Origin of the sequence: Gilliamella sp. wkB18 (genome assembly GCF_001690875.1) — a bacterium.
Classification (GTDB): domain Bacteria; phylum Pseudomonadota; class Gammaproteobacteria; order Enterobacterales; family Orbaceae; genus Gilliamella; species Gilliamella apicola_A.
This window is the reverse complement of record NZ_LZHM01000027.1, coordinates 1-56,645: the sequence shown is the minus strand read 5'-3', so window position 1 is coordinate 56,645 and position 56,645 is coordinate 1. Positions and strand designations below refer to the sequence as shown.

General features: G+C 34.9%; 66 protein-coding genes and 1 riboswitch. Of the genes, 24 read left to right on the top strand and 42 right to left on the bottom strand.

The genetic code is table 11. The features are described 5' to 3' along the window. Positions 1-305: 305 nt before the first annotated feature. Positions 306-668 (bottom strand): outer membrane protein assembly factor BamE, encoded by a 363-nt coding sequence (bamE, locus tag A9G48_RS01940; protein ID WP_034946092.1) that lies wholly within the window; start codon positions 666-668, stop codon positions 306-308. Between the two features lie 206 nt (positions 669-874). Here bamE and A9G48_RS01935 point away from each other — a divergent pair, with 206 nt between their 5' ends. From A9G48_RS01935 to tamB, 6 genes are all read left to right on the top strand, one after another. Further along, entirely contained in the window at positions 875-1,486 is a 612-nt protein-coding gene (locus tag A9G48_RS01935) for an FKBP-type peptidyl-prolyl cis-trans isomerase (protein WP_034945187.1), read from the top strand. Between the two features lie 170 nt (positions 1,487-1,656). After that, positions 1,657-2,478, top strand: a complete 822-nt coding sequence (dapB, locus tag A9G48_RS01930) for a 4-hydroxy-tetrahydrodipicolinate reductase (protein ID WP_034945184.1) — start codon at positions 1,657-1,659, stop codon at positions 2,476-2,478. 10 nt (positions 2,479-2,488) lie between these two features. Beyond that, positions 2,489-2,986, top strand: coding sequence for a tRNA adenosine(34) deaminase TadA (gene tadA, locus A9G48_RS01925; protein WP_034945179.1), 498 nt, complete (start codon positions 2,489-2,491; stop codon positions 2,984-2,986). 136 nt (positions 2,987-3,122) lie between these two features. Next, entirely contained in the window at positions 3,123-3,662 is a 540-nt protein-coding gene (gene hpt, locus A9G48_RS01920; RefSeq protein ID WP_034945176.1) for a hypoxanthine phosphoribosyltransferase, read from the top strand. An 18-nt stretch (positions 3,663-3,680) separates the two neighbouring features. Then, positions 3,681-5,399 carry an autotransporter assembly complex protein TamA gene (gene tamA / locus A9G48_RS01915; RefSeq protein WP_034945173.1) on the top strand — a complete coding sequence of 573 codons (1,719 nt, stop codon included), beginning with the start codon at positions 3,681-3,683 and terminating at the stop codon, positions 5,397-5,399. A 1-nt stretch (position 5,400) separates the two neighbouring features. Then, complete coding sequence (gene tamB, locus A9G48_RS01910; RefSeq protein ID WP_034945170.1) at positions 5,401-9,189, top strand: autotransporter assembly complex protein TamB; 3,789 nt, start codon at positions 5,401-5,403, stop codon at positions 9,187-9,189. Positions 9,190-9,243: 54 nt separating this feature from the next. On the opposite strand, the gene mnmD is transcribed toward tamB, so the two are convergent. Then, positions 9,244-9,957: a tRNA (5-methylaminomethyl-2-thiouridine)(34)-methyltransferase MnmD gene (mnmD, locus tag A9G48_RS01905; RefSeq protein ID WP_034946089.1), complete on the bottom strand. Its 714-nt coding sequence runs from the start codon at positions 9,955-9,957 to the stop codon at positions 9,244-9,246. Between the two features lie 89 nt (positions 9,958-10,046). On the opposite strand from mnmD, the gene A9G48_RS01900 reads away from it, so the two are divergent. The 6 genes from A9G48_RS01900 to A9G48_RS01875 all read left to right on the top strand — a co-directional run bounded on the left by A9G48_RS01900 (position 10,047) and on the right by A9G48_RS01875 (position 14,850). Continuing rightward, positions 10,047-10,778, top strand: a complete 732-nt coding sequence (locus A9G48_RS01900; protein ID WP_034945167.1) for a 1-acylglycerol-3-phosphate O-acyltransferase — start codon at positions 10,047-10,049, stop codon at positions 10,776-10,778. Position 10,779: 1 nt separating this feature from the next. Further along, positions 10,780-11,550, top strand: a complete 771-nt coding sequence (locus tag A9G48_RS01895; protein WP_034945163.1) for a methyltransferase domain-containing protein — start codon at positions 10,780-10,782, stop codon at positions 11,548-11,550. Positions 11,551-11,658: 108 nt separating this feature from the next. Further along, positions 11,659-12,585 (top strand): ADP-glyceromanno-heptose 6-epimerase, encoded by a 927-nt coding sequence (gene rfaD / locus A9G48_RS01890; RefSeq protein ID WP_034945161.1) that lies wholly within the window; start codon positions 11,659-11,661, stop codon positions 12,583-12,585. Between the two features lie 15 nt (positions 12,586-12,600). Beyond that, positions 12,601-13,650 (top strand): ADP-heptose--LPS heptosyltransferase RfaF, encoded by a 1,050-nt coding sequence (gene rfaF / locus A9G48_RS01885; protein WP_034945159.1) that lies wholly within the window; start codon positions 12,601-12,603, stop codon positions 13,648-13,650. Beyond that, on the top strand, positions 13,650-14,612 hold the full coding sequence (gene rfaC, locus A9G48_RS01880) for a lipopolysaccharide heptosyltransferase RfaC (RefSeq protein ID WP_034945157.1): 963 nt from the start codon (positions 13,650-13,652) through the stop codon (positions 14,610-14,612). Before rfaF ends, rfaC begins: the two co-directional genes overlap by 1 nt. 37 nt (positions 14,613-14,649) lie before the next feature. Beyond that, a complete protein-coding gene (locus tag A9G48_RS01875) occupies positions 14,650-14,850 on the top strand; it encodes a YaeP family protein (protein WP_034945155.1) in 201 nt (66 codons plus the stop codon). Here the strand turns inward: A9G48_RS01875 and A9G48_RS01870 are convergent. From A9G48_RS01870 to trmA, 3 genes are all read right to left on the bottom strand, one after another. After that, on the bottom strand, positions 14,843-16,240 hold the full coding sequence (locus A9G48_RS01870) for a heavy metal sensor histidine kinase (protein WP_034945153.1): 1,398 nt from the start codon (positions 16,238-16,240) through the stop codon (positions 14,843-14,845). The two genes, A9G48_RS01875 and A9G48_RS01870, sit on opposite strands and share 8 nt — an antisense overlap. Further along, a complete protein-coding gene (locus A9G48_RS01865) occupies positions 16,227-16,913 on the bottom strand; it encodes a heavy metal response regulator transcription factor (protein WP_034945150.1) in 687 nt (228 codons plus the stop codon). Before A9G48_RS01865 ends, A9G48_RS01870 begins: the two co-directional genes overlap by 14 nt. 350 nt (positions 16,914-17,263) lie before the next feature. Beyond that, positions 17,264-18,361 carry a tRNA (uridine(54)-C5)-methyltransferase TrmA gene (gene trmA, locus A9G48_RS01860; RefSeq protein WP_051825145.1) on the bottom strand — a complete coding sequence of 366 codons (1,098 nt, stop codon included), beginning with the start codon at positions 18,359-18,361 and terminating at the stop codon, positions 17,264-17,266. Between the two features lie 473 nt (positions 18,362-18,834). Between trmA and srmB the strand changes: the two genes are divergently transcribed. Together srmB and A9G48_RS01850 are read left to right on the top strand one after the other, a co-directional pair. Next, positions 18,835-20,133, top strand: a complete 1,299-nt coding sequence (gene srmB / locus A9G48_RS01855) for an ATP-dependent RNA helicase SrmB (protein WP_065575728.1) — start codon at positions 18,835-18,837, stop codon at positions 20,131-20,133. A gap of 140 nt (positions 20,134-20,273) precedes the next feature. Then, entirely contained in the window at positions 20,274-20,876 is a 603-nt protein-coding gene (locus A9G48_RS01850) for a peroxiredoxin C (RefSeq protein ID WP_034945147.1), read from the top strand. Positions 20,877-21,079: 203 nt separating this feature from the next. Here A9G48_RS01850 and A9G48_RS01845 read toward each other — a convergent pair whose 3' ends face one another. From A9G48_RS01845 to eco, 8 genes are all read right to left on the bottom strand, one after another. Continuing rightward, positions 21,080-21,394, bottom strand: coding sequence for a DMT family transporter (locus A9G48_RS01845; protein ID WP_034945144.1), 315 nt, complete (start codon positions 21,392-21,394; stop codon positions 21,080-21,082). A gap of 21 nt (positions 21,395-21,415) precedes the next feature. Then, positions 21,416-21,757 (bottom strand): DMT family transporter, encoded by a 342-nt coding sequence (locus A9G48_RS01840; protein WP_034945141.1) that lies wholly within the window; start codon positions 21,755-21,757, stop codon positions 21,416-21,418. Positions 21,758-22,243: 486 nt separating this feature from the next. After that, positions 22,244-22,888 carry a 3,4-dihydroxy-2-butanone-4-phosphate synthase gene (gene ribB, locus A9G48_RS01835; protein WP_034945139.1) on the bottom strand — a complete coding sequence of 215 codons (645 nt, stop codon included), beginning with the start codon at positions 22,886-22,888 and terminating at the stop codon, positions 22,244-22,246. Positions 22,889-23,059: 171 nt separating this feature from the next. Further along, positions 23,060-23,236: riboswitch (FMN riboswitch) on the bottom strand. Between the two features lie 107 nt (positions 23,237-23,343). Next, a complete protein-coding gene (locus tag A9G48_RS01830) occupies positions 23,344-24,345 on the bottom strand; it encodes an ABC transporter permease subunit (protein ID WP_202807432.1) in 1,002 nt (333 codons plus the stop codon). Continuing rightward, a complete protein-coding gene (locus A9G48_RS01825) occupies positions 24,346-25,257 on the bottom strand; it encodes an ABC transporter permease subunit (RefSeq protein ID WP_065575727.1) in 912 nt (303 codons plus the stop codon). Between the two features lie 279 nt (positions 25,258-25,536). Continuing rightward, the gene (gene potG, locus A9G48_RS01820) at positions 25,537-26,673 is read right to left on the bottom strand and encodes a putrescine ABC transporter ATP-binding subunit PotG (RefSeq protein WP_218055674.1); all 1,137 of its coding nucleotides are present in this window, start codon (positions 26,671-26,673) and stop codon (positions 25,537-25,539) included. A gap of 100 nt (positions 26,674-26,773) precedes the next feature. Further along, positions 26,774-27,883, bottom strand: a complete 1,110-nt coding sequence (locus A9G48_RS01815) for an extracellular solute-binding protein (RefSeq protein WP_034945136.1) — start codon at positions 27,881-27,883, stop codon at positions 26,774-26,776. 327 nt (positions 27,884-28,210) lie between these two features. Further along, positions 28,211-28,699: a serine protease inhibitor ecotin gene (gene eco, locus A9G48_RS01810; RefSeq protein WP_065575726.1), complete on the bottom strand. Its 489-nt coding sequence runs from the start codon at positions 28,697-28,699 to the stop codon at positions 28,211-28,213. 105 nt (positions 28,700-28,804) lie between these two features. Here eco and ydiK point away from each other — a divergent pair, with 105 nt between their 5' ends. The 6 genes from ydiK (at position 28,805) to A9G48_RS01780 (ending at position 34,328) form a co-directional block, all read left to right on the top strand. Beyond that, a complete protein-coding gene (gene ydiK / locus A9G48_RS01805; protein WP_034945133.1) occupies positions 28,805-29,857 on the top strand; it encodes an AI-2E family transporter YdiK in 1,053 nt (350 codons plus the stop codon). A gap of 158 nt (positions 29,858-30,015) precedes the next feature. Further along, a complete protein-coding gene (gene pssA / locus A9G48_RS01800) occupies positions 30,016-31,371 on the top strand; it encodes a CDP-diacylglycerol--serine O-phosphatidyltransferase (RefSeq protein ID WP_034945130.1) in 1,356 nt (451 codons plus the stop codon). Between the two features lie 649 nt (positions 31,372-32,020). Continuing rightward, entirely contained in the window at positions 32,021-32,587 is a 567-nt protein-coding gene (locus A9G48_RS01795; protein WP_065575724.1) for a hypothetical protein, read from the top strand. 79 nt (positions 32,588-32,666) lie between these two features. Then, a complete protein-coding gene (locus A9G48_RS01790) occupies positions 32,667-32,876 on the top strand; it encodes a hypothetical protein (protein ID WP_065569061.1) in 210 nt (69 codons plus the stop codon). A 71-nt stretch (positions 32,877-32,947) separates the two neighbouring features. Then, on the top strand, positions 32,948-33,145 hold the full coding sequence (locus A9G48_RS01785) for a hypothetical protein (protein ID WP_065575723.1): 198 nt from the start codon (positions 32,948-32,950) through the stop codon (positions 33,143-33,145). Between the two features lie 91 nt (positions 33,146-33,236). Further along, positions 33,237-34,328 carry a hypothetical protein gene (locus A9G48_RS01780; RefSeq protein ID WP_065575722.1) on the top strand — a complete coding sequence of 364 codons (1,092 nt, stop codon included), beginning with the start codon at positions 33,237-33,239 and terminating at the stop codon, positions 34,326-34,328. 197 nt (positions 34,329-34,525) lie between these two features. Here A9G48_RS01780 and A9G48_RS01775 read toward each other — a convergent pair whose 3' ends face one another. Genes A9G48_RS01775 through A9G48_RS01750 form a run of 6 tightly spaced genes read right to left on the bottom strand, consistent with a single transcriptional unit; the run spans position 34,526 to position 38,585 of the window. Then, positions 34,526-34,927 carry a tail fiber assembly protein gene (locus A9G48_RS01775; RefSeq protein ID WP_065575721.1) on the bottom strand — a complete coding sequence of 134 codons (402 nt, stop codon included), beginning with the start codon at positions 34,925-34,927 and terminating at the stop codon, positions 34,526-34,528. 14 nt (positions 34,928-34,941) lie between these two features. Continuing rightward, entirely contained in the window at positions 34,942-35,700 is a 759-nt protein-coding gene (locus tag A9G48_RS01770; RefSeq protein WP_065569057.1) for a gp53-like domain-containing protein, read from the bottom strand. Between the two features lie 4 nt (positions 35,701-35,704). Next, positions 35,705-36,352 (bottom strand): DUF2612 domain-containing protein, encoded by a 648-nt coding sequence (locus tag A9G48_RS01765; RefSeq protein WP_065569056.1) that lies wholly within the window; start codon positions 36,350-36,352, stop codon positions 35,705-35,707. Next, complete coding sequence (locus tag A9G48_RS01760; RefSeq protein ID WP_065575720.1) at positions 36,345-37,466, bottom strand: baseplate J/gp47 family protein; 1,122 nt, start codon at positions 37,464-37,466, stop codon at positions 36,345-36,347. The genes A9G48_RS01765 and A9G48_RS01760 overlap by 8 nt, the downstream gene beginning before the upstream one ends. After that, on the bottom strand, positions 37,447-37,812 hold the full coding sequence (locus A9G48_RS01755; RefSeq protein WP_065575719.1) for a hypothetical protein: 366 nt from the start codon (positions 37,810-37,812) through the stop codon (positions 37,447-37,449). Before A9G48_RS01755 ends, A9G48_RS01760 begins: the two co-directional genes overlap by 20 nt. Next, positions 37,806-38,585, bottom strand: coding sequence for a Gp138 family membrane-puncturing spike protein (locus A9G48_RS01750; protein ID WP_065569053.1), 780 nt, complete (start codon positions 38,583-38,585; stop codon positions 37,806-37,808). Before A9G48_RS01750 ends, A9G48_RS01755 begins: the two co-directional genes overlap by 7 nt. 78 nt (positions 38,586-38,663) lie before the next feature. Here A9G48_RS01750 and A9G48_RS01745 point away from each other — a divergent pair, with 78 nt between their 5' ends. Both A9G48_RS01745 and A9G48_RS01740 read left to right on the top strand, forming a co-directional pair. Beyond that, complete coding sequence (locus tag A9G48_RS01745) at positions 38,664-38,846, top strand: type II toxin-antitoxin system HicA family toxin (RefSeq protein WP_065563028.1); 183 nt, start codon at positions 38,664-38,666, stop codon at positions 38,844-38,846. A gap of 22 nt (positions 38,847-38,868) precedes the next feature. Then, a complete protein-coding gene (locus A9G48_RS01740; protein ID WP_065575718.1) occupies positions 38,869-39,315 on the top strand; it encodes a type II toxin-antitoxin system HicB family antitoxin in 447 nt (148 codons plus the stop codon). A 269-nt stretch (positions 39,316-39,584) separates the two neighbouring features. On the opposite strand, the gene A9G48_RS01735 is transcribed toward A9G48_RS01740, so the two are convergent. From A9G48_RS01735 to A9G48_RS01645, 20 genes are all read right to left on the bottom strand, one after another. Continuing rightward, a complete protein-coding gene (locus A9G48_RS01735) occupies positions 39,585-39,899 on the bottom strand; it encodes an SHOCT domain-containing protein (RefSeq protein WP_065575717.1) in 315 nt (104 codons plus the stop codon). 39 nt (positions 39,900-39,938) lie between these two features. Continuing rightward, a complete protein-coding gene (locus A9G48_RS01730; protein WP_065569050.1) occupies positions 39,939-40,763 on the bottom strand; it encodes a phage protein in 825 nt (274 codons plus the stop codon). After that, complete coding sequence (locus A9G48_RS01725; RefSeq protein ID WP_065569049.1) at positions 40,732-41,073, bottom strand: phage baseplate plug family protein; 342 nt, start codon at positions 41,071-41,073, stop codon at positions 40,732-40,734. The genes A9G48_RS01730 and A9G48_RS01725 overlap by 32 nt, the downstream gene beginning before the upstream one ends. Before the next feature lies 1 nt (position 41,074). Beyond that, positions 41,075-41,788, bottom strand: coding sequence for a phage baseplate protein (locus A9G48_RS01720; RefSeq protein ID WP_065575716.1), 714 nt, complete (start codon positions 41,786-41,788; stop codon positions 41,075-41,077). Next, complete coding sequence (locus tag A9G48_RS01715) at positions 41,788-43,575, bottom strand: hypothetical protein (protein ID WP_065575715.1); 1,788 nt, start codon at positions 43,573-43,575, stop codon at positions 41,788-41,790. The genes A9G48_RS01720 and A9G48_RS01715 overlap by 1 nt, the downstream gene beginning before the upstream one ends. Positions 43,576-43,721: 146 nt before the next feature. Beyond that, positions 43,722-44,138, bottom strand: coding sequence for a phage tail assembly chaperone (locus A9G48_RS01710; RefSeq protein WP_065575714.1), 417 nt, complete (start codon positions 44,136-44,138; stop codon positions 43,722-43,724). Further along, the gene (locus A9G48_RS01705) at positions 44,138-44,569 is read right to left on the bottom strand and encodes a phage protein (protein ID WP_065569045.1); all 432 of its coding nucleotides are present in this window, start codon (positions 44,567-44,569) and stop codon (positions 44,138-44,140) included. Before A9G48_RS01705 ends, A9G48_RS01710 begins: the two co-directional genes overlap by 1 nt. 8 nt (positions 44,570-44,577) lie before the next feature. Next, positions 44,578-46,089: a DUF3383 domain-containing protein gene (locus A9G48_RS01700; protein ID WP_065575713.1), complete on the bottom strand. Its 1,512-nt coding sequence runs from the start codon at positions 46,087-46,089 to the stop codon at positions 44,578-44,580. Between the two features lie 2 nt (positions 46,090-46,091). Next, positions 46,092-46,523: a phage neck terminator protein gene (locus A9G48_RS01695; protein WP_141670339.1), complete on the bottom strand. Its 432-nt coding sequence runs from the start codon at positions 46,521-46,523 to the stop codon at positions 46,092-46,094. Then, positions 46,510-46,836 (bottom strand): hypothetical protein, encoded by a 327-nt coding sequence (locus A9G48_RS11315; RefSeq protein ID WP_141672936.1) that lies wholly within the window; start codon positions 46,834-46,836, stop codon positions 46,510-46,512. The genes A9G48_RS01695 and A9G48_RS11315 overlap by 14 nt, the downstream gene beginning before the upstream one ends. After that, entirely contained in the window at positions 46,826-47,293 is a 468-nt protein-coding gene (locus tag A9G48_RS01690; protein ID WP_065575712.1) for a hypothetical protein, read from the bottom strand. Before A9G48_RS01690 ends, A9G48_RS11315 begins: the two co-directional genes overlap by 11 nt. Further along, on the bottom strand, positions 47,290-47,667 hold the full coding sequence (locus A9G48_RS01685; RefSeq protein WP_065575711.1) for a DUF4054 domain-containing protein: 378 nt from the start codon (positions 47,665-47,667) through the stop codon (positions 47,290-47,292). The genes A9G48_RS01690 and A9G48_RS01685 overlap by 4 nt, the downstream gene beginning before the upstream one ends. Positions 47,668-47,682: 15 nt before the next feature. Then, positions 47,683-48,639 carry a major capsid family protein gene (locus A9G48_RS01680; protein ID WP_065575710.1) on the bottom strand — a complete coding sequence of 319 codons (957 nt, stop codon included), beginning with the start codon at positions 48,637-48,639 and terminating at the stop codon, positions 47,683-47,685. Then, on the bottom strand, positions 48,639-49,139 hold the full coding sequence (locus tag A9G48_RS01675) for a structural cement protein Gp24 (RefSeq protein WP_065569038.1): 501 nt from the start codon (positions 49,137-49,139) through the stop codon (positions 48,639-48,641). The genes A9G48_RS01680 and A9G48_RS01675 overlap by 1 nt, the downstream gene beginning before the upstream one ends. A 1-nt stretch (position 49,140) precedes the next feature. Further along, the gene (locus A9G48_RS01670) at positions 49,141-50,280 is read right to left on the bottom strand and encodes a DUF2213 domain-containing protein (RefSeq protein WP_065575709.1); all 1,140 of its coding nucleotides are present in this window, start codon (positions 50,278-50,280) and stop codon (positions 49,141-49,143) included. A gap of 61 nt (positions 50,281-50,341) precedes the next feature. Continuing rightward, positions 50,342-51,181: a phage head morphogenesis protein gene (locus A9G48_RS01665; RefSeq protein WP_065575708.1), complete on the bottom strand. Its 840-nt coding sequence runs from the start codon at positions 51,179-51,181 to the stop codon at positions 50,342-50,344. Next, the gene (locus tag A9G48_RS01660) at positions 51,138-52,406 is read right to left on the bottom strand and encodes a phage portal protein (protein ID WP_065575707.1); all 1,269 of its coding nucleotides are present in this window, start codon (positions 52,404-52,406) and stop codon (positions 51,138-51,140) included. Before A9G48_RS01660 ends, A9G48_RS01665 begins: the two co-directional genes overlap by 44 nt. Then, a complete protein-coding gene (locus A9G48_RS01655; RefSeq protein WP_065575706.1) occupies positions 52,403-53,629 on the bottom strand; it encodes a PBSX family phage terminase large subunit in 1,227 nt (408 codons plus the stop codon). The genes A9G48_RS01660 and A9G48_RS01655 overlap by 4 nt, the downstream gene beginning before the upstream one ends. Before the next feature lie 5 nt (positions 53,630-53,634). Further along, the gene (locus A9G48_RS01650; RefSeq protein WP_065575705.1) at positions 53,635-54,030 is read right to left on the bottom strand and encodes a DNA-packaging protein; all 396 of its coding nucleotides are present in this window, start codon (positions 54,028-54,030) and stop codon (positions 53,635-53,637) included. A gap of 15 nt (positions 54,031-54,045) precedes the next feature. Next, the gene (locus tag A9G48_RS01645; protein ID WP_065575704.1) at positions 54,046-54,864 is read right to left on the bottom strand and encodes a DNA adenine methylase; all 819 of its coding nucleotides are present in this window, start codon (positions 54,862-54,864) and stop codon (positions 54,046-54,048) included. Between the two features lie 144 nt (positions 54,865-55,008). Between A9G48_RS01645 and A9G48_RS01640 the strand changes: the two genes are divergently transcribed. Together A9G48_RS01640 and A9G48_RS01635 are read left to right on the top strand one after the other, a co-directional pair. Beyond that, positions 55,009-55,245, top strand: a complete 237-nt coding sequence (locus tag A9G48_RS01640; protein ID WP_065575703.1) for a hypothetical protein — start codon at positions 55,009-55,011, stop codon at positions 55,243-55,245. Beyond that, the gene (locus A9G48_RS01635; protein WP_065575702.1) at positions 55,232-55,531 is read left to right on the top strand and encodes an Aca2/YdiL-like domain-containing protein; all 300 of its coding nucleotides are present in this window, start codon (positions 55,232-55,234) and stop codon (positions 55,529-55,531) included. Before A9G48_RS01640 ends, A9G48_RS01635 begins: the two co-directional genes overlap by 14 nt. 220 nt (positions 55,532-55,751) lie before the next feature. On the opposite strand, the gene lysC is transcribed toward A9G48_RS01635, so the two are convergent. From lysC to A9G48_RS01625, 3 genes are all read right to left on the bottom strand, one after another. Beyond that, complete coding sequence (gene lysC, locus A9G48_RS12090; RefSeq protein ID WP_442903330.1) at positions 55,752-55,982, bottom strand: Rz1-like lysis system protein LysC; 231 nt, start codon at positions 55,980-55,982, stop codon at positions 55,752-55,754. Further along, on the bottom strand, positions 55,879-56,247 hold the full coding sequence (locus tag A9G48_RS01630) for a DUF2570 domain-containing protein (protein WP_065575701.1): 369 nt from the start codon (positions 56,245-56,247) through the stop codon (positions 55,879-55,881). Before A9G48_RS01630 ends, lysC begins: the two co-directional genes overlap by 104 nt. A 67-nt stretch (positions 56,248-56,314) precedes the next feature. After that, a partial coding sequence (locus tag A9G48_RS01625) for a lysozyme (protein ID WP_141672934.1) occupies positions 56,315-56,645 on the bottom strand: 331 nt, incomplete at its 5' end.

Sequence of the window (56,645 nt, the reverse complement as noted above, 5' to 3'; positions counted from 1 at the left end):
CTACCGCTTTTTTATTATACAATAAGTAGAAATATTAGAAGTTAATATGGATATTAATAATATATTTTTCTATCGTTAAAATCTTATATTTTGGATTATTACCTATAATGAATCTGTTTGGATATTCACAAATTAATTTGAAAATATTCCTTTATAATTTATTTATTTTTGACTATAAAATATGAAAAACCTCGTAATATAGTGAGGTTTTTCAGTTTATTCAGTTAAATTTTTTGTTAGCTAAAAATCAGAACATAAAACCTTTTCAGTGATAATGTAATTCATTTTTATAAATCAGAGATTTCCTATTTATTCATTTCTTCTAATGATTTTGAGCCATCAAGTGTGTGATTTTTTATGTCAGTTACAATACCCCTTTCGTTAAAATAAACTGCATAAGTTATTTGGCTAATTTCACCATACTGTGGCTGTTGACGAAATACATAATACCAAACTTTATCACCAAAATCAGAAGTTAACATTGGTGTACCCATAATAAATAACACCTGTTCTCTATTTTGACCAACTTTTAACAGATCTATAGACTCTTGAGTTACATAATTACCTTGATTGATATCTGGCCTGTAAACAAAAGTATCAACCATTGAACAACCATTTAATAAAATACTAGCTACAATTGAAAGCACAGCAAATTTACGAAATTGCATTAATTTAATCCATTCAAAAATCATGTAAAGTTGTATTATCGCTGATATTTTTTTTAAGTGCCACACAAAATAATCAATTCTTAAAAATTATTTAATAAAACAACATTCATGAGCTTTAATTTACAATTACTGCTTGACATTTATTTATATATCTACGACCTTAATTATATTATGATTAACATTACCATTAACAAAAAAGGCACAAAATGAAACTAGAAACAATAGAACAAAAAGCAAGTTATGCTATCGGCTTACAAATTGGACAGCAATTAAAAGAATCTGGATTAAACAATTTAGAACTTAATGCGTTAAAATTAGCGATAGAAGACGTATTATCGGGTAATCAACCGGCTCTGCCATTACAAGAATTACATGAAGCATTACGCCATGTGCATGAACAAGCTACCAAAGAAAAGGCCAAGCAAGCAGAAAAAATTGCTCAAGCAGGTAAAGATTTTCTAGCAGAAAATATCAAAAAAGATGGCATTAAATCGACTGAATCAGGTTTACAATACGAAATCATCAAACAAGGCAATGGCACATTACCGAAAGCAACCGATAGCGTACAAGTTCATTATACGGGGCAACTAATTGATGGTACCGTATTTGATAGTTCTGTTGAACGTGGACAACCTGCTGAATTTCCAGTCAATGGAGTGATTAAAGGCTGGGTGGAAGCGTTACAACTTATGCCTGAAGGTTCAAAATGGCGTTTATATATTCCTCAAGAATTAGCCTATGGTGCTCAAGGTGCTGGTGCATCAATTCCACCATATAGTGCATTAATTTTTGATGTTGAATTATTAAAAGTACTATAGAGTGATTAAAAGATCATAATGGACGCAATTAGCGTCCATTTTTTTGACTTAGTTATTTTCGGTTTAGAAAGAAAGTATTAAATATTACCTGTAACAAGCATGTATAAGTTATTTATTTTCCGCTATAATATTTGTTTATCTATAGTCATAAAAAAGTTAAGGAAAGTTATATGTCAACAAATATGGTTCGTATCGCAATCGCTGGCGCTGGTGGCAAAATGGGACGGCAGCTTATCCAAGCTGTTTCGCAAATCGAAGGAGTTACCTTAGGAGCAGCATTTGAACGAACTGGCTCATCACTAATTGGTAGTGACGCCGGTGAGATTGCTGGGATCGGTATTTGTGGCATTAAAGTTACCAATAATCTAGAACAAACTAAAGATCAATTTGACGTATTAATCGATTTTACGCGACCTGAAGGCACGCTCGCCTACTTAGCTTTTTGTATTGAAAATAAAAAAATGATGATTATTGGCACAACCGGCTTTGATGATGCAGGTAAACAAGCCATTGCCGATGCAGCAAAAAAAATTGGTATTGTGTTTGCTGCCAACTTTAGTGTGGGGGTTAACCTAGTGTTAAAATTATTAGAAAAAGCCACTAAAGTCATGGGCGATTATACCGATATCGAAATTATTGAAGCACATCACCGCAATAAGGTAGATGCCCCTTCAGGCACCGCACTTGCGATGGGTGAAGCCATTGCAGATGCACTTAATTGTAATTTAAAAGACCGTGCTGTTTACTGCCGAGAAGGTCATACAGGTGAACGTCCTAATGGCGCTATCGGATTTGCAACGATTCGAGCAGGTGACATTGTTGGCGAACATACCGCTATTTTTGCCGATATTGGCGAACGAGTTGAAATTAGTCATAAAGCATCAAGCCGTATGACATTTGCTAATGGTGCCGTGCGAGCTGCGTTATGGCTTCGTTCACAATCTATCGGTTTATACGATATGCGTGATGTGTTAGATTTAAAGAGCTTATGATTTTAAAGACATGTTAGATGAATTTTGGATGCGCCATGCATTAATGTTAGCAAAACGTGCTGAATTAGAAAATGAGATTCCTGTTGGAGCGGTAATCATCGATGAAAATAATCAAATTATTGGTGAAGGGTTCAATCAATCGATATCAACACATAACCCAACCGCTCACGCTGAGATAATGGCAATTGAGCAGGCTGGTAAATATCTTAACAATTACCGTTTAGTTAATACTACGTTATATGTCACACTTGAACCTTGTATTATGTGTGCTGGAGCGATTATTCATGGTCGCATCAAACGTATAGTGTACGGCGCAAGTGATTTTAAAACAGGTGCAGCAGGCTCATTCATTGATATTTTAGCTTATCAAGGTATTAATCATTATGCTGATGTCACAGGCGGTATACTTGCTGATGAATGTAGTGTGCTTTTAAGTAACTTTTTTAAAAAAAGGCGTTTACAAAAAAAGTTAGCTTTTAGCATCAATAATGAAAATATATTAAACTGAATGCCTGTTCTAAAACAGGATTATTCTAATCAAATTATTAAAACATAAGATAAAAAACTTCTTCACTTATTCTTTTTATCAGCAAAAATTGTTAAAATCTAGTTTAATTTTTTAAAAGTTAGTTTGAGCATTATTAATGAAAAAACACATATTAAAAATGATGATATCGACGGATGATATCCAAAAACGAGTTATACAACTTGGTCAAGAAATTAGCCAAAATTATAAAAACAGTCAAAATGAACTAATTTTAGTTGGGCTTTTACGTGGTTCCTTTATTTTTATGGCAGATTTAAGTCGCGCGATTTCCGTTGGGCATGAAGTTGATTTTATAACAGCATCAAGTTATGGTAATACAGTAATAAGTAATCGTGATGTTAAAATCCTTAAAGATTTGGATGAAGATATCTGTGGTAAAGACGTATTAATCGTTGAAGATATTATAGATACAGGTAATACACTTAGCAAAATCATGGCTATTTTAAAATTACGACATCCGCGTAGTATTGAAATTTGTACTTTGCTTGATAAGCCATCTCGACGTGAAGTCGATGTGCATGTTAAATATATTGGATTTTCAATCCCTGATGAATTTGTTGTTGGCTATGGCATTGATTATGCACAACATTATCGTCACTTACCTTATATTGGACATGTCACATTACTTGAATCCTAAATAATACACGAGGTATATGTGTTACGATATTCCTGTTCACTGTGTTTACTGTTAATAATAGCTTCAGCATCAAGTTTTGCTGATATGAAGCTATCTATTCAAGGTTTATCAGGGAAACTTGCAGATAATGTTGATGCACGTACTTCATTGATATCACCGAATAGAATTGATAACACACCGAATTTTAAACGTTATTTTGAAAGTGAAGCTAAAAAAGCTCTCCAAGCTTTAGGTTATTATTCACCTACTTTTCAATACGATGTTTCAGACACGAAAACATTGGTAGTCAATATTTCTGCTGGCGAGCCAACCAAAATAGAGCAACTTAATATCAACATTATCGGTGAAGGAAAAAAAGACAAAGATTACAATAATTTACTTAAAATCGGCTTACCCAAAATTGGGGATGTTTTGAATCATGGAACATATGAAAATTTCAAAAAAAGTTTGCAAAATTTAGCCCTAAAAAAAGGGTATTTTGACGCAAATATGACTGTACACCAATTAGCTATTTCAAATTTTTATCATCAAGCTTTTTGGAATATTGATTTTGATACAGGTCAACGGTATAAATTTAGTAAAGTTAATTTTCATAACTCAAAAATCCGTGATGATTACCTAGCAAATATTGTGCCTTTTCAAGAAGGTGATAAATATACCGCAGAAAAGCTATCAATATTAAATCGACGTCTTGCATCAACTAACTGGTTTAATTCTATTGTTGTTGTTCCCGACTTTCCTCATGTTACTGCAGATAAATCACTTCCAATCGATGTTATCACCACACCAAGAAAAAAAAATAGTATGGATTTAGGGCTTGGGTTTTCAACCGATAATGGTATTCATAGCAAAATAGGTTGGAGTAAACCATGGATTAATAGCCGAGGGCAAAGCTTTCAAAGTAATTTATCACTTTCCTCTCCTGAAAAATTTGTTACTTTGAGCTATAAAGTTCCGATGAAGAAATCACCACTTGAACACTATTATAATATCCAAGCTGGCTTTAAAAAGATTGATAATAATGATACAAAATCACGCTCTGTTACATTTGGTATTGTCCGAAATTGGGACAATTTTGAAGGATGGCAAAGCGCACTCGGTTTTAATGTTTTACGAGACGATTTTACACAAGCTGATTCCAGTTTCAATACTTTTCTTTATTATCCTTCCATCAGTTTTGCTAGGCTTCGTAGCGATGGTAATTTACTATCAATGTGGGGTGACTCTCAACGTTATTCAATTGAGGTAGCAAGTAAATCTTTAGGTTCGAGCATTAACCTTGTTCGTTTTGAAGCACAACAAGCTTGGATCCGCTCGATTAAAAATAGCCATAGATTTATTGCCCGTGGTAATTTCGGCATAATACAAGCAAGCAATTTTAACCGCGTTCCACCATCATTTAGGTTTTTTGCTGGTGGCGATCGCAGCATTCGTGGTTACAGTTACCAATCTATCTCGCCTGAAGATAAGAAAGGAAAATTAAAAGGTGCATCTAAGTTGATTACTGGCTCGCTGGAATACCAATATAATTTAACAGGACCTTGGTGGATGGCTTTTTTTGCCGATACCGGCGAGGCAATTGATAAAGTCGATAAAAGTAAATTTTATACAGGTACGGGGCTTGGTGTTCGTTGGGCTTCACCAGTTGGACCAATAAAATTTGATTTAGCCACACCGCTAAATCGAAAAGATACTGGTTCTATTCATATCTATATCGGTTTAGGGACTGAATTATAACATGACGAAAAAAACAATTAGAGATAAAAAAATAAACAAGATCAGAAAATGGAAAAGACGAAGTTTTGTTATTCTATCTATTTTTATTTTTCTAATTGTATTTATTTTTGTTATGATTTTTACTAGTTTAGGGGTCAAGCTCACAACAGTTGTTTTAGATAAATTTTTACCAGAATTAAAAATTGCACAAGTTGAAGGCTCATTTCATAATTTGCATATTAAAGGACTATCGCTTGAATTGCCTGGTGTTGATATTCAAGTTAATGAAGCATTTTTAGAATTATCTAGTGCATGTTTAATGCAAACAAAAATATGCATCAAATATTTTGGTGCTAATGGTGTAACTGTTAATATTATTACCAGTAAAACCAATACTGATCCTAATAAACCGGAATCTAAAAACCAAATTGTTTTAAATACACCATTACCAATTGAACTTTATAATACACACGTAACCAATGTTAAAGCTAATATCAATGATATGACATTTAGTATGTCAGACTTTGTCGGAAAAGCAACTTGGATAAACCATAAGATTTATGTTTACCCTACTGTTGCTCAAGACTTAACTGCTATTTTTGCTGATGAACCACAAAGTTCAGTAAATCAAGAAATAAAGAATACTGTACCATTTAATGAAAAAATTAATCAATGGTTTAATAAACCTATTATTAAAGCACTTCCGCAAGTTCATATTCCTATAGATATCAATGTTAGCCGTTTAAGCGGTGATAACTGGTTATTACATATTGGTGGACAAGATTATTGGTTTAATCAAGCCTCAATTCAAACCGATATAATCAATAACTATATTCTGGTTAAACGTGTCGAAACCGATTTCAAAACACCTTATGCTAATGGCCATGCTTTGGTTTCAGGCGATATTACATTAGGTGATTGTTGGCCTATTACGGCATCTGTAATAGTAAATACAGAAAATAATCAACTTAGCGGTAAAATTACAGGTAAATTACTTGGCGAAATAGCTACCAATATTGCAGTTGAAGGATTAAATAAGGCTAAAATAGAAGGAAATATTAATTTTATTAAAAATTATATGCCTGTTATGGCAAGTATTAGCGGAAAGCATATTCAATGGCCTATTGAAGGCAATGCACAATATCAATTAAATAATTTTGATTTATCATTAAATGGCAATGTTCAAAAATATAAATTAGCAATGATTGGGACAACAAAAGCTAACAATATTCCGAATGCAACGTTTGATATCGTTGGAAATGGTACATATCAAGGTATCTCATTTGTTCATGGCATGATTCAGTTACCTCAAGGACAAGTCAATGCATCTGGAAATATAGATTGGGGAAAAGCATTAAAATGGGATTCTAAAATAAAATTGACCAATGTAGATATTAGTAAAGAAGTGCCTAATTTCCCTATTCGTTTAAATGGTCAATTTAAAACAACAGGAATATTAGAGGGCAATCATTGGCAATTAAGTCTTTCTGAATTACAGTTAAAAGGTGACATTAAACAAGCCGATTTTTTGGCTAACGGAAGCTTGCAAATTGATTCTAAACATTCAATTACTACAAATAATCTTGCTATTGCTTGGGGAAATAATCAAATCAATGTTAATGGTTCAACTGATAAAGGCAATTTAAACGGAAAAATAAGTCTAGAATCGCTGTCACTATTTATTAATGGCATGAAAGGTAGAATTATTGGAAATGTAAAAATAAATGGTACAATCAATGATCAAACAATGGATACTAATCTAACAGTTAGTGATTTAAATCTTCACGAATTCACTGTTGAGTCAGCAAACCTTTCAGGTAAATTACAATACCAAAAGCAAATTAGTGGGCAATTAAAACTAATTGGGCAAGGTATTAAGTTTGAAAATGAATCCGTTAAAAAAGCCAATATCGAACTTTCTGGAAATGAGGATCATCATAACCTATCGGTGGATATTGAAGGGAGCCCAGCTTCAATTATTACATCATTAACAGGGCAAATTACTAAAGATAGGACTAAATGGTCTGGAAATATCTCTCACATTTTATTAAGTTTAGGTAATAAGAACCATTGGCAATTAGCTAAAACATTGCCATTATCTTTTGATTTTATTTCACACATGCCTACCATTGGAGCTCATTGTTGGCTGAATAATAGCTCAAGTATTTGTTTAGATAAACCTCTATCATTAGCACCTAATACAGATACAAGCGTGACATTAAAAAACATTGATCTCGCTAAGTTACCTATTCCTAATAACAGCGAAACTAAGTTAGTTGGTAGTATTGATGGAAAAGCTGATATTAAATTTACTACTTTGAATAAAATACCTTCTATAAAAGCCAATATCACTGGTACCAAGGTATATATTCAACAAATAATCGTATCGGAAACATTAACTATACCTTTTGATTTATTTAAGTTAAATGTTGAATTAAATGAACAAATAGCTAAATTAAATTGGGATTTTTCATTAAATCAATTGGGTAAAATTACTGGTGCCTTATCCATTACAGATCCAACTCATCAGAAAAAATTAAGAGGACAATTAGTTGTTGATCATCTTGCATTAGCAATTATTAACCCATTATTAGATAAAAACGATTATGCAAACGGTTTTATTGATGGAATTATTAAATTTTCAGGCTCGCTAATGGATCCTTATTTGAATGGCGTCATTAACTTAAGGCACAGCGAAATAAAAGCAAGACAACTTCCTGTTGATGTTAAATCAGCAATATTGGATATAAATTTTAACGGTAAATCTTCAACATTAAAAGGAGTGTTAACTACGCAATCTGGTGATGTTAATATTAATGGTCAAGCTAATTGGAATACTTTTGATAAGTGGCAAGCAGAACTTACTATAAATGGTGCTGCAATGGAAGTAACCGTTCCTCCAATGGTTGTTATGTCGATTATTCCTGATCTTAGAATTAATGCAACTCAAGATGAACTTACTCTATTAGGTAGAGTAAGCATTCCTAAAGGTAAAATTACAGTTGAATCTTTACCTACATCAAGTGTTGATATTTCATCTGATGAAGTTATGTTAGATGAAAATTATAAGGTAATTGAAAAACAAAAAATTGGAATGAAGATCAATAGTCATATTGAAATCGATATCGGCGATAAAGTTACTGTCGATGCTTTTGGTTTAAATGCAGCTTTAAAAGGAAATTTAATTGCTACACAAACTAACAAAGGTTTAGATCTTCATGGACAAGTACTCATTCCGACAGGAAGATTTCATGCTTATGGACAAGATTTAGTTATTCGTAAAGGTATCATTACTTTTTCTGGACCTACCGATCAAGCAAGATTAGATATTGAAGCAATCCGCAATCCAGAATCTATTGATAACAATAATATCACCGCGGGGATTAAAGTCATAGGAACATCAGAAGATCCTAAAATTGAGATATTCTCAGATCCCGCCATGTCTCAGCAAGAGGCACTATCCTATTTAATAAGAGGGGAAGGTCTTGATAACACGGATCAAAGTGAAAACGATATGATGACTTCTCTGCTTGTTGGTATAGGAACTGCAAAAACAGGAAAATATATTGGGGACATTGGTAATGTTTTTGGTATTAAAAACCTCACACTCGATACACAAGGTGCAGGTAATAATTCTAAAGTCGTGGTTAGTGGTTATATTTTACCTAATCTACAACTTAAATATGGTGTGGGTATTTTTGATTCTCTTGCTACCTTTACTTTACGTTATAGACTAATTCCAAGTCTATATTTAGAGGCAACATCTGGGATTGCACAAACATTGGATCTGATTTATCAATTTGAATTTTAAATCAAATAAAATTTCAATTTCTCATTTTAACTTAGTTATTAAATGCAGCCAAAGTTACTCGCTTTTAAAGCCAATCAGCATTTCGCGTTTAATGCCAAACCCCTTGCGTTTATAGACTTTGAAACCAGCTTCAAGTAAATTTCTTCGCACAAATCCTGCCGCAGTAAACGTAGCAAAAGTGCCATTTAGAGCGGTTAATTTATAACAATTTTGGAATAATGATTTTGACCACATATCTGGATTTTTAGCGGGAGAAAAGCCATCAAAAAACCATGCATTAACCATTACTTTTTGTTTCATTAAAAATTCACCAAAGTAGCTTATATCGTTATAACATATAGTTAAAGTAACATTATTAAAGTGGATAGTCGAATCAATTAAGCTTATTTGTAGTTGTTCCGCTAATAATGCTAAAGGACTGTGCTTATTAATTATATTGTTATGAATTTTAACCAACTGTTCAGCTGATAACGGGAATTTTTCTACACTAAAAAATTTAAGTTTTTTGAGCTTATGATTGGGAAATTTTTTTGTAAAATTCAAAAATGTCTGCCATAGCAGCAAAAAATTCAAGCCAGAACCAAAGCCGGTTTCTGCAACAATAAACGTTTCTTTATTATGATTATAAAAACGTTGCTGTAAATCATTGCCGTCAATAAATACATAAGTAGTTTCATCAATCGCTCCTTTTGTATTAAAATAAACATCCTGAAAATGGGTGGAAATTGGGTTTTGATTTTCATCCCAAATAATTGTCGATTTTTGCATAAACCTCCTTAAAACAGCAATATTCAATCAAACTGTATATTAATGCCGATTATGTATATAATACGCTAAGTTAATTTATGAGGTAAACTATGGTTTTTCTTTTTCGTCTAATTAGTGTTGTGTTAATAGGAATTGTGACTTGTGTATTAGGAATAATATTTTGCATATTTAACCCACATAACCCTAAAAATGTGGCAAGATTTGCTCATTTATTTAGTTTTTTTTTCAAACCTATATTAGGCATCAAAGTTTATACTCGCATTAATGCTAATATCAACAAATTAGGCAGCTACGTTTATGTTGCTAATCATCAAAATAATTATGATATGGTGGTTGCAGCAGATGTTGTGCAACCTAAAACGGTGACAGTTGGTAAAAAAAGCTTGGCTTGGATTCCATTTTTTGGGCAGCTCTACTACCTTACGGGCAATATTCTAATTGATCGAAACAATAAATCAAAAGCGCATGATACTATTAGGCAAGTAGTTAATGAAATTAAAAAGCATGATATTTCTATATGGATGTTTCCAGAAGGTACTCGTAGCCATGGTCGAGGGTTATTACCATTTAAAACAGGTGCCTTTAAAGCAGCAATAGCAGCTGGTGTGCCCATTGTGCCAATTTGTGTATCAGATACCAATAATATTAACTTAAACCGTTTAAATAATGGACATATGATTGTTGAAATGCTCGATCCAATCGAAACTAAAAATTTACGCAAAGAAGATGCCAGATTATTAATGGAGCAGTGCTATCAACAAATGGCGAGTAAAATAACGCAAATAAATAATGAAGTAGAACAACTCAACAATCAAAAATAATATGAACAAGCAAGATCGTAATTTTGATGATATCAGTAATAAATTTGCCCAAAATATTTACGGCACAACAAAAGGTAGAATTAGAGAAGCAATAGTTTGGCATGAGCTCGAACAAATATTAGCAACCTATGCTAAAAATAAAACATTAACTATCCTTGATGCCGGTGGTGGTCAAGGTCAAATTGCTTGTAGGCTTGCCAAACTTGGCCATCAAGTAATTTTATGTGATATTTCTGAACAAATGCTTGAACTTGCTCAACAAAAATTCCTATCAGAACAGGTCCATTTAGATTGTATTTGTTGTTCCATTCAACAGCTTAGCAGTGTAATTGACAAACAATTTGATTTAGTTATTTGTCATGCTGTATTAGAATGGGTTACTGAGCCTGTTGAACTAATCCAAACATTAAAAAAATTTATTAAGCCTGATGGTTATTTATCATTAATGTTTTATAACTATCACGCACTATTATTCAAAACGGTTACACTTGGTAACTTTGGTTATACTAAATCAGGATTAGCTAAACGTAAAAAAAAGACCCTTTCTCCTGATTTTCCTCGAGACCCAAATGAAGTATATACATGGTTAATTCAATTAGATTTTAATATTTTACAAAAAACGGGAATTCGCATTTTCCACGATTATCTTATAAATAAATCTAAAGCCGAAACACATTTTGATCAGCTACTTGAACTTGAAAAAAAGTATTGCCAAACAGAGCCATATATTAATTTAGCAAGATATATTTTGGTTACAGCTAAAATAAGATGAATCATAAATTAAACCACTTTAGCTTAAGCTTTTTAAAATGATTACTCGAAAATTTTGTCATAACTCGTTATCATAAGCAGATAAATTTTACAGTTAAGGAAAATGAGTATGATCGTTGTAACTGGTGGCGCAGGATTTATTGGTAGTAATATTGTTAAAGGATTAAATGACCAAGGACATAAAAATATTTTGGTTGTTGATGATTTAACTGATGGTACTAAATTTGCCAATTTAGTTGATTTAGATATTGCTGATTATATGGATAAAGATGAATTTATATCATTGATTGTTGCTGGTGAAAACCTTGATATCGATGCTATTTTTCATCAAGGCGCTTGCTCATCAACCACAGAATGGGATGGCAAGTTTATGATGGAAAATAACTATGACTATTCAAAAGACTTATTGCATTACTGTCTCGATTTCAACATTCCATTTTTATATGCTTCATCAGCCGCTACTTATGGTGGGCGCAGTGATAACTTTATTGAAGATCGCACTTATGAAAAGCCATTAAACGTATATGGATATTCTAAATTCTTATTTGACCAATATGTAAGACAATTACTACCCAAAGCTAATTCACCAATTTGTGGATTCCGTTATTTTAATGTCTATGGACCACGCGAATCACACAAAGGCAGTATGGCTAGTGTTGCGTTTCATTTAAATGAACAAATAAATAAAGGTGAAACACCCAAATTATTTACTGGTAGCGATAATTTTAAACGTGACTTTATTTATGTTGGTGATGTCGTTGAAGTCAATTTATGGTTCTGGAAAAATAAAATATCAGGAATTTATAACTGTGGAACAGGTCGAGCAGAATCGTTCCAAGCTGTTGCTGATGCGGTTCTTACTTATCATAAAAAAGATGAAATTGATTATATTCCCTTCCCTGAACATCTAAAAGGACGCTATCAAAGCTATACTCAAGCTGATCTGACTAAATTTAGACAAACTAAATGCCCAATTGAATTTAAAAATGTTGCAGAAGGGACTACTGAATATATGAAATGGCTTAATGAACAATAAGATGGAATTGATTAAATGAAAACACTCATTATTGGTCCTTCATGGGTTGGCGATATGATGATGTCGCAAAGCCTTTATCGTACATTAAAACAGCTTGATTCTAATAACGAAATTGATGTTTTAGCTCCGGCTTGGTGTCGAGCACTATTAAATAAAATGCCAGAAGTGAATCAAGCAATTGCAATGCCATTAGGCCATGGTGAGTTTGCTTTTAAAAAACGTCGTGAAATAGGTAAATCACTACGTAATAACCATTATGATCAGGCTATTGTATTACCTAATTCATTCAAATCAGCATTGATTCCATTTTTTGCCAAAATTCCTAAACGTACAGGTTGGAAAGGTGAGATGCGTTATGGTTTATTAAACGATCTTCGTAAACTTGATAAGCAAGCATTTCCGTTAATGGTTGAACGCTATATTGCGCTTGCTTATCCTAATCAAATTCATTCGGCTTCCGATTTGCCACAACCACTACTATGGCCAAAACTGAATGTCGAACAAGATGAAATAACCCAAACTCTATCAACCTTTGCTATAACACAAGATGAACCATTAATTGGCTTTTGTCCTGGTGCTGAATTTGGCCCTGCAAAACGTTGGCCCGATTATCATTACGCAGCACTTGCTGATATGCTAGCTAAGCAACATGCTAAAATTCTTATTTTTGGTTCAGCAAATGATAAAAAAATAGGCGAACAGATTATTGCCAAAATGTCCCATTCTGATATGTGTATTAACTTAGCTGGTGAAACTCAATTAGAACAAGTCGTTAGTTTAATATCCGCTTGTAAAGCGATTGTAACTAACGATTCAGGATTAATGCATGTGGCAGCCGCGTTAAATAAACCATTGGTAGCACTTTATGGGCCAAGTAGTCCTGACTTTACACCTCCACTATCAGACAAGTCTGAAATTATTCGTTTAATTACTGGGTACCATCATCGTGTTCGCAAAGGTGATACCGAACAAGGCTATCATCAAAGTTTAATCAATATTAAACCAGATAACGTATTTGAAACATTGATGAATCTTATTGTACGTTGCCAAAAGAGTAATGAATAATGCGTGTATTAGTTGTTAAAACATCTTCAATGGGTGATGTACTGCATACATTGCCAGCTTTAACCGATGCAGCCAATAACTTACCTAGCATTACCTTTGATTGGGTAGTTGAAGAAAATTTTGCTCAAATACCTAGCTGGCATTTTGCCGTCGATAGAGTAATTCCTGTTGCAATAAGACGCTGGAGAAAAAATTGGTTTGCTAAAAATGTTCGCCAAGAACATTATGAATTTATTCAAAATCTTAGTCAGAAAAAATATGATTGCATAATTGATGCACAAGGATTAATTAAAAGTTCTTTTTTAATTACACGAAAAGCACGTGGCATTAAACATGGTTTGGATCGTAAAAGCATTAAAGAGCCAATTGCTAGTTGGTTTTATGATGTAAAGCATAATGTTTCTAAACAAATGCATGCGATTGAACGTATTAGGCTGTTATTTGCAAAAAGCCTACAATATGTTGTACCTGATTCAATAGGAAATTATGCAATTGCTCATCATTTTCTGTCTTCACCACCTAGCGATAATCAACAATATTTAATTTTTTTACACTCTACAACACGAGATGATAAGCATTGGACAGAAGAAGCTTGGAGAAAATTAATTAAATTAATTGAGCCAACAGGTTTAAAAATAAAATTACCTTGGGGTTCAATGCATGAACAACAACGTTCAATTCGCCTTGCTCAGGGATTTAACCATGTTGAAGTATTACCTAAGCTTTCACTTTATGAAATTGCATCTGTTATTGTAGGAGCAAAAGCTGTTGTATCGGTTGATACTGGGTTAAGTCATTTAACTGCGGCCTTAGACCGCCCTAATATTACTTTATTTGGTAAAACTGATCCTAAATTAATTGGCAGTTATGGGAAAAATCAGTTTAAGATTGTTTCACCACAAAAAAGTATGCAAACAATTCAGGCCGAACAAGTTTATCATCAGTTGGCTAATTTTTTATAAGTTAAAATCATTTTTAAAATAAAAAGGAATCGACTTAATGAATAAATATAGTGCTCTTATTTGCGAGAAATATGCTCAAATTAGTAATAATGAATTGGGTTATATTGATGATGCCTTAGGCGTGGTTCTACAAATTTTAGATGAAGTCGTTCGCAATGAACAAATTCCACAAGAGATAAAAAATAAAGCTGCTTATGCGGCAGCTAATCTATTAATTAGTGACTATGAGGTTAAATAACTGTAGGCAAAATGATAATGAAACGTGTAGACTTATCATCAGACTCAACTGTAATTGAGCCTTTATGCGTTTCAATAATTGATTTAACAATCGCAAGCCCTATCCCTGCACCTGAACTGTCATTACGATTTCTGGATTTATCAACACGATAAAAACGATCAAATAGGTGAGGTAAATGTTTGCTATCAATTTTTTCACCCGGATTAGATATGATCAATTTAACGCGATTTTCGGTTGCTTGACCTAAAGTTATAGTTATAATTTGATTAATTGGTGTATAACGAATCGCATTTGATAAGATATTACTAATTGCTCTTCCTAACATCAATTTATCACCCTGAATATGTGAACATGTGCCTTCAATATTAAATAGGATATTTTTTTCATCGGTTAGTGGCTCAAAATAGTCACAGACCATCATGATCATATTAGGTAAATTAATATCGATTAAATTAGGCATTAATTGACGATTATCAGCTTGTGCCAAAAAAAGCATATCAGATATCATTTGTGACATTCTTTCATATTCTTCTAGATTAGAATATAAAATTTCTCTATATTCGTTTGTCGTTCTAGCATTACTAAGCACTATTTGCGTTTGGGTAGTTAGATTAGTGATTGGTGTTCGCATTTCATGAGCAATATCAGCCGTAAAATTACGCTGACGATGAAACACATCCTCTACGCGATTAAGCATATCGTTAAATGCCCCAACTAAACTTACGTATTTTACAGGAACAGATGAAGTAGAAATGCGATAATTAAGACTTTTTAAGTTTATACGTTCAATTTTTTTAATCAAACGATTAATAGGTTTTTGCGTAAAATAGATACTGATAAATGAACCAATTAATGCCATGAAGCAAGATATAATAATAAGTAAGCCTAGACCGTTTCTTAATCGTCCAATAAACTCAATTTGTAGATCACGGCGAACAGCAACTATCAGGGTAAATTGTTTACCTTTTTCAATCATTACTCTCGATGCAGCTATACGATAAGAGGATTTATCAATATTCTGTATCTCACTACTTTTATTCGTAATTAAATGTTCTAACTGATCTTTTGTTAATGCTATCGATAGGTTAGGACCACGAGTTCGGTATACAACCTTGTCAAGGTCATCAAGAATATAGGCAAATAATTGATGATGACCAGTCAGAATTAATAGAAGATTTTGTATAAATTCATCATGGTTTTCATCGGGAGAATAATAAGATAACTCACGTTCAATTGAGGTAATCACAGAATTTAACTCTGTGACATTCTGCCTAATCGAAAATTTTTCAAATGATCTTTCAATTAAATAGCTAAAACAGTAAAGTAGCCCACATGTTAGTAGGCAAACAATAAGGGGTAAACGAAATGAAATTATTTTACTCTGCTTCATCCAATACATCTATTTTATAGCCCATACCACGAACAGTATGGATAAGTTTTGGTTCAAATCCAGCATCAATTTTGTTGCGTAATCTTCTAATCGCCACATCAATAACATTGGTATCACTATCAAAGTTCATATCCCAAACTTGCGAAGCGATTAAAGAGCGTGGTAAAACTTCACCTGGATAACGTAAAAAATATTCTAACAATAAAAATTCTTTATTAGTCAAATCAATTCTTTTGTCAGAACGTATTACAGTTCGTTTAGGTAAGTCCATTACCAAATCTGCAATACTTAATTGATAATTATTTACTTGTGGAACATTTCGCCTTAATAATGATTTTACCCTAGCTAATAGCTCGGCAAATGAAAAAGGTTTAACTAAATAATCATCCGCACCAAGATTAAGCCCCTTCACTTTGTCCTCAACGCTCCCCATAGCAGTTAGGAGCATGATTGGGGTATCTTTACCTGCTTCACGTAACGATTTTACAATTTTCCAACCAACAATATCAGGTAGCATTACATCTAAAATAATTAAATCATAATCTTCAGTCATGGCCCGATGATAACCATCTAAACCATTTTTAGTCAGATCGACAATAAAACCAGATTCAACTAACCCTTGACGAAGATACTCTCCTGTTTTTTGCTCGTCTTCAACAACTAATAATTTCATTTTGAATATTCCCTTTGCTGACCTATCAGATTATCGAACTGATATAACACTGTTATATGATATACGAAGAGAACAAATTCATTCATGATAATTTAATGACTATTTTGTAATGTTTTGGTCATTAATTAGTTTAGATTTATTTGTTATAGTATCCACACAATGATTCATGAGGCTAGACATTATTGTTTCATTGTTTTATTTCCTTTCATCCATTCCTTGCAATTTAATGCAGCCCTAGTTTATCTAGGGTTTTTTTTTACTTAAAATCGCAAATATACATGAAACAATATTAATTATTTCCTAACTATCCCTATTTAATAAAAGCATTTCAATTTAAATATGATGTTAAATTACTTTTTATATAATACTATCCCTATTTCCATATGTTCTGTATAAGGGAACTGATCAAACAATGCAAAATGCTTAATAACATGTGTTTGGGTTAGATAATGTAAATTTTCATATAAAGAATGAGGATTACAAGAAACATAAATGATTGTTTGATAATCTTTTAATATATTAATAGTATTTAAATCTAATCCTCCACGAGGTGGATCAACTAGTACTGTATTACATTGGTAATCATCCAAATTAATACCATTTAACCGTTTAAATTTTCTTTCTTTTTTAATTGCACTAGTAAATTCTTCCGCAGATAAACGCACAATAATAAGATTATCAATATTATTAGAAACAATATTATATTGAGCAGAATAAACCGATGCTTTAGCAATTTCGGTAGCCAATACTTTACGAAAGTTTTGGGCTAACGCAATAGAAAAGTTACCATTACCACAATAAAATTCAAGCAGATCTCCTGTTGAATTTTTCGTCACTGATATCGCCCATTCTAACATTTTAATATTTACAATAGCATTAGGCTGAGTAAAACTATTTTCAACTTGCCGATACATCAAATTTTTACCCATTACAGGTAAAACTTCATCAATATAATCTACATCAATTGCAATTTTTTGTTTGTTAGCTCGCCCAACAATATTTGCATCGATTCCTTTTGAAGCCAATTGACTTTTCAATTTATTCGCTTCAACAATCCAGTCATCATTTAATTTCTTGTGATACAAAAGTGTAATTAATAGCTGACCACTTAAAGTGGAAAAATAATCTATCTGAAAAAGTAAATGACGAAGTAATTGATTATGTTTTAAAAGTGGTAAAATTGCTTGCATAGCACGATTAATCAGTTTAGTCCCAATTGGAAAATTGTCAATTCTTACACGCTTTTTCGTGTTTTTATCATACATTATATGATATATATCTTCACCATTATGCCAAATTCTAAACTCAGCGCGCATGCGATAATGATTAATCGGAGATGAAAATATTGTTAAATCAGGCAGATTAAACTCCGATAATAATGCTATTAAATAATTTTTTTTATCTTCTAATTGTTGGTTATACTTATTGCTCAAGAAATATTCAGTCATTTTAATTATATGATTGTTAATATAAAAGGGAAAATAGTCAAATATAAAAATCTAACCAATATCTAATAAAAATTTGTATTAGAATATTTTGTGGATAATCCAAACAACTCAAAGATGGAATAGACAATATATCATTCACTAGCGCTTGGCTTCAATTGATTCTATCACAAACATAGAATGATGATAAGTCCAGACACTATATTAAAGTGTTATTCATACATATATTAATGATTAATGAAAAATATAATTTAGATAATAAATTAATAAAAAATATATTGATTGTTTAAAAGTAATTTAAAAAGTTTTTAATTTCACAAAAATATTTAAGTAGGCAATAGGCATTACAGTAGTTCTAATAATAACAATACGACGATATTTAATGAATCAAAGTGATAGTAGTTGCAGGGATAATGATTGTAGTTATAGCCTTTGTGGTTATAATGTGTCAAATAATTTTTGACAATAAGATTACTATGACAAAACAAACTTTTTCTGACTTAGAATTAGATGATATTTTAATTCAAAATCTTCAACTACAAAACATTAAGATACCAACCGTTATTCAAGCACAAACCATTCCTGCTGCTTTAGATGATAAAGATATTTTAGGTTCAGCACCAACAGGTACAGGCAAAACGTTAGCTTTTTTAATTCCGGCTGTTCAACATTTATTAGATTTTCCACGCCGTAAACCTGGTCCTCCCCGTATTTTGATTTTAACTCCAACTCGTGAGCTTGCTATGCAAATTGCTGAACAAGCTAAATTATTGACTAAATCGACACATTTAAGCATAGCAACTATTACTGGCGGCGTAGCTTATATGAATCATGCAGAGGTGTTTAGTAAAAACCAAGATATCGTTATTGCAACAACCGGTAGGTTATTACAATATATAAAAGAAGAAAACTTCGACTGTCGAGCTGTTGAAATACTCATTTTAGATGAAGCTGATCGCATGTTAGATATGGGCTTTTCGCAAGATGTAGAAACAATATCTGCTGAAACTCGCTGGCGTAAACAGACAATGTTATTTTCAGCCACTCTTGAAGGTGAAGGTTTAGAAAATTTTGCTCGACGCATTTTGAACGATCCTATTGAAATTAAAGCTGAGCCATCACGTAAAGAACGAAAAAAAATTTTACAATTTTATTATCGTGCTGATGATCTAACACATAAAGTTGCGCTGTTAAGCCATTTGCTAAAACAAGAAGAGGTAAAGAGAACCATTGTTTTTGTACGTAAGCGGGAACGTGTACATGAGCTAGTAACTTTACTTCATCAAGCGGGGATACATAGCTGTTACCTAGAGGGTGAAATGGTTCAGGCTAAACGTAATGAAGCAATAAAAAGAATTAAAAACAATGTAGTTAATGTTTTAATTGCCACAGATGTAGCAGCTCGAGGAATAGATATTGATGATATTAGTCATGTCATTAATTTTGATGCTCCTAGAACTGCTGATGTCTATTTACATCGCATAGGTCGAACAGCACGCGCAGGAAAAAAGGGTACAGCAATAATGCTTGTTGAAGCACATGATAATCCATTATTACAAAAAATTGAACGTTACATTCAAGAGCCAATTAAATTGCGCACTATTGAGGGATTGAAACCAAAAACTAAAGCCCCAAAACCAGTCACTAAGAAAAAACTATCACAAAAGGCGAAACTAAAAAATAAAGCAAACAAGCAATCTGATGCGAATAAGAAAAAAGTAAAAGAGCGCTTGCGAGATAAAAAAAATAAAGGGAAACGAAGAATTAATAATTAATTTCGAAGAATAATTGTTTTCTTAATAGTTTAAACTTATACAATTGATTGTTCATAATGAATTGGACTATTGTTTTTAATTGTTATAATAATCTTGCAATTTTGTTAGTATTATTTTATAGATTTTTTAGGAGAAATACCATGACATTAGTCACTCGTAAAGCCCCAGATTTTACTTCAGCAGCTGTTTTAGGTTCTGGTGAAATTGTTAATAATTTTAATTTAGCAACACATATTAAAGGAAAATATGCTGTTGTTTTCTTTTGGCCTATGGACTTTACATTTGTTTGCCCATCAGAAATTATCGCTTTTGATCATCGTTTAGAAGAATTTAAAAAGCGTGGGGTTGAGGTTATTGGTATTTCAATGGATTCTGAATATGTGCATAACGCATGGCGTAACACACCACAAGATAAAGGTGGAATTGGTGAAGTAAAATTCCCAATTGTAGCAGATGTTAAACATTCAATTATGCAAGCATATGGAATTGAACACCCAGAAGCTGGTGTTGCATTACGCGCATCCTTCTTTATTGATAAGTCAGGTATTGTTCGTCACGAAACTATCAATGATTTACCAATTGGTCGTAACATTGATGAAATGATTCGTATCGTCGATGCATACCAATTTCATGAAGAACACGGTGAAGTTTGCCCAGCACAATGGACTAAAGGTAAACAAGGAATGCAAGGCAACCCTAACGGCGTGGCGAACTTCCTTAAGCAACATGCGAATGATTTATAAATAAACAAATAATTAAATTAAAGTTTAAAAATCATTTTACCACATAGCCTATTAATAACCGGATATTTTCCGGTTTTTTTATAAATTAACTGCAATATTTTACTAATTAAGTTAACAAAACTTTAAATTTAATTTTAGGGGTTTTTATTTCAATTATATAGTTAAACCTACAGTAAAATTAGTTTCTTAAATGCAATAATAAATTACATTGTCATATGCAAGCCAACAACACCAACAATAATAATGCCAAGCCCAAATAAACGTGAAGGATTTTTAGGTTCATTAAATAATAGCATATTGGCCAGTACGGCTCCCGACGTTCCAAGACCAACCCATACCGGATAGGCAATGCTCAACTCAAGATAATGAAGTGATAAGTAAAATAATATAAAAGAAACAAAAAAACCTCCCCAATATAAAACTAGTTTATAAAAATTTTTTTTCTGTGCATATAGTTTCAGCCCAACAGCACCAGTTACTTCAAAAATAGATGCTGTCAATATTAATAACCACCCCATTTTTACCTCTATTATCGTTCATCAGCTATCTGTGCGTTTAAGTTGCACTAAACCAATAATGATTAAAGCAATAAAGAAAATCTGCATCAATTTTATTTCTTTTCCAAAAAGTAACATATCGATGACCACTGAACCAACAGCCCCAACACCAGAAAATATGGCATAAACGGTACCAGTTGGAATTGTTTTACAAGCATTCGTAAGAAGTGTGAAATCAATAATGATTAGGATCACAATAATAATCCAATGCCAAAGTTCCGTTGCAGTGCTAAACCCCAAAATCCAACACAACTCAAAAAAGCAAGTTAGGATCACAAATGCCCATTCTTTATTTATGCTAAAAATCTTATTTATATTAAACATTGCTACCCCACTATATTTATTTTTTTACATTTATTATTTGATTATGCTCTTTTAGCGATATTAACCTATATAAAAGGAAGATGGTTCGCAAAAAAATTATTTGCCACCGTAAGATCTAAATGTTTATGTGTAGAAAAGACAGCTCTTTTTATATTAAGACACCAATACTATCTAAAATATCTTTACACTGTATTATTTTTATTTATCCACTACTTGAACAATTCTATAATGGAGAAGTATAAATGACAAGATTAAAATCTTTATTATTCAATATATCACGTATTAACTTAACCGCTTTGCCATATATTGATTAGGCTAGTTCCTGCCATTTGACTTTCATATTTGTTAGTATGTGATTTCATTGTATTTGCTAATAGAATAATAGCTAATTGAAATTTTAGCTAAATTTATAAACTCAATTATGTTAAATAAGTTAATTAATTTAGCCATATTTCACCCATTATCTGCAAAATATGACTAAAATTACTATTTTAGTTGTAATTTCCGATATTCAACAATATCTTCAATAGTCACTACTGGCATATGATATCTTTTAGCAAATTGAACGACTTCTGGTGCCCTTGCCATTGTTCCATCATCATTAGTTAACTCACACAATACGGCAGCAGGTTTTAAGTCGGCTAATGTGACCAAATCAATCGATGCCTCAGTATGACCACGCCGAACCAATACCCCCCCTTCTTTAGCGACTAATGGAAACACATGTCCAGGGTGATTTAAATCACTTGGCTTAGCACTATCAGCTATAGCCGCTTTAATTGTTGTTACACGGTCTGTGGCCGATACCCCGGTCGTTACTCCTTCAGCAGCTTCAATGGAAATGGTAAATGCTGTATTATTTTTACTCGTATTATTGGCAACCATCATAGGCAAATCTAATTGTTTGCAATGTTTTGGTAGCAAACATAAGCAAACAATGCCACTACCATAACGAATAGTGATAGCCATTTGTTCGGGGGTAATTGACTCAGCAGCCCAAATAATGTCACCTTCGTTTTCGCGATCTTCGTCGTCTAACACGAGCACACCTTGACCTGCTTTAATAGAGGCAATCGCTTTTTTGACACGCTCAATCGGCGTTCCAAATTCATTTAAATTAAACTGATTCATGGTAAATACCTATATTTTTTTAACTTGCCCATTTCATTATTTACTTAATTAACCGTTTAGCAGTGATACTATTTAGCTATTAAATTAATTAAGTACAAATAAATAAAATACCAGAATCAGGGCAGTGCTTGACCAGCATGGCTTTGCCTTTCAGCAAATATTGGAAAGATAAGCAACTCTCTTTTATCCAGACTTTAACTGTCGGCTTTGGAATTTCACCAAATCTGCTTGACCTTAACCTATCAAAACTAACCGAACAATAAATAAATCATCATTGTTAACAAGACAAATTAAGCGCTCGTGGGCTATACCACCGGTGGGGATTTACACCCCGCCCTGAGAATTTTGCCAAAAAATTGGCAAATCACACTATAATACAAAATGATAAAAAAAACACGGGGATTTTTAAACGAAATATTGCCGCAAAGTGCGGCAAAAATAGAAAGTGCAACTTGTTAATGCATACCAGTTTCATTTATTTTACGTCGTTCCGTTTTACGCATCCATAACCATGAAATAAACCCAATAATTCCAACGATCAATAAAATAATTGTTGCAAGCGCATTAACTTGCGGATCGACCCCTAATTTTACTTTAGAGAAGATTAATTTCGGTAATGTCATTGCTCCAGGCCCCGTTACAAAATTAGCAATCACTACATCATCAAGTGATAAAGTAAAAGCTAATAACCAACCAGAAACTAATGCTGGCGCAATCATAGGCAATGTAATAATAAAAAACACTTTTAATGGATTAGCACCTAAATCTAAAGCAGCTTCCTCAATTGATTTGTCAAGTTCGCGGAGCCTTGCACTAATAACTACGGTCACATAAGCCATACAGAATGTAGTATGTGCCATCCAAATAGTAATTGCACCACGATCTTTTGGCCACCCAAGAATCTGCCCCATACCGACAAATAAAAGCAATAATGCCAAGCCCGTAATAATATCAGGCATAACCAGTGGGGCTGTTGTCATAAATGAAAACAGATTTGCGCCTTTAAATTGTTTGAAGCGAACAATAGCATAAGAGGCAAGAGTACCTAATACTGTTGCAAAAGTCGCAGCACACGCGGCAATTGCTAAACTCAAACCTACAGCTTTAAATAATTCTTCATTATGCATTAGCACAAAGTACCATTTAGTTGAAAATTCAGCCCATACTGTAACTAAGCGAGAACTATTAAATGAATAAACAATTAGAATAATCATTGGGATATATAAAAACGAAAATGCCACCAATAAAATAAGCCCTTTAAGGCATCGGAAAATGAGTGCTAATGTCACAACCACTGTCACAATCAGGCTAAACATTAAACTGTTGACATATAAGCTTGCATTGGTAAGTAAATCTAACCCAGCCGAACTAATCAGTACAGATAGTAATAACGAGCCTAATAAAAATGAGATAAATACAATCACAGAAGATCGCAAAATAACAGGTAAATCATTCATCTATTTACCCTCCATTTGCCGGCTTTGAAATTTATTGAAATAGTAAATTGGCACTATCAAAATCAACAACATAACTGTCGCAACTGCAGCTGCTGCTGGCCAATCAGTATCTCGAGAGAATATAGTCCAAATTTGCGTACCAATCATAATACTTCGAGAAGGCCCTAACAATTCAGGTATCACATATTCACCAACAGCTGGAATAAACACTAGCATACCGCCAGCAATAATGCCATTTTTGGTGAGTGGTACAATAATCTTAAAAAAGGTTTTAATTGGCTTACAACCTAAGTCTAATGCGGCTTCAATTAATGTCGAATCGACTTTACTTAATGAAGTATAAATCGGTAATACCACAAACGGTAAATAAGAATACACAATACCAATATAAACAGCCAAATAGGTTTTTATAATCACAAGTGGCTGATCAATAACCCCTAACCACATTAAAAAGCGATTTAACAAACCTTCTTGATTTAAAATACCGATCCACGCATAAACTTTAATTAAAAATGATGTCCAAGATGGTAAAATAATTAATAATAACAGAATATTACGTGTCGATTGTTTACATTTTGAAATTGCCCATGCTAATGGATAACCAATTAAAATACATAATATGGTTGAAATAGCCGCAATTTTTAATGATTCTAAATAAGAATCAAAATAAATATTGTCATTAACTAAGTTAATATAATAACCAAAGTTCAAAGCAATATTTAGTAACCCATCATCATAACTAAATAAATCAGTATAAGGAGGAATGGCAAAGATTTTTTCAGAAAAACTAATTCTAAAGACAATTAAAAATGGTAATAAAAATAACAATAACATCCATAAATAAGGAATGGCAATAACAATTAAACGCCCATAAAGTGTCATCAAGTCAGTATCTGAACGTTGTTGCTGCATTTTTTTATAGGCAAAATAAATTGCCACAAGCCCAGCAGGAACAAACAATATACTACCAGCAATAATCAGCCGATAAGCAAACTTAGAAGGTTTATAATTTGCTAAATATAACCCCAAGCATGACAATAAAAAGCTCAATGTCATTGCGGTAAATAGCGCATCTAAAAATAAATTGTCAAAGGCACCTGTTGTTACAAAACGCCAATAAACATTGAGCAACACAAATGCATTTAACAACAATCCTAATACAATGGATCGCATTATGATATCCTTTTTTGTTTATTCAGTAAGCACAACACAACTATCAACTTCCCAACTTAAGTTAACTATGTCACCCCAAGTTGGCATGCCTTTACGATAACGATGTTCATTTTGTAGCTGAGCGATGATAATTTGCCCGCTTGGTAATTTAACATGATAAATAGATAGATCCCCAAGATAAGCAATTTCGACCACTTCACCAGTTGCCAGATTGTAGCCGTCTTCTGGAATTTCGTCGCATAATTTAATTTTTTCAGGGCGTAGTGCAACTTGTATTGGCACACCTTCAACCGCTGGCGAATCATAATCGACTTTTAATGGACGCTTAATCATAGGGCAGCTAATGATCAAACCATCTTCTTGCGTTTCTTGCAAAATACCATCAAAAACATTTACCGAACCAATAAACTCAGCACTATAACGGCAATTTGGGTGTTCATAAATCTCTTCAGGCTCACCGATTTGTACAAATTGGCCTTTATTCATAATGGCAATACGCCCTGCCATGGTCATGGCCTCTTCTTGATCATGAGTTACCATCACACACGTTGCGCCCACTTGCTCTAAAATGCTAACCACTTCAAGTTGCATTCGATCTCGAAGCTGTTTATCAAGTGCCCCCATAGGTTCATCAAGTAATAACAATTTTGGACGTTTAGCCAAACTACGAGCTAGTGCCACACGTTGTCTTTGCCCACCAGATAATTGATGCGGTTTACGTTTACCAAATTGCTCCATATGCACAAGGGCTAACATTTCATCAACACGTTGTTTTATTTCATCCTCATCTAATTCATCTTGTTCTAAACCAAAGGCAATATTCTGCTCAACCGTCATGTGAGGAAATAAAGCGTACGATTGAAACATCATATTAATTGGACGATCATAAGGCGGAACTTGTGATAAATCCTTACCATCAAGAATAATTTGCCCTGATGTAGGCTGTTCAAAGCCAGCAAGCATTCGTAACAATGTAGATTTACCACTACCTGACGCACCTAATAAAGCAAAAATTTCACCAGCGTAGATAGTCAAGTTGACATCATCAACAGCATAATAATCATCATTAAAAACTTTAGTTAAATTTTTGATCTCCAACAGTGGAGTTACCATCTTTTTTTTAGGCTGCACCTGATTTGTTGTTTTATTGTTCACTCTATTTCCCTCATAACAACAAGCCAAAAAAACGAGACGGAAAGGCTAAATAACCTATCCGTCTAGAATTATTATCTAAATTCGATATACAAAATATCGACTATTTACCAGTTTTAAGTTTAGTCCATGTACGAGTAATTACGCGTTCAAGTTTAGGATCTTTAACCTGCAAAGTGAATAGTTTTTCCATCACTTCTGGTTTTGGATAAACAGCAGGATCGTTTTTCACCTCTGGTTTTACAAATTTGTCATTTGCTTCTTTATTGGCACTAGCAAAATTCACATCGTTGGTGACTTGTGCGGCAATTTCAGGTTTCATGACAAAATTTAAAAACTCATGCGCTTCATCAGGATTTTCTGAATCTTTTGGAATAGCAAAGGTATCAAAGAAGACTAATGCGCCCTCTTTTGGAATTTGATAACCAATATGCACACCATTTTTTGCTTCGTTAGCTCTATCTCGTGACTGTAAAATATCGCCAGACCAACCTAAAATGACACAAATATCACCATTTGCTAAATCAGTAATATATTGTGAAGAATGGAAATAACGAATATTTGGTCTCACTTTTTCTAACAACTCATAAGCAGCACCAGTATAATCTTTAACATCAGTACTGTTTGGATTTTTACCTAAATATCGAAGTGCACTTGCAAAGATTTCAGTTGGCGCATCTAAAAATGCCACACCACAATCTTTTAATTTTTCCATATTTTCTGGTTTAAAGACTAAATCCCAACTATCAACTGGTGCGTCTTCGCCCAAACGTTCTTTAACTTTATCAATGTTATAACCGATACCTGTTGTCATCCATACATAAGGGATAGCATACTTATTATCAGGATCATGCGTTGCCATTAACTTCATTAAATTTGGATCAAGATTTTTCCAATTTGGTAACTTGCTTTTATCTAACGGTAAATAAACATCTGATTTAATTTGTTTGGCTAAAAAACTATCAGAAGGTGAAACCACATCAAACCCAGAATGGCCCGCCATCAATTTACCTTCAAGGATTTCGTTTGAATCATACACATCATAAACAAGTTTGATGCCTGTTGATTTTTCGAAATCAGAAATAGTATTAGAACCGATTTGACCTGCCCAATTGTAAAAATGTACAACACGATCTTTAGCTATAGCTGATTGAGATAATGCTAATGAAACACCAGCAAGAATTGAAAGAATTGTTTTACGTTGAGTAAACATGCTCACCACTTCTCCTATTGTTATAGGGATATTACATGTCAAACACAAGCCCATTGAAAAGACACAATGAACCCCCCCAAATTTTACCAATATCAATATAGTTTATGAAAAAATATAGTATGGTGAAACCTAGGTAAGCAAGCAATTACTAGTTATTAATTAAATCAAAAATAATTAGAATTAACCTTGCATTACGTGGGATAAAATACCTTCTTTTTCAAAGATGTCTACATAAAATATAAAAAATCTTAAAATTTAGAGTTGATTGACTATATTTTAGTCTCTCAACTCTTATTTAGTAGTCTATTAACAATAAATTTTCATATTTTATTCGGCATTAGCTTGCAAAATTTTTGCATTTGGCTGCCAAATACGATATTTAACTTGCAAATCATTTGGCACATAAAGCACAATAGGTAGACGGCTATTGTAATCTAACCAACTAAGATTAGCAGTAACAAATTGATTTTTATTCGTTGATACTGGGCAAGTCATTAAGGTCGAAATTTCACCATAGACTTTATCAACAACATAATAATTATACCCCCAACCTTTTAACTCCTCCTGCTTTAAGGTTGTTGCTAAATGCGAAAAATTACAATCAACATTCATTTCTTTACCGACTAAAACTTCAACTTTAGCACTATTTTCATCTGTTAACTTTGGCAGATGAATAGCATAACGCGTATAACCTGTTGAAGCTTCTGGATAAGGTGCAACATCATTAATACTTTGCACTGTTTGTGGTAATTTAGAAGTGTTTGAGCAGGCTGATAAAGCTATCCCCATAAACATAATTAACGCTAATTTTTTCATTTTATTACTCCCAATAATATTATATTTCATTAATATAGTCCCATATGATTTTATAACTACAATGCGTATAATAGCACTGTATAGATTAAATATTATGGAAAAAAAATGTCAACCGAAAAAAAAACATACGATTTATTGAAATTAATCTTAAATCTCTTATTAATAGGATTATTTATTATAATCACTTACCGCATTGTTGAAGCCTTTTTATTTGGTTTTTTCTGGGCTGTAATGGTCGTAATTACTACTTGGCCATTAATGATAAAGATTCAACAAAAACTTTTCAATAAACGATGGTTGTCGCTATTAGTAATGGCATTAATTTTAGCCATTGTTTGTGTAATACCTTTTCTTTTGATTATTAGCAGCGTTGCTAAAAATGGGCACTATCTTATCGAATGGGTAAGGACACTTTCCCACCAAGAGCTGCCGACTTTTGATTGGTTGGAAAATGTACCGACATTTGGAAGTGAGTTACATCAAAAATGGTTAGATCTCATTAAGACTGATGGTTCAGATCTCATTACCAAAGCACAACCTTATATTGGAACAATGATAAAATGGCTCATTGAACAAGCCACAAATATTGGTATTTTTATCTTTCATGCAGGAGTAATGATTATATTTAGTCTTTTGCTTTTTTTAAAAGGCGAGAATATAGCAAAGTATGTTTATTTATTTGCTAACCGCCTATCTAAGCAATATGGCGAAATCACTATTACTTTAGCGGGACAATCAATTAGGGCAGTAGCATTAGGCGTCGTAGTGACTGCTATAACTTTGGCTTTAATTGGTGGATTAAGTTTCGTTCTAACAAAAATACCGATAGCTGGAATACTAACTTTAATATTATTTATTTGTTGTGTAGCCCAAATTGGCCCTGTAGTAGTTATGCTTGGCTGTATCATCTGGCAATTTTGGAATGGACATACAATCTCAGGCATAATACTAATTATAGTTGCCATTATCTTAACTACATTAGATAGTGTAATGCGTGCTTATTTAATTAAAAAAGGAGCTGATCTGCCATTTTTATTAATCTTATTTGGGGTGATTGGCGGTCTGCTTGGCTTTGGTATTATGGGGTTATTTATAGGACCTGTTGTATTGGCATTAACTTATAAAATAATTCAAACATGGGTTGATGAGCAATCTTAAAAAAATTATCATCAACTAAAGTTTTTAACAATTACTATAAAATTTAATTCGTTGACAACAATAGATATATCTCTACATTGATATTAAAAGGAGAATTATTTTTCTGGTGTAATTTATGTTATTCTACAAATTAAACCAGTCATAATGATATAAGAATTATGCAAATACCATTTATAAAGTATAATCACCAAAAACAGCTTGATGAGCTACCAAAAATTTCACAGGATGCCGATAAATATCGCATTTTATTTGATCCTAAAGCTTATCATCTTGCATTGCTTGATGCGATCAATAATGCGCAATACCGTATTTATATCGTTGCATTATATTTAGAACAAGACGAAGCAGGAAGTGAAATACTTGCCGCACTCTATCAAATTAAAAAACAACGCCCGAATTTAGATATTAAAGTGTTCGTTGATTGGCACAGAGCACAACGAGGACGAATTGGCGAAGAAAAAACTAAGACCAATGCTAGATATTATTATCAATTAAAAAAAGAAAACCCAAATATTGACATTCCAATTTTTGGCGTGCCAGTAAATCGCCGTGAGGTTCTTGGTGTGCTTCATCTTAAAGGGTTTATTATTGATGACACAGTGATCTATAGTGGTGCAAGCATCAACAATGTATACTTACATAAATTTAATAAATATCGATACGATCGCTATCATTTAATTACCAATAAAGTACTTGCCAATAGTATGGTAGAATATATTAATAGCAATTTTTTACCGTTTGAAGCAATCCAACGATTGGATGTGGAAAAACACAAATCACGGAAACAGATTAAGCCTGAAATTAGAGCTTTACGCCAGCATCTTACGAATATTAGTTATCAATACACTAATGAGGTAAATAATCAAACACTTTCAGTCTCACCTATTTCGGGGCTTGGACGAAATAACTCACTCAATAAAATTATTCGCCATTTGATTAATTCTACGCAACAAAAAGTGATTTTTTGTACTCCTTATTTCAATTTACCTAACATTTTGGTGCGTGATATTATTCGACTACTCCGAAAAGGACGTCAAGTTGAAATCATTGTAGGGGATAAAGTAGCAAATGACTTTTACATTCCCGAAGAAAAACCTTTTAATATTTCTGGTGGATTACCTTATTTGTACGAAATCAATTTAAGAAATTTTATTGAGCGTTTACAGACATTTATTGATAAAGAACAACTTATTATACGATTATGGAAAGATGCAGATCAAACTTATCATCTTAAAGGCATTTGGGTAGATAATCAATGGGTTTTAATTACCGGCAATAACCTTAATCCTCGTGCATGGCGTTTAGATCTGGAAAATGGAATTTTAGTCCACGATCCTAAACAGGAATTAAAGGATCAGTTCATTAAAGAGCTCAATACTATTCGGGAAAAGACAATTTTAGTTAACCATTTTCAACAAATTCAAGCCAGTCAATTTTATCCTAATCATGTACATAAATTAATAAAACGGTTAAGCCGAGTTAAAATAGACAGAATTATCAAACGGTTACTATAAAATCAATCTAAATATAAATTTGATTACCAACAAATATAATATTTTACAATTCCCTATTAAGAATAAACTTTCATTATTTTTATAATGGAAGTTTATTAAAAAAATTAATTAATAAAAATGATTTACTAATACCAACCACTCTTGGTTTTCGTAAGTTATAAAAACTTATGAATAACGACAAACTAAACAATAAGTAATTTAATTTACACTATAGCTGCAATAATACTTTCTTTTTAGAAAGAAATATTATTTAGGAACTGTACTCAAAAGATTATTCAAAGGTAAGACATCAGATAAATACAATAAATTTTGACCCCAGCAGGAATCTAAAACGATAATTAACATATTGAATAATATAAATACTTAATATTATTTTCTTTTAAATACCGTCAAAAATACCCATTAAAGTTTTTAGTGTATTTTATAAAACAAAACCCTCTATATCGTGAAATAATCAAGAGCTTAGATTAGAACTTAGACGCGCTAATTATACATCATAACATTGATTTTTTCATCACTATTTCACATCAAAATAGCACGGAAAGATAAAAAAATGGTTGACTTTGTAGGGCGCTCTACATACAATGACATCATCAACTAATCGCAATACAAATTAGATAATTTTTAGTTATTCAATAGAGAGGTAAATATGTTTGTATCAATCAAAACCATTAAAAACACTATTCATGTAAAAACTCAATACAACCCTGAATTCACTGAGGCAGCAAAACAAATTGGCGGGAGATTTGATTTTGATGAAAAATCATGGATCTTTGACAGCAAAATTACCGATATTGTAACTACTGAATTATTACGCATTTTTGGAACAGACGGTTACAATCAATCATGCGTTGATGTGGAAGTTACCGTTAAAAAAACAATGAAATCAGAGTTAGGTCCGATTTATTTAGCGGGACGAATTATCGCTCAAGCCAAGGCACGGGACGGAGGCGCCAGAAATGGGGAGAAAATTACATTCACAAAAAAATCAGCGAACTCAGGCGGCTCAACTAAATATTGGACAACTGAAATTGAGGAGGGAGCTGTTTTTAGAATTCTAGACCTGTACAATGGGGCTGTTAAATTTTTAGATGAATGTGACGCTATAGAATACAAAATCATTCGAAATGTAACAGATGATAAATCTATTGAGCTAGCGAAACTAAAAGCCGAGCTACAGCGGATCACCGCCAGAATTGCGGAATTGGAGAGCTAATCACAGCTAAAGCAGTCACAAGGTAAAGCCCAAAGCTGGGGCTTTACAGAATAACGACATTAAACTGTACGGAGGTAAAATGGCACAGACTGAATCGCGAAAACGAGCAATAAAAAAACAGATGCAAAAACGAGTGGGACAACCGAGAATGCCTGGTGCATATATTTCTGATAATGAAAATGCGCTATTAATTGAAATGGGTGAACTGTACGGCTCAAAAAAAGCAGCTATTTTTGCAGGTTTATTACTATTAAAAAAATTTCATTCAGATAAAAACAAAAAAAGATAAAAAAACGGTTGACTTTGTAGAGCGCTCTACATATAATAACATCATCAACTAACAAAACAGAGGAAATAAAAATGACAACTATCACTATTAACACATATGACCCAGCAGGAAGATTTAACATGGACGATGATGAGGCTAAAGCTTTTTTTAATTTTGTTGAAAAAGAGGCGATCGAAGCGGGGTTCGATGTTGTACGAACTTGCGCCATCGATGTTGACCCAGAGAGTGAGGAGTTTATGGAAAAAACTTTCCAAAACTATAATGTTTAATAAGCCCGGGCGGGCTTATTATTATAATAACCATGCTCATTACTGTGGCTATGTAGTGAGTGCTAGTTCGGCTTTTTAACGGGAAACTATAATGTTAAATTTACTAACGGATGATTGGATCTGTTTAAACGGTGCATCAAAAACCAATATTGACGAGGTGCTCGACATACCAGTGTATAAAATTTTTGGAACTGTCACGGGTTATCAAAATGCAATAGTTGTACTTATGTTGTTGAAAAATTACTTAAAAAATATTAATGAAAATGATTTTATTAATTTTTTTCAAACACCTATTGATGAATTCATATCACCGAAAGAAGTCACGATTGACCAGCTAGTCTATAACCAGCCACGAGAGAATACGAAAAAGAGAAATACCGATTTTTTTATCAAACGTGGCATGATTAACTGTTTATGTGAGGCGTGTGCGACACAGTCCCTATTCGTAACCGCCCTATTTGGGGGACCCTGCGGAGTAGGTTATTCAACTAGTTCATATTGCAATAAATTATTAATGTTTAAAAATGGGGAAACGATTCGGGAAATAATAAAAAATAACAAAATTGAAAAAAAATATTCATTTAATGAGATATTTTCAAACCCATACAAAATTAAATTTATCAATACTGTTTTCGATGAGTGTTCATTATGCGGTGAAAAAACAAATTGCTACACCCATTTTTTACGGGAGCCTGCACCCCAAACAATCAGAATGGACAATTTACCGCTAGTAGCTAAAAACAAAAATGGGGAGCCGTTTTTTTATCGAAATCGACTAGCCAACATTCAGTTAGTGAGTAAAATAAATGATGGCAGTATAGTGTTGCCAGAAAATATTAACCCTACAGTTAATGATGAAATTAATGCATTTTCTATTTTATATAACAAAGCAAAACTTCTTAGCACAGAGGAGCATTGTTTTTGTTATTCTGATGTAAATTTGAGTGGTGATATCTATTTTTTATCTCAACAAATAAAAACATTTAGCGTCCATCATGATGATGATTTGCAATACGAAATTGCTATGTTGTTTGAGATTTATTTAAAAAATAATAGCATTAATGAATCGGCAATTAAAATCATGAAACGATTCGTGCCGTCAGATATTACAGCTCTACGCAGTGAAAAACAAAAATCATTGGCTGTTGCTCTAAATCGGGTAGTATCTCGATACCAGGATTAACAGTCTGCTAATCCTCAGCAGGTAGATATAAAAATCCCCACGGATGTGGGGAACTGATAACATATTATTCAATAGCATTTATTTACTATCGGTTTATCCCTATTAATATAGGGAACGGTGTACTAACGAATAAATAGCAATTTTTTATCCCATTCTATGGGAGAAACATTGAAATTATATTATTTATTATTTATATGTCAACTGTTTTTTGGTTTTTTGGGAAATTTAGTATTAACATCAGACGCATCAACACGAGTTAATAAAATGCGGTATTTTTTCCACTGTTTTAGCATTTCCTCCTCGTTTGATTCCTGCATATCCAAATCGATGATATCCTGTAAAACCTCTATTTTTTCATTCGCCTCATTGATTAATACTGTTTTTTTTGATTTATTCACCTCAATAATTTCATTTGGAGTTAAAACATACTCAATAGCTACTGGGCGTCCGTTTTCGTCTGATTTTATTTCCATCCCGTCTGTTTGTTGTTGCAATAATTTTGCATGTAGTTCTCTACTGATTTTTATTGAATTTTTAGGAATTATATTGATTTCTGAATCGTAGAATGCGTTTGCCGCCGCATTATAATAAATTGTCATATGGTCTCCAGTTATTAGTTGCCAATTGCTATCAATGAAAATCTGCCAGCTGCGCCAATAACGCTGCCGGGATTTATAACGCGGGATAAAATTTTAATTGTTGAGCGTGAGGATTTTCCTAGTACATAACCATATGAGTACGCAGTGCGGTTATCCCATCCATCGCCGTTTGCCTCTGCGACAACAACATTAAACAGATTATTAGGAAACGCAATTGGCAATGTCAGCGTTAATGAGCCAGTTGAATTTGTTATTGAGCTACACCACTGAATTATTAGTCCAGATGGCAATTTTTGATAACCATTTGTTGAGTGTCTAGACTCGAAATCATTTAATACCACCATGCCAGAATTATCAAATTTTGGGCGTTGTTTAAAATAAGTTTCAACGGTCACCTCATATTGAATATCGTTGAGTTTATTGGCTGGCAGATATTTTCCATTAATGAGAGTTGTCCATTTGGTTGCACTAGTTGATGGTTTGGCGTTATCGTTTTCAGCTATTGCAGTGTACAGAATGCCGTTATATTTAATCATTGCATTAACTGGGTATTTTACGGTTTCACTCCATTCAGGTACGCCCTGCTGTAATAGATACAGCATATTTTTATCAATGCGATTAAATGCTCCATTCATCCATTCCATTGGCGGTTTTGATGCTGTTTGCTCAATAGTTATCCCCCACCCTCTATTTACATCAGGAAAATCGCTGATCTCCCCCGTTTTTGCTGAATCAGCAAAAATTAAATAATCTGGTTTTTTCTGAATTTTCATAAAGTTATCCTATTTTTTGAATTCGTGCAAATTTACCTAAATTAAATCCCTGTGAATGTTTATCGTGTGCAAACCCGAACGGTTCGCTATTAGCTAGAACCAAATAGCGATACATCACGCCGATCGGTCGCACTAAAATATCCATTTTACTAATTGCGTATAGTGTTAATGAATTGAGTTGATCGCTATCTACTAGCACATTCATAGTCATGTTTTGCGCATCAATGATATTTCCGCGCTCGCCGATCATGAATTTAATTGATTTAACAATATTTGATATTTCTCCAGTTTGATAATTTTTAGTGATTTTGGATTTAATAAAAAAACGATAGTCATTGTCATTTAAAACGACTGATGCGTGTAATGCGTCACCATATCGATAAAACTCACCAATACCGAACGGCAACGCTGACCTATCCCTGAGCCATCCAAAATATTTTTTAGCTATTGCTGTTGGTAAAATTCGCGATACACCAACATGCCTGCCAACCAAATCCAATGCATAGCCAGTTGCACGGTCAATATTGAGAATGTCCGCCAATTGAATAACATTTTTAAATGTGTTATCTGTTTCTCTGTAGATAGCTCTAATCGTTCCCAGCGCATTAGGTTTGGTTCGATACTGCCAGATGATAAAATTCTCCCTATTCATCAATCAGCACCTCAACATTATTTATCTGTGCATATTCTCGATAACCGATATTGGCAATATTTGAACTATTAACCGTGAGTGATTTAATATAAAACCCGTCAACTAAATTAATGCTTGAAATAATACGCGACGCGTAAACATTCTCACCAATTTCAAATTCTAAATGTTTTAAATTGGTTTTGATTTGCTCAATATTGATATCGTTAAATGACTCATAACGACTAATTACCATTGAGACATTGACATCAATTTTTTTCGGTCTGTCAAAGTAAACTTTTCTTGGTATATCATCTAACAGATAAGACGTTTCAATTTCCCCGAATAGCCCACATCCGCCAATTTTCTTCTTGGTGATCACTTCCGCTATTTTTTCATCAGCACCACCCAAAATAACGGCATTAAATGAGTGAGCAGGAACACCCGTTTCATCAATCTCATTAGTGTAATTTTCGTACACCTTACACTTTGTCACGCCAGTTATATTCATTAATGCAGATTGAATGCCTCGGCGGTCATCGTAATTATTAATTGAGTGTGACAACATGAATCGCCTCAATAGTTGCGCATCAGTTTCCTCATCAACGCCGCCATAACTGTTTGTATTTGCTGTGACTTTATCAACACCAATAATAATTGTGCTTGGTGTAAACTCATCAAGTGCGTTAACATTGTAATTACCCAGTTCTAACGATCTGAATTTAACGCGTGCGCTACCCAGGTCATTTAATGTTATTGATTCAGTTGTTACCCATTTGTTTTTGTTCTTGTCAACATAAATTGAATTATTTGGTATTGTCGTTTTTGGTGATCCAGTAAAAATCACCTCATCAATATACGAATACGAGGCTGTAATTCGTGTTATTCCTGCATACATAGCTCGCTGTTCTAACCAGTGCCCCGTTGCCTGATACGGATCTAACATCTGAACGATAAACGAAACCGCCTGATGAATGTTTGCTAGCTCTTGCGAGAATAAACCCAATAATTGGCCGTCTGGCGTATCGCTATCAAGGTTGACATTTTCACCATAAATCGATTTGAACGCGCTAACTAATCGATTTTGAATAGTGTATAAGTCATCAATTTCGACGCCTTTATCTGTTATCTGTAACATTGAATGATGCCTCGTTAGTTTTGTTAAATTTATCTGTATAACTAATCTGTATTAGAAATTGTCGAGTATCGCTATCTAACAAAATATCGAAACTATCAATATGGACCACACCGTCTACCTTGAAAATTTCCGATTTTACATCAATTTCTAGCTGTTTTGTGTTCGGGTTTTTAGTTAGATAATCAAACCATGCGATACCGTCCTCGCGATTTAAAAACCAATCTCTTTTTAATGCTAATAATTTAGTTTTTACACATTGAGCTATCGCCTCAGAGCTATCTAAATAGTTACCCAACCCGTGTCCAAACGTCCAGTCATGATTATGATCTAACTCTCTAACTAGCATTTTGGTTCTCCTGTTGTTTCATCTCCACTCATAACCCCAGTATGAACATGTTCGTTTAGATTAACGCCAATATTAGTTATCACATTTTTAACTCGTAGAACGCCAGTGCTATTTGATTCACCGTCGGTTTGTCCAAAATTACCAGATAAATTATAATAACCAATCTGGATTTTGTTACCGGTTTGAATGTAATCCCCTAATTGTTGATAATTACCGGTGTGAGTGTAATTTCCATCCTGATGATAGTTACCAGTTTGAGTGTAATTTCCTAGTTGTTGATAATTACCGGTGTGTTCAATATGCCCCTTGATATAAATTGTACCGTTCGTTAGTCGGATATGAGTTGAACCGTCGTCAGTTTGCATAGATGCGCCGTCATGATAAAAATCAGGTATTTTATTAGGTGCGCTATTACAGCCAACTATAAAAAAACCATCGCTGAGATCGTTAATTCGGTTATCTAACGGTTTTGATGCGTTACCCGATGCAAACCAGCCGTCTATGCAACGACTAGAAAAAACCACCAACCCCTCATCACCCTCTTTTATCGGCACAGTAATACAAAAACCACCAGCATGCGGAAATTGTGCGGGGACATCTACCAACGGGGGGATTTTTATTTCCTGCCCGTTTGCTATAACTCGATTAATCATCACCTGACAACTAACTGTGTGCCCATCAAATGAAATGACCTGAGCCGGTAGCGCAGTGTATATATTCGATTGAGCGCGCTTAATTTGATTTTCAACTGCTGCAAATAGTGAATCTGTCATAATGAATGTACCTAATTAATAAAATCGTTGACATATGTGTATATGTGTGTATAATTATTTTCAGGTTAGGAGGTAAACATGAAATCAACTGACCTGATAAAAGAACTTACTAACGCAGGATGTGTTCTGAAACGAGTTAGAGGTAGTCATCATATGTTTTACTCACCGATAACTAATAAAACGTTTCCAGTTCCTCATCCAAAATCAGATTTACCGATTGGCACAGTAAGATCAATCAAAAAATCGGCGGGGCTTTTATAGCCCGCCAACTTTTGGAGGTATTATGTTTTTTACTCTTGGCATTGAAACCCCGAACGATAGCGATACCGCTTACGGCATTGTCGTGCCTGCGTTATGCAATGAAAAATATAGTTGTTATTCTGCCGCCGACAAAGAACACGACATCCCAGCAATGGCAACTGAGGCTATTTTGTTAACTGTTCAGGATATGATTGAATCAGGTGATTATGATGTTAACGATATTCACAACGATCATGTTTCATATAAAAATAACGACGAATATTCTCATTGCGATACATGGGTAATTATTGACGTTGATTTATCATCATTTGTTGGTAAACAAAAAAGAATTAATATCACATTGCCAGATATTCTGATCGATAGAATAGATAACGCAGTTAAAGCGCCGAACTCGGTTTATAGGGATCGGAGTAATTTTTTGGCAGCGGCAGCCATTAATGAATTGGCGACGCAAAATAAAGCCCGTTAAATAAAACCCCCTCGAAAGAGGGGGGTTACACCCTGTGTATACAGGGAACTCTTATTTGAGGTATTACAATTTGTCTACGGTTTATCCCTGTGTATACAGGGAACGCGGTTAATGGACAAGAATTGAACCTTATCACCTCGGTTTATCCCTGTGTATACAGGGAACGTATCCACCCATGCTGGGTAGGTAATTTGAAGATATACTAAGATACAAACAGAGTCAACTATTATTTGTTGGGCGTCAGGGGTTCGAAAACCGGCATCTAATCATTAATTCAGTAATTTTATTTTTTGTTTTTCAAACTCCTCCTGCGATAAAACGCCGCTTTCTTTTAGATCATTTAATTTTTTCAATTCATCAGAAACGGATATATTCGGATTCTGAATTGCTTGATGATTATTTGAATTTTGCAAAACCTTCTCAGGTTTAACTAGTCTATCTCCGTGGCATAGTGGGCATCTTTTTTTGTAAAAAGGGATAAATAAAACCCAAATAAAGCCTGTAAAAATAATACCAATAAGCGTTCCCGTTCCAATTTTTCTTTTTGGTATTACATTTCTTTGACACAAAGTACAATATTTCATCGCCGTTAAATTCCTTGGGCTTAAAAAATCGGCATTATATCAAATTTTTTGAAATTTACCACCGGTACAAACCAATTTGCTATGCCAGTTTGTGTTGCATAAATCGCCGTTATGCTCAATCGAGCTTAATTTATAATCGCCGTTATACTCGGCGATCTTTGATTCAACACGAACAAGCGAACCGATCCTATAATGGGGATTGCATAGCGTTGTAATTTCTAGCCCGTCGTTAGTTTTTTTCGGGATTCCAATCATTCCTGTGTTTCTAGAAATTACCCAACCCTCACTATTAGCGAGGGCTTTATCTTTAGGGATAACAACCAGCTGATCATCCTGTATAGACCAATCAGCATTATTGTTTATAGCTATTTTATGCATCGCCTCACGCGTGTCGCACATAAAAATTTTACCGCGAGGCAACGCTCTATCATTTGGCAAATTAATGGCGCCCTTTTGTACTCCAAAACTACTAACCACCTCGTTTAGGAAATCACTGTCCGTTTGCCCGCTCTGCATCGTTTTAATAATAGTTTTTTCTGTATAAGCTCGGTGTCCATCACCACAACGCATTGTTGTGATAATGTCCTGTCCTGTTAGTTTATTTTCCACCGTCAAAATATCACCACAAAATATTAACCTCAAAACATCCTCTTTATAGCATACTGATAACTCTAAAAAATGATATTGTTTGCTAGTGATGAGGTTTCTATTAGAATCATTGAGATTATATATTGATATTTCAGCGGTATTTGGCTCTGATGTTAGCGTTTTTTTTATAGAAAACGAAACCCTGAGATTATTAATTACAATACTCTCGTTGCGGTTGCCAATTTTAAGCTCTAACAACCTGCCGAATTGTCTCACGATATTCTCCCTTAGTCATTGTTAGTAATTGCATACGATTATTAAGATCAATTTTAGATACAGCATTAATTCCAAGCCCTGACCTATCATCTAAAACCAATACAAACGGCAAATTAAATTCAATTAACGATGGGCTGTCAACAGATAGCCCCTTATTTTTCGTAATATATTCATTTTTATCAATATCAAATAAATCAAATTGATAGCCATTTGATATTGCGTTATATCTTAATGTTAATCGCAGGTTCATATCGTATAATGAAAATGATTGAATCAATACATTATCCGCTGTTGTTTGTATAACATGCATTTTAACCTCTAACAATATTATCTAGTATAGAACCCTGTTTTTCCTGCGGCTGGGTTTTTCCTAAATTCCGCGTTTCTGAGTTTGGTACGCTCATACCGCTAGCAATTTTCGTTTCAACTATGAAAATTTCACGAAACGTTAATAAAAACTCGCCACTCATTCTATTTTTTTGAGTGAGTCCAACAGATGTTAGCACCATTTTTTTATACTGCCGTGTATTTGTTTGTAGCGTTACAGGTTCACCGCTACGCTGTATTGCTAACAGCTTTTCATGAGCATCTGCTATACGATCTGATGATAAACTATTTAATAACGGAGACTGATAATCAGGTAGAAAATCGGCCACAATTTGATTGACTGTTTTTTTTACTCCATGGTTGCGTAACGCATAATAACGTTGAATGATTTTTTCAGCCTGATCCGTAATTGGATTAACTCTCATGGGTAGCGGGTATTTCTCAAAACTATAGCCAGTTATACTCTCAATCGCGCTAATTCGCGGTTCATACCCAACAACCAGCCCATAAACAGTAACCTCTTTAGGGTCTAATACCGCATGATCCGCAATATTAGCCCCGTTTTCGATCGGGTTTTCTGTTACTCGTAATTTTGATGCGTGCTGCTCAACAGTGTTGATATCCAGACCAAATGTGAAATTATCACTGATAATTAACCCCAAATTATTTGATAATTTATTTAATATAGATTTAAACATTAGTTATATCCTAGCGCCGTTTGTGTATTATCGGCTAAATTACGCACAGCGTTATTAGACAGGCTATTTAAACTATCGAATCCATCCTGTGGTGTTGTAACGTTCATTGTGTTATTGATAGTTACCGCATTGTTATTATTTATGTTTTTGTTTGCTGGCATAAAACTTCCTGCTTTAGCTCCATCTGTGCTGAGCTGCGCTTGAATGTTGGTATTAGTTAATCGCTTAGCTGTGACTTCTATCTTATCATCGTCACCACCTAATCCAATCCACGATAAAGCTCCTTTGACTTTGCTTTTAACTGAATCGATAAATCCATAAAATTTATCTCTTATCCAATCCATCGCGTTTTTGAATGGCGCAGTAATTGACTCATGCACTTTTAAAAACGTTTCAGCAAATTTCTTGGTAGTATCTCCGACATCTCCGACCCACGCTTTAAACAGGCTTTTTACAAAATTCCAAGCGGCTTTAAACGGAGATATAACAAAATCGAAAATAGCCCAAAATGTTTCGCCTATCTTGTCTGTAGTAGTGGTAGTGTCATCTTCCCAGATGTCAAAAAGGTCATTAATGAATTTCCAAGCAGCTTTGAACGGAGCAGTCCAAAACTCAAAAATAGCCCAAAACGTTTCTCTGATAGCATTGACAGAGTCTCCAGTATCAGCACCCAGCCAATCCATTATTTGGCAGATTACTTTATATGACATTCGAAACGGTAGCGTTAGCGCATCAATAATAAAGTTAAAAATCTTACCAATTCTATCTACCGTTTCACTTGCTGCACGTTCAGACATACCGAAAAACATTAGTATGTTTTTAAACGATTTTGACAGTAACGACCTGATACCTGCTATTAGCGATTTAAAGCCGCTTACTATCGAATCAAACAAGCTTTTAGATAACGATTTTATTTTTTTAGTATCGCCCGTCCACAGGGCTTTGAGAAATTTCCAGAATGTTTTTGCAAATTCCCAAGCCCCTTTTGCTCCGTCAATAAATGGTTGCCAGTACTCACCGAACAGGCTTTTACCGCCGTTCATGTAGACCATTAGGTCATCAATCAGCAACATTAAAGCGGTCAGAAGCCCAAGAATTATACCGAGAGGGCTAAATAAAAATGCTCGATTGAGCACAGCCCAAACGATACCAAGCGCAATTAGTGCGTTTTTCCATCCAATTGTCCCTGATATGATTTTGTCAATAAATTTAACAAAGTTAACAACCACCTGAATTGCCATCCCGACTGCTTTAATAACTTTTGTAATGCCGTCAGCAATCAATTCTTTATTAACTGTTAACCAATTTCTGAACCCAGCAATTAATCTGGTCAGCGCAGGCGCAAGATTTAATGCAATTTTAGTTTTTACACTATCGAGAGCTAGCCCTGTTCTGTTCATTTCACGTTTATAATGCTCTACTTGAATGAGCTCTCTCTGTGAGATTTTGAACAGCGCCCCCTTTTGAGTTGCTAACTCACGGGCTTTATCGATTGCGTTATTAAACGCCCTCAATACCCGTTTACCATAGAGCGCAGACGCTGCTGTCAATCCGATAATCACAAGCTTTAGCTTGCTCAATTTTGATTTTGCCTCATCAGCAGATTTACCCGCCTCCTCTGTTGACTGCTGAGTTTGCTGAATCATCCTATTTATATCACTCTGCATCTCATTAGCGGTATCTGATAATCTATCAGCTCCAGACTGTAGCAATGCGATAATTGCGGCAATTTCGCCAGCTTTTGAGGCGTCAACTCCAATTTTCAATAAAAATTCTTCTAAAACCATTTACGCCTCGCTCTGCTGTTGTTTTTCTGCTAATTTAGTTTCAGCTATTACATTATGCATATCGATAACATCATCGAGAGAATAGACGGTTCTGAGTTCGTGGAGCGTTGCGTATTTATTTACGATAACGCCCCACACAAACCAATCTACATCGCTTTCTGAGCTATCTCCTCCAAGCTGAGAGTACTTAGATTGGACAATATGCCACTTGGTAAAAAACCCAAAAAATGGAATTTCAGCCCCTCAATAATCACTTGATAGTAATGGCTTCGATGAGTGTTAAAAAATTCACCGGCTTCTTGTGGTTTTTGAAACAGTACTTTTTTACCGTTTTCATCTACCGCAGTGACATAATCAAGAATGAATTTTTCTATTTCAGCGAATTGTTCAGAGCCGATATTTGAGGCAAGTTGACCGATATCAAAGCCTGATTTGTTGCCCTCGAATGAAAAACAACCCTGAAGCAGGGCTGTTAATTTTTTTAAATATTTATTTGATTTGAAAAAATCTGCTTGTGTGAATGTATAAACTACATCATCAATAGTAAAATCTGCGCTTTGCATTATAAACCGCCTTTAATATCAAACTCTGCTTTAGTTGCTTTAAATGTCCACGTTACGCCGTTGTGAGCTGTGCCTCGTGCGTGTGTTGGTGGTGTTGTAAACCAACAACCTGTTAGTAAAAACTCATCACCGTTGCGTAAATCCTTATAAGTAATTAATTTACCCGTCGCTGTAGTCGGGTTATTAATTTGAGCATTACGTAACTGATTTAATTTTTGATTAGTTTCAGAATGCTGTAACGTTTTAATAGTAACAGTTGCGCCACGATTGCATGAATGAACAAAAACGCCTTTACCATTAATGCCGTAAGTAATATCGCCGTCATCGCCGATCGGTGCGATACTGATAGCATCCTGCGCATTCTCGTAGCCAGTAATTTCCGTGCCGTCTATTGTTAAAACGGCATCTTCTAAAGAAAATGATTTAGACATATAAAATCCTATCGGTTGAATTGAACAATGATATCGACACTATGACCTGCGCCAGCAAGTTTAAGTGCGCAATTAATTGGCATCATTTTGCGAGCTTCTCTATCTGCTGTATCTTGCATATCGAATGAATCAGAATAGAAATAGTAACCGTTAATTTGATCGCCGTACGATAGTTCGCCAAGATCGCCCAATGTCCATTTACCCAGCCCCAAGAATCCATTATTAATGAATTGTTCACCGATAACTTTTATCGAGCTGATTAGAATTTGCTGACCGCGATCAGTTTGTGGAATTTTGGTTGGTTGACCCTGTAACGTATTGAACGCCTGAACCTGCACGGCATTAATAAACGCATCTAACCCTGTTGTTTCATCAATAAACGTACCACCGATCATAACACCCTCAGCTAACATGTTTACACCCGCATAGTCGGTATAAAAGTTAATACCTAGGCGTCGGCATTTTGTTGCCTCGTTGATAGTAATTCTATCGTCTGATGTGACGCTAACCTCCTGTTTGAATTTAACGGTTTTAGCCGTGTTTACCCCCGTCCAAACGGTTGTCAATGCAATACCCATTAACTCAGCGGCAGCATGCGTATTCCCCTTATTGTTATACTGAACCATTAGACGACCGCTATTACGCTTTGATAGCGTTTTAAGCACGTTATTATCAGTATATTCAATGTTAGCAGGTCGGGTTTCTGTGTACGCCATGACTTTAGCATTTTCGACGCCCTGAGCGACAATCCAGTCATGAGCTTCAACTAATTCAGCATCAGTAATTGTGTTAGCAAAATAAACGCCGTACCAGTTTTGGTATTGATTTTGTAATTTACTAAGTGCTTCGGCTGGTGTTTCTTTATTGTAGGTGATCGCATCTTCACCGTTAATTAGCGCGCTTCTTCCATCAATCAGATTAGTCATGCTACCGACATAAGTACCATCTAATTGCGCATCAAATACATAACCAAAATTAGCGCCTTTACCCTCGGTATTTGCTGATAGGATGAATCGACTACCTACAGCGTCATAAACAAAATTAACACCAATATCAGCTAGTTTTGCATTAACGATATTTGCTACATCTTGCATGCCTGAAACAGTAGAAAAATCTAGCTCTTTAACATCGATTTTTGCATCACCAAAATAGAATGACAGATAACCGTCCGTAATATTTTTAAATTGAATATATGAAACTGCTAACGCTGAACCGTTAATTTTTGAACTAATTACTGATGATGTGAAATTTTCTTTCATATATCTAGCAATTAACGCGGTTTTTGGTTTTGGTCGTGCTGAAAATAACGCAGAAGCCGCACGGTAGGCATCTGAATTAGTGCCAAACAATGACGCTACACTGTTAACATCTGAAACAACGACGTAGCGAGTGTCTGGATTTGTAAATTCGTCGCACATCTCACTTGTGAAAATAGCAACAACACTCAAATCACGTTTTTGTGCACCTCTCGGCGATTGTTGTAGAGTAACATCTACAATTTGACTAATTGGTAAACTCATTATTACCCCTTCTCTAAATTAAATTTTACTGTATCGCCACGGTCTACTTGAGCCTTGACGATTGGATTAATTGAAAATGTAAGATCGACCTGCGCACGCTGCTCTTTACCGCCTGCGATAGCTGTCGGCAGACTTCGAATTTGTGAGCATTTTAGATACCCCATACCTAAGCGTCTCAATCGCTGCCAAACCGCTGTTAATCGCATTGATTCAGTGAGTTTACACAGCATATCGTACGAATTGTTACCGTAAGCATTGATTGAGATAGTAACCTCTCTGAGAGTTGACGCTATCTCCTCTTCATCTGTACCATTAAATTTAACCTCAGTACCAATATCTGACTGATACGCATTTAATACTGTGATAAATTTATCTAGATTTGAAACATCCTGCATATTGTTAGCATCAAATACTAGCTCCTCAGGTAACGTCAAAACCTCCGCTATCATGCGCTTGACTTCCGTCATATCGAGTCGCGAGACAGTCGTAATAGCCATAATCACTCCATATTGATTCTGAAATAATGCGGAATCGCATATTATGATGTTGAAATAACATTCCGTTAGTTAGCCGTGTACGCGAAAAAATACGAACTGTAGGGTTGTATCTATCTCCCTCGGGCAATATTTGCAAATCATCATTGCTAGCAGGTTGAATTATGCAGATAATATCCCCCGCCGATTCAAAATTAACTTTAGTAGCAAAAAACGGATCTCTTAAAAAATGCGATATTAATTCACGATTCATTTTCTCTTATCTCATAAGTTATTGATGCTCGAAGTTGTCCCGTGTCTATAAGCGGTTTGCTTGATTTCTTGCGCTTTGCTGTTTCTTCTTTATTTACCACAAAATCGCCATCAGTTATTTTCTCAACGATTTTAACTTGCAAATAAGCACCCACTTCAGCTAAAGCATCATGCGCAGATTTTTTACCTTTTAAAAACTCAGCAACACGAGATTTACCAAGTCTTCCCACGTTTTCAGCTTCTTCTGACGCTGTGGACCGCATAAAAGAACGTTCTGGAATACCTTTTTCTGGCGCTCCGAATTCATGAATAACACCGAGCTCAGCATTGGTTATACCAGTCGATCCTTTTCGTGAGTTTTCATTACTCGGAATACCGACAACTAATTGAATACGGTTTAGTCGCTCAGCTCGCTTCATAGCTTCTTTTAGTTGTTTTACGATTTCTAATTCACTCATCCGATAACTCCGATTGGAGTTATTAAACGACGCAAGCGTAGATATTCTTGACCGTATGAAGTTGAAGTTAAGTCGTAGTCGCTGGGATTGCCTGATGATGTGTTTTGCGATGTGTAACCGATTGATAAACCGTCTGCGGACTTGCTCGATACTGATTTAAAGTTTTCGCCATTATTGAAAATAACGTTATCGTCTAAATCCCGATTTAAAAAGCCTTTGATAGCTAATCTGTGTGCCGTGTAAGCAAACAAGCCAGGGTTGTATAGCTTACCCCATACTTTTTCATTCACTACAAGCGCACTGCTTTCTAAAAAATGCTTGATTGTACTATCATCGACTTTTGAAAATTCGGGGTATTCATTGCGAAAGTTCATAAATACCCCTTATTTTTAGGATTTATAATCTACATACTGCGCAGATTTAGGCTCTTTCCACATCACACCGGTGAACGCCGAACGATAGCCGCTTTGATATGAGAGTAAATCCTTTCTCATCACTTCTAAGATTTCTGGCATGTGCACTTTCATTTCAAGATAGTCTTCGTCATGAGAATAAATAGCTAATCGAGATTTATTTTTATTTATCTGTTTAGCATATTGAGCAGGCACTTTAACGAAGTTGATATTAAAGCTCTCATTTTGTGATGCTTTACGTAACGCAGCCATTACGCGATCCATTGCCGCAATTGGTAGTAAATCAGTACCTACAATTTGAGGGTTCGGATCGAACTTTTGCATAGCTGTCATAAAATCGGCAGCGTCCATCGCTATATGTGTTGGTTGGATTGTGTAGTTTGAGCGTGACCACACTTTATCGTATGCGCTGAGAATCATTTTAACAAATTCCTCAGATGACATATCGGCTAATGTTTTGCCTGACGTGTCATTATGCACGTCAACCTGTAAGCCAGTTAATAAACCCTCTTGCCCTGTTTTTTGTTCGTGACCAACATATCCAGCATATTGAATTGTCGCCACGGCATTAGCGTACAAATCATTCTGTTTCTTGGCAGGTAAATTAATACCTAATTTTTGCGCTTTCTCAATTTCTTGTTGAGTGTACACAAGACCTTTAGCCCATTGAACTACTGGTGATTTTTTCGCCTCAATGGTGCTGTCAATTGTTTCAAGTGATGTGGTTTTAATACCAATCACGCCGTTTTTAACAGACCCACGAACTTCAGTAACACCGTACTCCCATTCTTCGATTGCAAAGTCCAGTCCCTCGGTAACGGGTACAGCTTGACCGATATTGATTTCTGGTAGTTCTTTTTCTTGTAACTGTTTATCACGCTCTAACAGTTGTTCTGTGATAACGTCACTATAATCTACATTTTCATATGCCATTATGCTTTAGCTCCTCTTGTTGCAACCTTAACCGATTGCGCATAACCTAATGTAATTGCTGCGCAGTGATTACCATTGCTGACACGTTCAACCCAATAACCTAAATCAATATTACCTGCGGCAACATTTGTAATTTTTCCTGCATCGTCACCTGTAGGCACGATATAAACACGCTCACCACGTTTTAACTCGATATCATTTACTGCTAGCGCAACAACTGAATCACCGTGAGAAAAGTGTCCAATATTGATCTGGCGATTATTCGGATGTTTGTCACCGTAAATATCTCGGACGACAATCCCGTGAATTAAATCATCAGTCGAACCGATTGCCTTGATACCACCCTCAGCATTTACTGCCACGAATGTACCGCACAATAAATCTTTACCCGTTAAATTTTCTTCGCCCCAGACTTTACTGTCCGAGCTAGATACACGGTAAATAGAACCGGGTTGCATTGTCCCCTGTTCTGAATCCCAACTTGTAAAACTGTAACCCATATTATTTGCCTCCTAATCGTTTGCTTGCTGATTTTGCAGGTGCTTCTTTGCTGTCATTAAGCAAACTTGAAACAACCTTGTTTTTCTTTGCGCTGGTAGCTGCTAAACCTGCATAAGCGGCTCTAATTTCTGTATCAGTTAATTTTGCCGCTTGCTCTTTTGTGTAAATGCCGTGATCAACTAACACGCCAACACGAACATCACGACCACTTTTAGCATCGTCTAGCTTCACTTTCGGGAATCGTGCCTTAGCATCATTCATCACGCTAGCCTTGTCTTTTTCAGCTTCCAGTTCTTCAACGCGCGCCTTTTGTTCATCACGCTCTTTTTTAACCTGTTCAAGCTCTGCCGTTAACGCAGCAATTCGGGCGTTCTTATCATCTTCGCCTGCTGTTGGTTCTTCATCGTTCAAAGCTTCAAGTTTTGCTTTTAGCTCATCGATTTGTTTTTGAAGTTCATCAGCCTTGGCTTTTGATTCTTCATCTTCTTTACCTTGAACTTCTTCCAGTTGTTTTGTGAGTTCATCAATCATTTTATTGATTTCCTCTTTTGACAACTCCCCTTCCGCATCATTTAGACGTTTACGAAACGAATCGATTAATGCGAGTAATTTATTTTTTTTAGGCATTAAATTTGCTCCTATTTTTGGTTTACTATCGTTTAATCTGCAATCTGAGCCAGCGCGACCTTCGGCAACGATAGCGACATGATTGATCTTGATATTTTTGTGATAAAACTTACCGCTAACCTCTTGAATATCAGCAGGTTCATAACCAACAGATAATTCACGAATATCCTTGTTTTTGAGTAACTCAATTGCTGACGCATCTTGAATATACGCATCGCATACAATGTAATTACCTTCTGCTCTTGGATTTTGAACATGACCAACTGTTTTATTTTTCCAGTCAGTAGCATCAACCGATTTTTTGTCTGGGTGTGTAATTGTGATCGGCATACCGTCAATTGATTTAAGCGTGTCGGGTTTGCTGAGTTCATCAATTGTTCTGTTAACATCAACAAGCCTATTCGCTCTGCTATCAGTTAATCCAATTTCATGCCCGTAGTACTGCAAAACAGTACCTTTTGTAATTCTTGCGGTTGTTTTTAGGTAGCCCTGCGGTGTTATTTCCCAAGCCATAAAACCCTCTTTTAGACGTAAATAATCCTACTCAGTTAGAGCATTGAATGATTAATTTTGATTAGAATTTAATATACGGAATAGCTAAACATCGGCACTGAAAGTCTTCGCCACATTTGCCGATATACCCACCAATTGACTTACGCTTTTTCCATGTTTTACCCTCATCATCTGAATAGACTGTTGGGTCTGAATACTTGCATAACATGTTATTTAAAACTAAATGCGATTCACGTTCCCGTGCGTCGCCTGCGCCTTTCCACTTGTAGACATCAAAACCTAGCTTTTTGTTGCGCTCTTCTTCAAAATCGGCGTTGATTTTGGCTGTTTGGTCTCTTGCAATGAGTTTTGCACGAGAGTACGAGACATTGCCTCTTGCACGAATTTCATTGATTAGCTCGCCATGTCTGAAGCCCTTTTTGTAGTTTGTGAAAACATTTGAACCAATGTCATTAATAAAGTCATTTTTGATTGATGTTATTAGCTCGACATTTTGCTGAATAGCTACTGCTAACGTATCGCCCAAAATTTCTTTTTCGATAATGCTTGAGAGGTCAACATCAAAAGCATTTTTAAAATTTCGAGTAAATTGTGTCTTGTTCTGATAGTGAACTTTACTCACGAATCGAGTGGCCAGTAATTTAGCCCGTTCCTCAATGCGCTCGCCAGCAATTGACGCTAGCACCTCGATTAAAGAGTTAATGTAATCATCATCACTAATTGCGACAGCGTCAACCAGGTTCTTTTTACTCAGCGCATCGGTAATTCGGTTTATCATCGCTCGAATAAAATCAGCTAGCGCATCACGATAATAAACTTCGGCGCGCTTGCTGGGCGTTGTGGGCGGCAAAAACCTATCACGCCCCTGTAGCGAATTCTTCAGTAGAGAATAAATCTCCATCGTTCAAATCCTCCTCGGTCGTATTGATTAGGAGTTTACGCGCGATTAACTCGGTTTGTGCCACTTTATCAGGAATAATATTAGCAGTAACCAAAGCAGAAAAAGCGCTAGCAAATTGACCAAATCTGGCGGCTTCCTTGTCTGCATTGACAACTTTGATTGACGGATATTCAAACGTTAGTCCGTGATTTGGCATCATTTTATCGAGAATGAATTTATCGATAAATTCTTGAGCAGGTCGCAATCGGCTTTCTTGTAGTGCATTGATTGTACCGTGGTACGATTCTAAGTCTTCTTCACCAGTCGAAAATCCGCTCGCAGATAGTCCAAATAACACGGTAATCGGTCTATCTAGCGCACCTGCGGTAACAGTAATGAGTTTTGTTAAGACATCAGACAAACCGCCGTATGTTGCTGTTTTTTGCTCCCAACGACCTTGCGCTTCACTATTACCCGCATCAAGCGCAATAGCATTCATTGAAGATTTAGTATGATTAATTAGATTGATGAACTTTCTAATATCATCTTCCTTACCTTGAGCCACTTTTGCTATCAAGTCAGGAATGAATAAAACATCAACATTACTATCTTGAATAATATCGCCAATACATGTAATTGTTGTATCAAATAAGCGGATAGCATTGTATTTGTTTTGCAAGTCAGATATGCCGAATTGATTTCTATCTGTCAGTTTTGATTTACCTAGCTTTAATCTGTGACAGCGTGAATGATGAACCTTATTATTTTTTCCAATTGTGTAGTGAATCGGTTTACCGAAATTCGCTGATTTCAAATCATCATCAATATTGCTGTCAGGATTAAACTCACCTTTAGTCAACACAATAAAGCGTTGAATATCCTCAATAGCTGATAATGGTTGTGACATATCATCAGCATCAGTAATGGCGACAATTAACGCATCACCAAGCAATGAGCCAAACGCCAAAAATTTTTCTTTTATCTCGTTTAGCTTTAATCGATTTTCTTTTTCGATAACGAGTTTTAACAGATTTTCATCATAATCACCGCTAAAAACCCTTGGTAATTTGAGCATATCATCCGCTGTTTTATCGATGTATTTACCAGTTAACCAAGAGCTGCTATACATATTTAACAGCTGTCGGTCAGATATTTTTTTACTTGAATATCTAACAGAATCGTTTTTATTACCCAGCGATGTATACAGGCTCTCTACTGAATCAGTAATATAATTTGCTTGTGTCATAATACATCCAAAATTGATAATTTATTTTTAATGTAACCATCTAATGAGTATCGGATGGCATCCCAGCAATGATTGTTTTTATCCTCAATGATTGGCAGCACCTCACCCGTCATCCTATCGGTTTTATAGCTATATAGCCGCGCTTCAGTTGCGGTGTGTTTACATCGGGGATGAATAATAATTTTTTTAAACCCTCGCAGATATGCGATACCGTCCTCGACGCTGCCCTGCCATTTTTTCGCTGCTGAGATATTGAAGCTCTTGCGCTTGATGTGACTGATAGTCTCTGGTCTTGAACAGTCCGCTTTAATCGTCCATCTTCTTGACTCTGGCACTGAATCGTAAAAAGAACCCATCTCGTCGAGTTCGATATTAACGCCGTACGCTTCATATTCGATGTACAGACAATCGTTCAAAATAAATGAGCGGATTAATGTGTTCGGGTCATTAGCAAAGCCGAAATCTGCACCAAATAATAAACGCTCTGCTTGTTTATGTAGATTGTCATCAAATTCTTCAACGACATATCGACCACTCAAAACTTGTTTATCTGAATTTTCGAGATATGCTCCTTCCCAAATCCAAGCGTATGATGCGTAATCTAGTCTGGTTAGATCATTTAATCGCTCTTGCTCTAATACATCAGGGAAAAATGGATTATCGTTATAATTCATCTCAACGATGATTGCATTATCAGGCGGGTTTTGTCTGAATCTTACATCTGTCGGGCTTCCCTCTGTTTCGGGGTTCCATGTAACCCAAATTTCGGAGTTAGTCTCACGAACCGTAGGGGTTAACTTGCGCCATGCGATTTCTGATACGTTTTCCGCTTCGTCAACCCAACATAGTAATATGCGTGCTTTTGATTTAATACTGTCGAGATTATGACGTAAACCACAAAACACATAGCTAACTAATCCGTTTTTGGTCCTGATATAGTTTTGTCCAATATCGTAGTAATCAGCTAGCCAGTCAACTGAGCGAATGGCTTGCTTTACTTCTTCCATGCTTGAATCAGCTAGCGAGTTCATAAACTCACGGGCGCACAGTATTACACCGCTTACTCCCGCTTCAGCAAATTGATAGCCTTTAATTGCCGTCATTAATGCAAATGAACGAGTTTTAGCACTACCTCGACCGCCGTACGCTCCTCGATACCTGACATTTTCAGCCACAAACACAGATATCAATTTTTTAGGTAACTGTATTTGTGCTGTTGTCATAGTGATTACTCTTTCGGTGTGACTAACTCTATTCGTGTTGGTTTTGGTGACATCGAGCCATCTGATGACTGGTGATCGATTTCTTGTTTTTCGCTATAACCGTGGTTAGATAGCATTAGCTTAGTGATTGTTGGATTGAATGAGCTAGTTAGCCCACCATTTATTAGCTTATTCTCTTGTAACGTTTTAATTGCTTCTAGCGTGTCGGAAAACTCTTTGTTTTGTTTTGCATACTCATACATTGATGACTTGTGCTTACCAAGATAACAAGCAAGACCTGCAACACTTGGCACTACATCCCCAAATGTTTCATAGTCCCCAAGCAAGTATTCTTTAGCCTTAATTAAGCATTCAGCTAGTTCACTTGGGCGACCCACTTTTTTCTTTTCTGTGTTTTTCATGCGCCTCCCTATAAATCAGCAATTTCTTATGATTAAAAAATCTTTATATGATGATAATCTGGCGACTTGGTTTTTAGTTTCAAATATTTCACATCCATTAAATATATCGCTGAATGTGCAATTATCATTATTAACCATTTCAACGATTTCACTTTTATCGCTAGTGAAATACATAAAGGGTGGTTTCATTAGTTCAAATAACTTTAATTGATCTAATAGCCCAAAATAGGTGCCTTTGCGGTACCCTTGCCGGGTGTTGATGTAGGGTGGATCTAGCAAATATAACACATTGCCAGTGAATTCTGTCTGCATCAATTCAATAAACGATAAATGTGTAGTTTCAACACCCTCTAGGTAGCCATCGCAATTGAGCGGCGTTACTGTTACCCTGTTATATAGCGAACTTCTCTCTAAATCAGCCATAGAATGCGCCACATTAGCACCTGAAAATGTCAAGTAACTTGTCAGAGAGACAAAATCCAGATACGTTTTTTGAGAATACAAGTAATTAATTATTCTCAATTTTGTATTCCCTTCTATCTTTTCTTTTATCTTATACCCAGACACTAATGACAATAAATCTTTTCTGATTTCCTCTGTTTTGCCGATGTTAGCAAGTCGTTCCGTGTAGTTATCATAATCGTTATATATTACCCTTGCGTTTCTGCAGGCATATTTAGCATTGTGAGATAACAGCCCTGAACCGCCGAATACATCAACTATTGTCCAGCCTGATCCGTCACCACATAATTTTTTTATTTGTTCATTAAATAGTTTTATAAAGTTTCGTTTTTGCCCCTGAAAAGGTAGTGGGGCTTTATTGTATTTCTTCAAATCAAAATCCTATAAATAATTAACCTCTCAGAAAGAGATTTTTTAAAAATAAATTAAAAAAACATTGACTTTATGTCGTAAACGCGACATAATACTTACATAGATTCGGAACTGGTTCGAATCAATCCTAAAGGGGACATAAAAATGATCAATCAAGTTAAATTAAATCAAGTTTTCCAAGCTCACTGCCACAGTAATGCGGATCTAATCTGCAAATATCGAGTTATTAAAATCACTGCTAAACGAGTTGTTTTACAACATTTACAAATTGATGATGATGTCATTAACGTTAAAGTATCACCGTACAACCTGGCAGAATTGGTCTTGATTGGTAAATATACAAACCTATATCCAACTGGAGAAATTTATGAATCACACTGAATTAAAAGCGCTTCGGCGCTTCTTCTTTCTTGATATTGTAGACGCAGCAAATTTAATAGCAGGCGTATCAGCTAGAACTTGGCAAAGGTACGAAAAAGGCACTGTCACAATACATAAAGATGTTGTTGAAAAAATAAATAAATTAAAGCAAGAAAGAAAAGAGATTCTTAAAAAGCTGTCTGCCGGTGAAGTTGTAAATATAAACGTTACAGCGGAGCGCAACGAGCAAGAACTAACAAAAATATTAATTTCATCAGTGAGCGCAGAATTAATAGCTAAATCATAAACAATTCAAAAATGGCAGCCGCCAACATGATTATTGAACGGTAGATTAGTCATTTTGGATAATGCTTGATAAAAAGGCTGTTGTTGTTAATTTTGTTAATTGCCGTGTGATGGCAAATTTCAGATATAAAAAAACCGCAATTAAGCGGTTTGATTAAATATGCAGTTATTTTTTATAACTGCCCGAGAATTTTTATAGTTTATGCGGTAAAATTGAATAGTTATTTACTAATCTCTCTTATAGCTTGTTTATCCGCATTACACTTCTCAATAACATTTAGCAAATGCTCGTTATATCTGAGACTATCGCCAAACGTCATTTTTTGAGGTGGTAAATTCGGCAGACAATCACTTAATAGATTGGCTGGTATCGGTCGGTTGACGTAAACCTTTCGCTCTGTTGTACAAGCCGTTAGAAACAGACACGGGCACAAACTGATTAGCACAGTCATTATTTTTGAGTTGCTCATTGATTTGCTCCTGCCTTTCGATAGATTTATTTTCTAACTCACGCTTACTTTGCTCGTTATCAGCTATGATTTGATTGTTTTTAGCGATATTCTGCTCTAACTGTTCGATTTTTCCGAACAGTTCAGCTTTATCTTTTTGTAGCTGTTTCTTCTCTTGATAATTGTTGTAACCGAAATGGACAGCAAAGACAAAGCCGATAATGATTAATGCCGTGTTCGCTATATTTACTTTAGACAATTTGAACATGATGAATCACTCAATAATAACGACACAAATAAAAACCAACCCCAACCGTTGACATCATTAACAGCCATTATTGAAGCAATGATGAAGCATAAGATAGACATAACGCTTTCTCCTTTTCTCGCCTGATTACTAAGCCATTCAGTACTTTACCGCCTGCTTTATTCCATTTCGGAAACTCATTACAAGCTGCTTTATAATCACCGTTGTTCAGATGTTTATACATCGTTGATTTCTTCATGTTTGAACAACCGCAATTAAACGTAATCGACGTCACAGCATCAAAAACAGGTTGAGGCAAATGAAAACCATTAGCGTAGCGATTGACACACCGCTCCGCAGTTTTGATATCACCAACCCAACGCTCCGCTATTTCCTCGTCTGTGTAAGCTTTTTGCTGA

What these genes read in the sequence shown, in the direction of transcription:
- A9G48_RS01845 (WP_034945144.1), bottom strand. Translation starts at nt 21,394, where the DNA reads ATGGGGTGGTTATTAATATTGACAGCATCTATTTTTGAAGTAACTGGT.
- A9G48_RS01825 (WP_065575727.1), bottom strand. Translation starts at nt 25,257, where the DNA reads ATGCAGCAACAACGTTCAGATACTGACTTGATGACACTTTATGGGCGT.
- tamB (WP_034945170.1), top strand. Translation starts at nt 5,401, where the DNA reads ATGACGAAAAAAACAATTAGAGATAAAAAAATAAACAAGATCAGAAAA.
- A9G48_RS01670 (WP_065575709.1), bottom strand. Translation starts at nt 50,280, where the DNA reads ATGGCTTGGGAAATAACACCGCAGGGCTACCTAAAAACAACCGCAAGA.
- A9G48_RS11315 (WP_141672936.1), bottom strand. Translation starts at nt 46,836, where the DNA reads ATGAATCGTGAATTAATATCGCATTTTTTAAGAGATCCGTTTTTTGCT.
- dapB (WP_034945184.1), top strand. Translation starts at nt 1,657, where the DNA reads ATGTCAACAAATATGGTTCGTATCGCAATCGCTGGCGCTGGTGGCAAA.
- ribB (WP_034945139.1), bottom strand. Translation starts at nt 22,888, where the DNA reads ATGAATCAGTTTAATTTAAATGAATTTGGAACGCCGATTGAGCGTGTC.
- A9G48_RS01790 (WP_065569061.1), top strand. Translation starts at nt 32,667, where the DNA reads ATGGCACAGACTGAATCGCGAAAACGAGCAATAAAAAAACAGATGCAA.
- A9G48_RS01745 (WP_065563028.1), top strand. Translation starts at nt 38,664, where the DNA reads ATGAAATCAACTGACCTGATAAAAGAACTTACTAACGCAGGATGTGTT.
- A9G48_RS01640 (WP_065575703.1), top strand. Translation starts at nt 55,009, where the DNA reads ATGATCAATCAAGTTAAATTAAATCAAGTTTTCCAAGCTCACTGCCAC.
- ydiK (WP_034945133.1), top strand. Translation starts at nt 28,805, where the DNA reads ATGTCAACCGAAAAAAAAACATACGATTTATTGAAATTAATCTTAAAT.
- srmB (WP_065575728.1), top strand. Translation starts at nt 18,835, where the DNA reads ATGACAAAACAAACTTTTTCTGACTTAGAATTAGATGATATTTTAATT.
- A9G48_RS01675 (WP_065569038.1), bottom strand. Translation starts at nt 49,139, where the DNA reads ATGGGTTACAGTTTTACAAGTTGGGATTCAGAACAGGGGACAATGCAA.
- A9G48_RS01700 (WP_065575713.1), bottom strand. Translation starts at nt 46,089, where the DNA reads ATGAGTTTACCAATTAGTCAAATTGTAGATGTTACTCTACAACAATCG.
- A9G48_RS01895 (WP_034945163.1), top strand. Translation starts at nt 10,780, where the DNA reads ATGAACAAGCAAGATCGTAATTTTGATGATATCAGTAATAAATTTGCC.
- A9G48_RS01650 (WP_065575705.1), bottom strand. Translation starts at nt 54,030, where the DNA reads ATGAAAAACACAGAAAAGAAAAAAGTGGGTCGCCCAAGTGAACTAGCT.
- rfaD (WP_034945161.1), top strand. Translation starts at nt 11,659, where the DNA reads ATGATCGTTGTAACTGGTGGCGCAGGATTTATTGGTAGTAATATTGTT.
- lysC (WP_442903330.1), bottom strand. Translation starts at nt 55,982, where the DNA reads ATGACTGTGCTAATCAGTTTGTGCCCGTGTCTGTTTCTAACGGCTTGT.
- hpt (WP_034945176.1), top strand. Translation starts at nt 3,123, where the DNA reads ATGAAAAAACACATATTAAAAATGATGATATCGACGGATGATATCCAA.
- A9G48_RS01875 (WP_034945155.1), top strand. Translation starts at nt 14,650, where the DNA reads ATGAATAAATATAGTGCTCTTATTTGCGAGAAATATGCTCAAATTAGT.
- A9G48_RS01655 (WP_065575706.1), bottom strand. Translation starts at nt 53,629, where the DNA reads ATGACAACAGCACAAATACAGTTACCTAAAAAATTGATATCTGTGTTT.
- A9G48_RS01900 (WP_034945167.1), top strand. Translation starts at nt 10,047, where the DNA reads ATGGTTTTTCTTTTTCGTCTAATTAGTGTTGTGTTAATAGGAATTGTG.
- A9G48_RS01760 (WP_065575720.1), bottom strand. Translation starts at nt 37,466, where the DNA reads ATGTTACAGATAACAGATAAAGGCGTCGAAATTGATGACTTATACACT.
- A9G48_RS01865 (WP_034945150.1), bottom strand. Translation starts at nt 16,913, where the DNA reads ATGAAATTATTAGTTGTTGAAGACGAGCAAAAAACAGGAGAGTATCTT.
- eco (WP_065575726.1), bottom strand. Translation starts at nt 28,699, where the DNA reads ATGAAAAAATTAGCGTTAATTATGTTTATGGGGATAGCTTTATCAGCC.
- A9G48_RS01765 (WP_065569056.1), bottom strand. Translation starts at nt 36,352, where the DNA reads ATGAATAGGGAGAATTTTATCATCTGGCAGTATCGAACCAAACCTAAT.
- tadA (WP_034945179.1), top strand. Translation starts at nt 2,489, where the DNA reads ATGTTAGATGAATTTTGGATGCGCCATGCATTAATGTTAGCAAAACGT.
- A9G48_RS01705 (WP_065569045.1), bottom strand. Translation starts at nt 44,569, where the DNA reads ATGTCTAAATCATTTTCTTTAGAAGATGCCGTTTTAACAATAGACGGC.
- A9G48_RS01735 (WP_065575717.1), bottom strand. Translation starts at nt 39,899, where the DNA reads ATGAAATATTGTACTTTGTGTCAAAGAAATGTAATACCAAAAAGAAAA.
- A9G48_RS01795 (WP_065575724.1), top strand. Translation starts at nt 32,021, where the DNA reads ATGTTTGTATCAATCAAAACCATTAAAAACACTATTCATGTAAAAACT.
- A9G48_RS01850 (WP_034945147.1), top strand. Translation starts at nt 20,274, where the DNA reads ATGACATTAGTCACTCGTAAAGCCCCAGATTTTACTTCAGCAGCTGTT.
- mnmD (WP_034946089.1), bottom strand. Translation starts at nt 9,957, where the DNA reads ATGCAAAAATCGACAATTATTTGGGATGAAAATCAAAACCCAATTTCC.
- A9G48_RS01630 (WP_065575701.1), bottom strand. Translation starts at nt 56,247, where the DNA reads ATGTTCAAATTGTCTAAAGTAAATATAGCGAACACGGCATTAATCATT.
- A9G48_RS01870 (WP_034945153.1), bottom strand. Translation starts at nt 16,240, where the DNA reads ATGAAGCAGAGTAAAATAATTTCATTTCGTTTACCCCTTATTGTTTGC.
- bamE (WP_034946092.1), bottom strand. Translation starts at nt 668, where the DNA reads ATGCAATTTCGTAAATTTGCTGTGCTTTCAATTGTAGCTAGTATTTTA.
- A9G48_RS01935 (WP_034945187.1), top strand. Translation starts at nt 875, where the DNA reads ATGAAACTAGAAACAATAGAACAAAAAGCAAGTTATGCTATCGGCTTA.
- A9G48_RS01690 (WP_065575712.1), bottom strand. Translation starts at nt 47,293, where the DNA reads ATGAGTGAATTAGAAATCGTAAAACAACTAAAAGAAGCTATGAAGCGA.
- A9G48_RS01685 (WP_065575711.1), bottom strand. Translation starts at nt 47,667, where the DNA reads ATGAACTTTCGCAATGAATACCCCGAATTTTCAAAAGTCGATGATAGT.
- A9G48_RS01775 (WP_065575721.1), bottom strand. Translation starts at nt 34,927, where the DNA reads ATGACAATTTATTATAATGCGGCGGCAAACGCATTCTACGATTCAGAA.
- A9G48_RS01725 (WP_065569049.1), bottom strand. Translation starts at nt 41,073, where the DNA reads ATGCATGTTATACAAACAACAGCGGATAATGTATTGATTCAATCATTT.
- A9G48_RS01740 (WP_065575718.1), top strand. Translation starts at nt 38,869, where the DNA reads ATGTTTTTTACTCTTGGCATTGAAACCCCGAACGATAGCGATACCGCT.
- A9G48_RS01830 (WP_202807432.1), bottom strand. Translation starts at nt 24,345, where the DNA reads ATGAATGATTTACCTGTTATTTTGCGATCTTCTGTGATTGTATTTATC.
- A9G48_RS01665 (WP_065575708.1), bottom strand. Translation starts at nt 51,181, where the DNA reads ATGGAGATTTATTCTCTACTGAAGAATTCGCTACAGGGGCGTGATAGG.
- A9G48_RS01785 (WP_065575723.1), top strand. Translation starts at nt 32,948, where the DNA reads ATGACAACTATCACTATTAACACATATGACCCAGCAGGAAGATTTAAC.
- A9G48_RS01815 (WP_034945136.1), bottom strand. Translation starts at nt 27,883, where the DNA reads ATGTTTACTCAACGTAAAACAATTCTTTCAATTCTTGCTGGTGTTTCA.
- A9G48_RS01710 (WP_065575714.1), bottom strand. Translation starts at nt 44,138, where the DNA reads ATGCAAAGCGCAGATTTTACTATTGATGATGTAGTTTATACATTCACA.
- A9G48_RS01780 (WP_065575722.1), top strand. Translation starts at nt 33,237, where the DNA reads ATGTTAAATTTACTAACGGATGATTGGATCTGTTTAAACGGTGCATCA.
- A9G48_RS01770 (WP_065569057.1), bottom strand. Translation starts at nt 35,700, where the DNA reads ATGAAAATTCAGAAAAAACCAGATTATTTAATTTTTGCTGATTCAGCA.
- A9G48_RS01660 (WP_065575707.1), bottom strand. Translation starts at nt 52,406, where the DNA reads ATGACACAAGCAAATTATATTACTGATTCAGTAGAGAGCCTGTATACA.
- rfaC (WP_034945157.1), top strand. Translation starts at nt 13,650, where the DNA reads ATGCGTGTATTAGTTGTTAAAACATCTTCAATGGGTGATGTACTGCAT.
- A9G48_RS01750 (WP_065569053.1), bottom strand. Translation starts at nt 38,585, where the DNA reads ATGACAGATTCACTATTTGCAGCAGTTGAAAATCAAATTAAGCGCGCT.
- A9G48_RS01755 (WP_065575719.1), bottom strand. Translation starts at nt 37,812, where the DNA reads ATGCTAGTTAGAGAGTTAGATCATAATCATGACTGGACGTTTGGACAC.
- pssA (WP_034945130.1), top strand. Translation starts at nt 30,016, where the DNA reads ATGCAAATACCATTTATAAAGTATAATCACCAAAAACAGCTTGATGAG.
- rfaF (WP_034945159.1), top strand. Translation starts at nt 12,601, where the DNA reads ATGAAAACACTCATTATTGGTCCTTCATGGGTTGGCGATATGATGATG.
- A9G48_RS01840 (WP_034945141.1), bottom strand. Translation starts at nt 21,757, where the DNA reads ATGTTTAATATAAATAAGATTTTTAGCATAAATAAAGAATGGGCATTT.
- A9G48_RS01635 (WP_065575702.1), top strand. Translation starts at nt 55,232, where the DNA reads ATGAATCACACTGAATTAAAAGCGCTTCGGCGCTTCTTCTTTCTTGAT.
- A9G48_RS01720 (WP_065575716.1), bottom strand. Translation starts at nt 41,788, where the DNA reads ATGTTTAAATCTATATTAAATAAATTATCAAATAATTTGGGGTTAATT.
- A9G48_RS01680 (WP_065575710.1), bottom strand. Translation starts at nt 48,639, where the DNA reads ATGGCATATGAAAATGTAGATTATAGTGACGTTATCACAGAACAACTG.
- trmA (WP_051825145.1), bottom strand. Translation starts at nt 18,361, where the DNA reads ATGACTGAATATTTCTTGAGCAATAAGTATAACCAACAATTAGAAGAT.
- A9G48_RS01715 (WP_065575715.1), bottom strand. Translation starts at nt 43,575, where the DNA reads ATGGTTTTAGAAGAATTTTTATTGAAAATTGGAGTTGACGCCTCAAAA.